The organism is Archangium sp. (assembly GCF_057119385.1).
This window is the reverse complement of the sequence record NZ_DBNGVP010000005.1, coordinates 1-54,624: the sequence shown is the minus strand read 5'-3', so window position 1 is coordinate 54,624 and position 54,624 is coordinate 1. Positions and strand designations below refer to the sequence as shown.

Sequence of the window (54,624 nt, the reverse complement as noted above, 5' to 3'; positions counted from 1 at the left end):
CGCAAGACTCGCTTCCGGCTGGCGGCCTCCTTTGCCGGGCGGGGTTTGAACCCGCAGGGTCCCTTCGTGAAGTTTCCGCTCCTACATCGCTTCCTCCTCACCCAGGCTTCGCCTGGCGCACTCCAACTGTTGGACAGGTTCGTGAAGAACGCGCCCAGGAGGCGCACAACTCCGCTCCAGCGCCCCCCTCTCAGTCGCGCATCTTCCGGTAACAGCTCCGGCACAGCGGCTTGTTCATGGTGGCCGGGAAGTCATCGCCACAACCATGACAGTAGCTGTCTTCGTAGTCCGCGTTCCCGTACTCGGCCCACTTCTGGTAGTGGTCCCAGCAGTATGGCTTCTCGGGGTCGAGTTCGATCTCCACGGCGCACCGGATGCAGAACCCCTGCACCACTGCGGGAGCGCGAGAACGCTCCGCCTGCCTGGCACTCCTGGGAGCGCGGGTGTCTCCGTCAGCCTTGATGCCAAAGCGCCTCTGGATGTCTTCGCGAGAGAGCAGGTGCGGCTCGATCTCCTTGCGAATGAACTCCCGCACCTCGGAGACATCCGCTGGCTCCTGAGACCAGAGCCCCACCTCGATGCTGGAGAGGAACGAGGAAGAGAGCAGGTTCAACGAGGAGATGATGACCTCGGACTCCGACCAGTACAGCTTCGCATGAAGCTTGGGGAGGAGGCGGATCTGAAGGCCCCGCTCCTTGAGCTCCTGGAGATACTCACTGAACGTCCGGGCAAAAGCCTGGAGATCGTCATCGAGCCGGAAGATCAGGGTGACGGAGACCTTGTTGCTCAGCGCCGCCCGGATGGCCTGTCCGATCCGGTCCTCCTTCCCCAGCGTGACGTAGGGGGAGACGAGAACCACGTGCTTGCGCGCGTTCTTGATGAGCGAGACGAGCTTGCTGATGGTCTCGTCGGTGTTCAGGAGGGTCAGGTTCATGGTGTCACTCGATGTTTTCGATGGAGGCCACGGACTGCCCAAGACCCTTCATTCGATCCACACGCCGGTGTCCTCGGCGTGCACCTTCTCGATGCGGATGCCCATCATCTCGTCCAGCAGCTCCTTGGCCAGCTCGCGCGACTCCCTCATCAGGTCCGAGCGCCCCTTGTCTCGCCCCTCGTTGTAGAGCCCGAGGATGATGCTGCCCGAGAGCACCACCGACTCGTACAGCTCCTGCTTGTCCCGGTCCGACATGCGCCGGTCCTTGAGCCCCATGCCGATGGCCGCGTTGATCTGCTCCAGCATGGACTGCTGCTGCACGCCCGTCAGCTCCTGGCCATTGCGGAGCGCGCAGAACGAGGACGTGAAGAGGAAGTTGAAGGCCCCCGCGAGGTTGTTCTTCAGCTGCGGTTGATCCTGTTGATCCAACGTCTGCTCATACCCCTTGTACAGCTGCAGCAGGGCGCCCTCGAGCCCCGCGCGCTCCTCCGGGCCGAGCGACTTCACGCTCTCGGCGAGCCGCTTGGGCAGGACGGGGTCGGTCACCTTGCGGAACGAGGACACCGCGAGCGGCAGCATCACCGCTCCCTCGGACGGAGGGTTCTTCAGACGCTCGGCACTGGCCTTCCACTGCTTCTGGAAGGAGGGTTTGAAGTTGCCGTGGATGAAGGTGTTGCTGTCGTAGTGCCTGTAGGGGCTGAGGGATGGTGCGCCCTCCGGCCTCGCGGCACCGAGCAGGAGGAGCCCCGCCACCATGACGGGAATCATCCTCAAGAAGCTATTCATCTCCCCCTCCACAAGAATGACGGGAACGTCGAGCCCACCGGATGCGCCTGCCTCTTCCCTCCGGCCCCTGCTCCCGGTCGGCCGCGGAGCATCATCGGAAAGGATGGGAGCGGGCAAGCAAGTCTGCTAGCAGCATCACCATGCGGCTCACCCTCCACCGTGGCGTCAGCCTCGCCGTCCTCGCCTCCGCTCGTACGGAGGCCGAGCACCACGAGGACCTGGGGTGCAGCATCCAGGGCCCCACCGCACGGCCCGTGCGGCACGCCCATGTCCCTCTCAAGCAACGCCTCGCCGAGCTGGGACCCGAGCGCTCGCTTCGGGAAGCGAAGGCGCTCGTGCGTTGGCTGGAGGAGACGCCCGGCTATGCCGCGCTCTGCGACGAGGGCCGGCGGCGCGGAGGCCGGCGCCCGCTGCGCCACGAGGTGCTCTTCCCCGACGCGACGCGGCACAAGCCCCGCATCCTCCACCTGCGCCAGGAGGAGCAGGGGCTCGACTTCCCCGTGAAGGCCCGCGAGTGGCCCGCCCTCGCCGAGCTCTTCGCCTCGCTCGCGCGCGGTGCCACCCGCGCCGAGCTGCGCACCCTCTCGGCCGTGCCCGCCGTGGGCGAGCTGCTCGCGGACATGTCCAGCGCGGGCTGGCTCGTGCGCCACGACGGCCCCATGGACGTGCCCGCGCCCGGCGCCCTCTTCGTGGGCCACAACACCGTGCTGGTATCGAGCGCCCAGGCGCGCGTCCTGGTGGACCCGTACTTCCGCCCCGCGAGCCGGCTCGACCGGCCGGACTATCCGCCCATGCAGCCGAGGGACCTCGGGCAGGTGGACGCCGTCGTCATCACCCACTCGCACGGAGATCACTTCCACCTGGGCTCGCTGCTGCAGCTGCCGCGCGACACACGCATCTTCGTCCCCGCGGTGGAGCGCGAGAGCCTCTTCTCCACCGACTGCGTGCTGCGGCTGCAACAGCTCGGCTACACCCGCGTCGAGGCGCTGCGCTGGGGCGAAGAGCGGCTCGTGGGCGACATCACCGTGCGCGCCCTGCCCTTCCACGGCGAGCAGCCCACCGACGGCGAGGGCCTCTACCCGGAGCTCTTCAACGAGGGAAACACCTGGCTGGTGCGTGCGCCGGGCTTCTCCGCCGCCTTCTTCGCCGATGCCGGGCACGACGTGCGCGGAGACATGCGCACCGTCTGCCGCGCCCTGCGGAAGGAAGCGCCCGTGGACGTGCTCTTCTGCGGCGTGCGCGGCTTCCGGCTCGAGCCCCTCTTCTTCGGCTACACCACGCTGGACGCCTATCTCGTGGACGTGCCCGTGGAGGCGCTCGGGAAGCCACAGCAGCTCATGGCCGGGCCGGAGGAGGCGCTGCACTATGGCGAGCTGCTCGGCGCGCGCTACGTGGTGCCCTGCGCGGACGGAGGCGCGCCCTGGTACTGGCGCGAGGGCATGGGGCCGCGCTACCCGGGCTACCCGGGCGAGCCGGTGAGTGGCGCCAGCACGATGGACGAGAATCCCGACGCGGACCCGTACCCCGAGCGGTTGAAGCAGGTGCGCCGGCAGGTGGGGCACGGACCCCAGGCGCTGCTGATGCGCCCCGGCGAGGCGTTCGCATGGCAAAGCCGCAAGGCACCGGAGCTCGTCCGGTACCCCGGTTTCGAGTGGCCCTTCGGCGGCATGCCGGCGCGGCGCGGAGCGTGACGCGGCTCGCTCAGCTGCCGGGTGTCATCGGCTGCTGGGGCTCCAGGTCCTGCACGGGATTCTCCGGGAAGGACTGCAGCTTGAGCAGACCCGAGAGCACGTGCAGCTTCTCGTGGACGGACTCGTTGCTGAACTCGTGCAGGTCCATCAACGCCTGCGCGTAGTCCGTGAGTGCGTTCAACCACTCGCGCAGACTCTCCGGGCTCGTCGGTTTCGCGCGAGCGTCCTCGATGCGTGCGAAGGCTTCGTGCAGCCGGTCGGCCGCGTCGTCCAGGTGCTTGGGCAGTGCCATGGTCGTCTCCTCCGTCCCCTTCACCATGGGACTCCCCTGTCCCCGGGTGCCAGGGCCGCCACCCGTGCTGGAGGGCCCGGCGGACACGCCACGAGGCGCTCCCCTCCGGCGCCCCGTGGGAACCTGGCGGCCATCCACCCCCGCGCGCCGGGCCGATGGGCGGGCATCCGAGCTTGAAACCCCGGGAACGGCATGCAGCCGCGCCGGAGCGGACGAATCCTCCACCTTCGTGACGCGGCCCGTCATGGCCGCGACAAAAAGGACAAGGAGAGGGCCATGAAGGGACGCGAGCGCGTGTGCAAGAAGCACATCAAGCAGGCGGGCTGGAGCATCGCCAACGAGGGCCAGCGGGAGCAGGGCTACCACCTGGAGCTCCAGGGCCCTCGCGGCGAGCAGATGAAGGTGGATGCGCCGAGCAAGGCGCGCGCCTACCGCCACGCGGAGCGGCAGGTGAATGGCTCGGAGCCGGGGACGGCGCTCTGGGCGAGCCCGAGCTGACACCCCCTGCCTGGGGAGCGGCCGGGCGGGCAGGAGCCCCCGAGGGTCCTCCTGCCCCCGGAAATCCGCATCCCTAACCTACCTGCCAGGACACCGAGAGCGTGCCATGACCGTTCAACAGACCGACAATCCGACTGTGGGGCAGGACAGCAGCCAGGACTCCTCCAGGCCGTTGAGCAAGCCCAGCAAGGCGCCGCCCCCGATGCAGGCGGACCAGCGTCCTCCCATCGAGCGTGGCGCGCACCTGCTGGCGCTCAGCACGCTCAAGAACGCGGAGATTCCCTTCGTGGTCGCGGGCGCCTACGCGCTGCACCTCTACACGGGCATCTACCGCGACACCAAGGACCTGGACCTCTTCCTCAAGCGCGAGCACGTGGAGCGCGCCATGGAGGCCCTGGGCTCCATGGGCTTCCAGACGAAGATGCACGACCCCGTATGGATCGCGAAGGCCTACGCCAACGACGAGTACTTCGCCGATCTCATCTTCAGCTCGGGCAACGGCGTGGCCATCGTGGATGACCATTGGATCGACGAGGCCCACCCGGGCGTCATCCACGGGCTGCCCATCCTGGTGGCGCCGCCCGAGGACATCATCTGGTCCAAGGCCTTCGTGTGCGAGCGCGAGCGCTTCGACGGCACGGACATCAGCCACCTCATCCTCGCGCGCGGCAAGCAGATGGACTGGAAGCACCTGATGCGGCGGTTCGACCCGCATTGGGAGGTGCTCCTGGCCCATCTCACCTTCTACCGCTTCAGCTACCCGGGCCAGAGAGACCATGTGCCCCGCTGGGTCTGGGACGAGCTGCTCGAGCGGGCCCGCAACCAGCACAACGAGCCCGAGAAGAAGAAGCTCTGCCGGGGAATGTTGATCGCCAAGGGGCAGTACAACGTGGATGTCGAGCACTGGGGTTACGCCGACGCCCGCCTCGAGGAGGTCGCGACGTTCCGCGACTACGTCGAGCCCAAGAAGGGCTGAGGCACACGACGAGCCCCTTGCCTGGCAGGCCGTTCACCCCTAGCAAGGGGGCTCCTCGCTCCCCGGAAGCCGTGCCCCGATGTCCCTCTCCACGCTGTGCCTGCGCTGTGGCCTGTGCTGCGACGGCACCCTCTTCACCCATGTCCCGCTCCGGCGCACCGAGGCCGGCCCCCTCAAGGCCCTGGGGCTGCCCGTGAAGGAGCGCGAGGACGGCACGCCCCTCCTCCCGCAGCGCTGCGCCGCCCTGGACGGGAAGACGTGCACCGCCTACGCCCAGCGCCCCGAGGGCTGCCGCCGCTACCACTGCCACCTCTTCAGCGCGCTCTCCGAGGGCGAGGTGTCCCTCGAGGAGGCACTCGCGGTGGTGGATGGGGCACACGCCCTGCTCGCCGCCGCCGGTGGAGAGAAGGGCCCCGGGCTGGAGGACTACCTCGACAAGCACTTCCGCGGCCGGCACCGGCGCTACACCGCGCAGTAGCCCGCCGCCCCGGGCCCGCTCACCCCTTCGGGTTGGCCACCAGGTCGAAGTCCGGAATGTGCTCGCGCATGTACTCGCGCATCCGGTTGATGAGCGCCGCTTCGATCTGCCGGGCCCGCTCGCGGCTCACCCCGTACTTGTCGCCGATGTCCTGGAGCGTCAACGGCTCGTCGGCGATCAGCCGGTTCTCGAAGATGTAGCGCTCCTTGCCCTCGAGCGACTTCGCGAACTCCTGCATCTTCTCGCGGAACAGCGCCTTGAGCTGCTCGTTGCCCAGCCGCTCCTCCGCCCCCACCGACGAGGACGGCAGGAACCGGTCCATCCGCGTCGCCGACGAATCGTCTCCTCCCACCGGCGCGTCCAGCGACATCTCGTCGTGGCCCAGCCGCTGGTCCATCTCCACCACGTCCTGCTCGGTGACGTTGAGGCGCTCGGCCAGCATCTTCGGCGTCACATCGAAGCCCTGCGCCATCAACTTGTCCTGCTCCTGGCGCAGCTTGAAGAAGAGCTTCCGCTGGGCTTCCGTCGTCCCCAGCTTCACCATCTTCCAGTTGTCCATGATGTAACGCAGGATGTAGGCGCGTATCCACCATGCGGCGTAGGAGCTGAGCTTCACCCCGCGCTCGGGGTCGTACTTCTTCACCGCCTGCATCAGCCCGATGTTGCCCTCCTGCACCAGGTCCAGCAGGGACAGGGGGTTGCGGTGGTACTCGTGGGCCAGCTTCACCACCAGTCTCAGGTTGGACGCCACCAGGCGGTAGGCCGCCTGCACGTCCCCCGTGTCCCGGTAGCGCCTGGCCAGTGCCGTCTCCTCCTCGCGGGAGAGCAGGGGGTGGCGCAGCACCTCGTTCATGTAGGCCTGGAGGGGGTCGGTCCGGGCCAGCCCCGTCTCGCCCGCCTTCACCAGGGCCGCCCGGGGGGGGGCGGCGACCTCCTCCACCTCGGCCTCCACCTCCTCCAGCTCCTCGGGGGCGGGCTCCAGGGCGTCCGGTTCCGGCTCGGCGGATTCGGCCTCCACCGCCTCGGCCTCCTCGGGGGGCGGGGCAGCGGAGGGCTTCTTCGCCCGGCTCCGGGTCCCCGTTCCTCCCGTCTTCTTCCTCCCAATCGCCATGAGGGGTTCCTTAAGCAAAGTGAGCCGATTGTTGCCAGAGCCTAATGCAGGGGTTATGCCCCAAGCTTGATGAGCGACAACCAATCTCCGGAGCAGCCGGAAACCACTGCCGAAGCCCCGTCGCGCCCCGCCGAGTACGTCGCGGACGTCAGCTTCGATGACCTGAACCTGTCCGAGCCCCTCCGTCGCGGCATCACGGACCGTGGCTATACCAACCCCACCCCTGTCCAGGCCAAGGCCTTTGGCCCCGTCATGGCGGGCAGGGATCTCATCGTGCGCAGCAAGACCGGCACGGGCAAGACGGCCGCCTTCGGCCTCCCCCTGCTGGAGAAGATTTCCGCCGAGGACAAGCGGGTGCGCGCCCTCATCCTCTGCCCCACCCGCGAGCTGGCGCTCCAGGTGTCCGAGGAGCTGGCCGCCCTGGGCAAGCACAAGGGCGTCAAGGTGGCCGCCATCTACGGCGGTGCCTCCATGAAGCAGCAGGAGGACGCCCTCGAGGAGGGCACGCAGATCATCGTGGGCACGCCCGGCCGGGTGTTCGACCACATCAACCGCGGCAACCTCAAGCTCGAGGGCTGCAGCCACGCCGTCCTGGATGAAGCCGACGAGATGCTCAACCAGGGCTTCTACGAGGAAGTCACCCGCATCCTCGACCGCCTCCCGAAGGACCGCCAGGTGCTGCTCTTCAGCGCCACGGTGCCCACGGACATCCAGAACCTCATTGCCCGCTACACGACGAACGCGGAGACGCTGCTGCTCTCCGGCGACGTCTTCACCGTCGAGCACATCCACCACATCCGCTACGACGTGTCGGACGCGCTGCCCAAGCCGCGCAACCTCATCTACGTGCTGGAGGCGGAGGAGCCGCAGAACGCCATCATCTTCTGCAACACCCGCGACGACACGGCGCTGGTGACGGCGGTGCTCAACCGCAACGGCTTCGACGCGGACCTGCTCAACGGGGACCTGCCGCAGAAGGAGCGCGAGCGGGTGATGGGCAAGGTGAAGCGCGGGGAAGTGGCCTTCATGGTGGCCACGGACATCGCGGCGCGCGGCATCGACATCTCCGGCCTCGAGTACGTCATCAACTACTCGCTGCCCGAGGACCCCGCCGTGTACCTGCACCGGGTGGGCCGCACCGGCCGCATCGGCAACAAGGGCACCGCCATCAACCTCTTCTCCGGCCGCGAGCTGGCCACGTACACCACGCTGGAGAAGAAGTACGGCATCAAGTTCGAGAAGCGCGAGATGCCCGCCCCCGAGGAGGCCATGCGCCTGTGGGCCGAGCGCCACGTGCGCGAAATCCGCGAGGCCGCCTCCGACTCCATCTTCGAGGGCTTCCTGCCCCTGGCCGCGCAGCTCAAGGCGCGGCCGGACGCGGATGACCTGATGGCCTTCCTGCTGAAGTACTTCTTCAGCCACCTGCGCATGGAGAAGGCCCAGGCCGCCCAGCAGGGCGAGCGCCCCGAGCCGCAGGAGGCCAGGCACGAGGGCCGCCGCAAGGACCGCGAGCGCGACCGCGAGCGTCCCCGGGACCGCGAGCGGGATCGGGACAGGCCGCCGCGCCGCGAGGAGCGCCGGGAGTCCCGTGGGGAGCCGTCCGGCGAGTCGCGTGAGCGTGGCGAGCGCGGAGCGCGTGGCGACAGGCGCCGTGACCGTCCCGAGCGGGGCGAGCGCGGCCCCGCGTCCTTCGAGGCCGGCCCCGGCGAGGTGAAGCTGTGGGTGAACCTGGGCACCGAGGATGGCCTGGGGCCCGGCAGCATCGTCACCGCCCTGGAGGAGTCCGGCGCCCCCGCCAACAAGGTGGTGCGTGCGGACCTCAAGCCCGGCTTCTCCTACGTCTTCATCGCCGAGGAGGACCTGGCGGGCTTCGAGGCCCTCACCGGCAAGACGTACAAGGAGAAGACGCTCAAGGTGGAGAAGAGCCGGCCGCGCGGCGAGCGGGATCCGAACCGGCCGCCGCCCTCTCCGGACGCCGGCCCTGGCGAGGTGAAGCTGAAGTTCAACCTCGGCATGGACGATGGCCTGGACGAGGCGAAGTTCATCGCCGCCCTGGAGGCCGCTGGCGCTCCCGCGGGCAAGGTGAACAAGGCGGTGCTCCGCCCCGCGTACGGCTACGCCTACGTGCCCGAGTCCGAGTCCGGGGCCTTCGAGGCGCTCAACGGCAAGCAGCACGGCGAGAAGGCGCTGAAGGTGGACAAGCACCGGCCGCGTGGCATGCGCGAGCGTCCGCCGCGCCGTGAGCGCACCGAGCGTCCCGAGTCCACGCCCGAGGTGCCCGGCCAGGCGCGCCTGTGGGTGGGCCTGGGCCGCGACACGGCGCAGGACGAGGCCGCCGTCACCAGCACCCTGGAGTCCCTGGGCGCCCCGGCGGGCAAGGTGCAGCGCGTGGAGCTCAAGCCCACGTACTCGTACGTCTTCGTCGCCGACGAGGACGTGCCCGCCTTCGAGGCCCTCAACGGCAAGCAGCACGGCGAGAAGACGCTCAAGCTGGAGCGGGCCCGGCGCCGGTAACTCCCTCTCCCCTCGGGAGAGGGCGGGGGTGAGGGTATCCGCCCCCGTTCTCCAGCCCGTGGCACACGGTGTGGGCCACGGGTTCAACCCGGGGTCCGTGGCACCCTCACCCCGTCCCTCTCCCGGAGGGCGAGGGGAAATGGGCGCGGGCGAGGGGAAATGGGCGCGGGCGAGCGGAAATGGGCTCGAGTCGGCGCCTGGGTCTGGGGCATCCTTCGCGGACCCGCCCGAGGGCGATTAGACTCGCCCCGCCGTGTCCGACGACAGCGCCTCCCCTCCTCCCGACCATCAAGCCACCCTGCTGACCCTCGAGCGTCGGCCGGAGGCCGCTGCTTCCCCGGCACCGAAGTCCTCCCAGGAGCTCTTCGCCGGGCGCTACGTCCTCGAGGCGCTCGTGGGCCGCGGCGGCATGGGTCACGTCTACCGGGCGCGCGACGTGCTCGTCGGTGACGTGGTGGCCCTCAAGACGCTGGAGCTGGGCAAGGAGCCCGGCACGGACGCCCTCGAGCGCTTCCGCCGCGAGGTCCGCCTGGCCCGCCGCATCGCCCACCCCCATGTGGCGCGCATGCACGACCTCGGCGAGCACGCCGGGCAGAACTACCTCACCATGGAGTACGTGGAGGGCCAGGACCTGCGCTCGCTCATCGCGCGCGAGGGGCCACTGGCGCCCGTGCGGGCCGCGCGCATCGCCCTCGCGGTGTGCGAGGGCCTGGCCGCCGCCCACGCCGCCGGTGTGGTGCACCGCGACCTCAAGCCCGCCAATGTCCTCGTGGAGAAGGGCGGACGCGTCGTCCTCACCGACTTCGGCATCGCCCGGGCCCTCGTGGACGAGGCCGCCCGGAGCACCCAGGGCACCGCCGGGACTCCCATGTACATGGCGCCCGAGCAGCTCACCGGCGGCGAGATGGACGCCCGCGCCGACCTCTACGCCGTGGGGCTCATGCTCTACGAGATGCTCACCGCGGCCCCGCCCTTCTCCGGGGACTCGCCCATGGCCGTGGCCTTCGCCCGCCTGCGCCAGCCCCCGCCGGACCCGCGCGCCAAGACGGCCGTGCCGGACGCCCTCGCCGAGCGCGTGCTGCACTGCCTCGCCCGCGACCCCGAGGAGCGCCCCGCCAGTGCCCTCCAGCTCGCACAGTCGTTGCGCGCATGGCTGGAGGAGCTCGGCGAGCAGCCGCCCACGCTCTCGGTGGCCCCCACGCTGGCCCCGCTTCCAGTACCACCCCGGGAAGACCCCACCGTCGTGCGCTCCCTCTCCGGGACGCTCACGGCCACCGGTGAGCTGGGCCTGGCCATCCTCCCCTTCCGCTTCCAGGGCGCCCAGGAGCTGGAACACCTCGGCGAGGGACTCACCGACGCGCTCATCGACGTGCTGTCACGCACCCGGGGCGTCCGCGTGTCCGGCAGCGGTGCCACCGCGCGCTTCCGCAATGAGCGCGAGCCCCGCACCGTGGGCCGCGAGCTGGGCGTGGGCTTCCTCGTCGACGGCACGGTGCAGTCCTCGGGTCCCACGGCCCGCGTCTCCATCCGCCTCGTGGAGACGGCCCACGGCACCCAGCTGTGGAGCGGCCGCTTCGAGGACGCCTCCCCGGACGCCTTCGAGCTGCAGGACCGGTTGAGCCCGCGCATCGCCGAGGCGCTGCGCCTCGAGCTGCGGCTCGCCATGCACCGGGACGCCCTGCCGCCGGAGGCGCTCGCCCTCTACCAGCAGTCCTTCCGCCAGGGCTACACGCCCAGCTACGCCCCGGACGTCACGCTCGGCTGGCTGGAGCAGTGCATCGAGCTCGCGCCGGACTTCCACCCCGCGCTGGCGCTCCATGCCATCTTCTCCCTGAGGGCCTGGTACGTGGGCGGCTCGAGTCCCCAGCACAACTGGGAGGCCCTGGCCCGCGCCAGCGTCGCGCGCCTGGAGCAGCGCTCGCCGCAGTCCGCCGAGGCGCACCTGACCCGGGCCATGATGGCCTCACAGGACGGAGACTGGCGCAAGGCCGTGCTCGCCGCGCGGGCCTCGCTGGAGGCCGCCCCCACCTTCCCCCTGGCGCTGCAATTCCTCGGCAGCCTCCAGTGCGAGGCCGGCCGCGCCGACGAGGGGCTCGTCCACCTGCGGCGCGCCTATGAGCTCGACACGCGGTTGGGCTTCAGCCTGTTCGAGTTCGCCCGCTGCAATGCGCTCCGCGGAAACATGGAGGACTACCGCCTGGCCAGCGAGCGGCTCGCCACGTTCGGCACCTACCGCGTTCCCTGGCTGATGCTCCGCCTGCGCGTCTGCGCCTGGACGGGAGACCTGGAGGGCGTCCGGCAGCTCCGGCGCGCGCTGGAGGACGAGTCGCTCGGTCCCTCGAAGTTCGGGGTCCGCTACGCCGCCGCCGTGCTCGGAGAGGTGGACTCCCTCGCCTCACTCGCCCCCCTGGATGAGTTCCTCGCCAGGTCCCCGAGCCCCCGGTTCGCCTCGTTCCAGCGCCAGCTCGCCACCGAGCAGCTCTGCCTCACCGGCCACCCGGAGAAGGCCCTGGAGTACTTCCTGCGCGCGGCCGAGACGGCCCTCATCGACCTGGAGTGGATCGACCGCTGCCCGGCGCTCGCCCCCCTGCGTGCCCTGCCGGGCTTCGCCGAGGGCCGCCGGCTCGTGCGCGCCCGCGTGGAAGCCATCTGGAACGGGTGAGTGAAAAATAATCGAAAATCCCGTGTCGATCTCCGCGGTCCTCGTTCGACGTCAGGGTAAGAGCCCGGGAGAAACCCCGGCAGCCACCCACGAAGGAGAGACGGCGATGAAGGTCATGGTTCTGGTCAAGGCCACGAAGGACAGCGAAGCGGGCGTCATGCCGAGCACGGAGATGCTGACCGCCATGGGGAAGTACAACGAGGAGCTGGTGAAGGCCGGCATCATGCTCGCGGGCGAGGGGCTCCATCCCAGCTCGAAGGGCGCGCGCGTCCGGTTCTCCGGCACCAGGCGGACGGTGATCGACGGGCCCTTCACCGAGACCAAGGAGTTGGTCGCCGGCTTCTGGATGTGGCAGGTGAAGTCGATGGAAGAGGCGATCGAGTGGGTCAAGCGCTGCCCCAATCCCATGCTCACGGACAGCGAGATCGAGATCCGCCGGGTGTTCGAGGCGGACGACTTCGGTCCCGAGCTCACACCCGAGCTCCGGGAGGCCGAGGAGCGCCTGGCCGCGGAGCTGGCCGCGAAGGCCGCGAAGGCGTAGCCGGGCTCCTTCCCGCTCTTGCACGGGCGGCCGAAGCTGTTCTGATCGGCCGCCATGACGGCCACCGAGACGCAACGCGCCATCCACGCGGTCTGGAGAATCGAGTCGGCCCGGCTCATCGCGGGACTCACGCGGTTCGTGCGGGACGTCGGGCTGGCCGAGGAGCTCGCGCAGGACGCGCTCGTGGCCGCGCTCGAGCAGTGGCCCACGTCGGGTGTGCCGGACAAGCCGGGCGCCTGGCTCATGGCCACCGCGAAGCGCCGGGCGATCGACCAGTTCCGCCGGAACAAGCTGCTCGAGCGCAAGCACGAGGAGCTCGGCCACGAGCTGGAGACCGAGCGGACACCGGACCTCGAGACGGCGATCGACAATGACGTGGGCGATGATCTCCTGCGCCTGATGCTCATCGCGTGTCATCCGGTGATCTCGACCGAGGCGCGCGTGGCGCTCACGTTGCGCCTGCTCGGAGGCCTGACCACCGAGGAGATCGCCCGGGCCTTCCTGGTCCCGGAGCCGACGGTGGCCCAGCGCATCGTGCGGGCCAAGCGGACCCTCTCCGAGGCGCGCGTCCCCTTCGAGGTGCCACGCGGAGACGAGCTCACCGCGCGGCTGTCATCGGTGCTGGAGGTCCTCTACCTCATCTTCAACGAGGGCTACTCGGCGACGGCCGGGGACGACTGGGTCCGGCCCGCGCTCTGCGAGGACGCGCTTCGTCTGGGCCGCATCCTGGCCGGGCTCGTTCCCGAGGAGCCGGAGGTCCACGGATTGGTCGCACTGATGGAGCTCCAGGCCTCGCGGCTGAGGGCGCGGGTGGGGCCCTCGGGAGAGCCCGTCCTGTTGATGGAGCAGAACCGCTCGCGGTGGGATCGCATCCTCATCCACCGCGGTCTCGCGGCGCTGGAGCGGGCCGAGAAGCTCGGGGACGAACGAGGCCCCTACGTGTTGCAGGCCGCGATCGCCGCCTGTCACGCGCGCGCCCTCACGCCGCAACAGACGGACTGGGCGAGAATCGCGGCGCTCTACGCGGAGCTCGCCGAGCTCACGTCCTCGCCCGTGGTGGAGCTGAATCGCGCGGTCGCCGTGTCGATGGCGTCCGGGCCCGCGGCGGGGCTCGAGATCGTGGATGCGCTGAGCTCGGAGCGTGCGCTCGAGGGCTACCACCTCCTGCCGAGCGTGCGCGGGGACCTGCTCGCCAAGCTCGGACGGCTCGACGAGGCCCGTGCGGAGTTCGAGCGCGCGGCGTCGCTCACGCGCAACGCACGCGAGCGCCAGTTGCTGCTCGAGCGCGCGGCGGCGTGCAGGACCCCCCACTAGGACGACGCATTCCCCGGCTTCGCCCGGCGCGCCCGGTGGTAGTGCGCGACACACAGCTCCTTGGCCAGCACCGGCTTGCCACAGTCCGGCTCCTTGCAGCGCGGCGTCTCCTCGGCGGGTCGCCCTTCAGGCGCCCGCACGGCGAACATCGCCTCGGCCACGGCCAGCAGCCGGTCCACCTCCGTGCGCGTCAGCTCGTGCGCCCGGGCGAACTCCACCAACCGGTGCGCCCCCGCCGCCTCGTCCTCCTCCACCCGGAAGAGCTCCGCCAGGGGGACGCCCAGCGCCCCGGCCACCTGCACCAGCGTCTCGTAGCTGGGGCTGCGCTCGCCCCGCTCCAGCAGGGAAGCGAAGCTCACCGAGATGCCGCTGCGCTCGGCGAACTCCTCCTGGGTCAGGCCCCGCCGCTCGCGCAGGCCGCGAATCCGCCGCGCGAGCCCCTGCAGGTGCCCGCTCGCATCCTGGGCTGGCGGGGAACTGGAGCGCATCGCCAACCCATGCTAGCGCACCCCATCTGTTAAGGTCTCGCGCCGTCGTCGGTCCTCCCCACGGGAGCCGACCCAGGAGAGCACTCCGGACATGCACGCCCTCGAAGGGATTCACTACTACTTCCGCAAGGCCGCGCGCATCATGGACGTGGGCGAGCGCATCGAGACGCTGCTCGCCACCCCCCTGCGCGAGGTCAAGGTCCAGGTCTCCATCGAGCTGGACAACGGAGAAATCCGAACCTTCATCGGCTACCGCACCCAGCACGACAACAGCCGCGGCCCCATGAAGGGCGGCCTGCGCTACCACCCCACCATCACCCAGGACGAGTGCGTGGCGCTCGCCTCTCTGATGACGTGGAAGACGGCGGTGGTGAACCTGCCCTACGGCGGCGCCAAGGGCGGCATCGCGGTGGACCCCACCCAGCTCTCCATGAAGGAGATGGAGCGGCTCACCCGCAAGTACGTGGACCAGATTCAAGACGTCATCGGTCCCACCCGCGACATCGCCGCCCCCGACGTCAACACCAACCCCCAGGTGATGGCGTGGATCATGGACCAGTACTCGCGCTACCACGGGCACTCGCCGGCCATCGTCACCGGCAAGCCCGCCGAGCTCTACGGCACCAAGGGGCGTGACTCGGCCACCGGGCGCGGCCTGCTCTACATCACCCGCGAAATCCTCCGCGACGCGGGCATGCCCATGAAGGGCACGCGCTTCGCCATCCAGGGCTTCGGCAACGTGGGCAGCCACACCGCGCAACTGCTGTGGCAGGACGGGGGCGTGGTGGTGGCCGTGTCGGACGTGTACGGCGGCGTCTACAACCCGCAGGGCCTGGACATCCCCGGCCTCTTCGAGCACGTGAAGCGCACCGGCACCGTCACCGGCTTCGGCGGCGGCCAGGCCTGCGCCAGCGGCGACGTGCTCGTCTCCGACTGCGACGTGCTCATCCCCGCCGCGCTCGGCCATGCGCTCCACCGCAACAACGCCAACGCGGTGCGCGCGCGGCTCGTCATCGAGGGCGCCAACGGCCCCACGGACCCCGAGGCGGACGAGATTCTCGACAAGCGCGGCGTGCTGGTGGTGCCGGACATCCTCGCCAACGCGGGCGGTGTGACGGTCAGCTACTACGAGTGGGTGCAGAACCTGCAGCACCTCTCGTGGGAGGAGGACCGGGTGAACGCCGAGCTCGAGCGGACGATGAAGGAGGCGTACGACCGGGTGGCGCAGCTGGCGCGCTCGCGCAAGGTGTCGTTGCGCACCGCGGCATTCATCCTGGCCATCGGCCGCGTGGGCAAGGCCACGGTGCTGCGCGGCATCTGACAGGGCGGCCGGGCAACCGGTGGCCCGAGGCGCCCTCCCCTTTCGTCCCGGCGGCGCATCGGTTATCAGCGCGTCACACGCCCATGGTCACGCTCCAGCAAATCGAAGACGCCCAGCAGCGCATCGGTGAAGCCGTCTACCGCTCGCCCTGCCCCCGGTCGGAGCAGTTCAAGGAGCTCACGGACTGCGCGACGCTGAACTGCAAGATGGAGAATCTGCAGCGCACCGGCGCCTTCAAGGAGCGGGGAGCGCTCAACAAGCTGCTCACGCTGTCGCCGGACGAGCGGGCCCGCGGTGTCATCGCCGCCTCGGCGGGCAATCACGCGCAGGGGCTCGCCTACCACGCGGGCCGGCAGGGCGTGAACACCACCATCGTCATGCCCGAGCGCACCCCGCTCATCAAGGTGACGCGCACGCGCGCGTACGGCGCCAGGGTGGTGCTGCACGGGGCCAACTTCGACGAGGCCTACGCCGAGGCCCTGCGCATCCAGGACAAGGAGAACCGCGTCTTCGTCCACCCCTTCAATGATCCGCTCATCATCGCGGGGCAGGGCACCATCGGCCTGGAGCTGCTCGAGCAGTGCCCGTACATGGACATGGTGGTGGTGCCCATCGGCGGCGGCGGGCTCATCTCCGGCGTGGCGTGCGCGCTCAAGGAGACCAACCCGCGCATCAAGGTGATTGGCGTGCAGGCCTCGGCCATCGCGAGCATGAAGGTCTCGATGGACGCGGGGAAGGTGGTGGAGCTGCCGGCGGGGACCACCATCGCGGACGGCATCTCGGTGAAGCGCCCGGGCGACTACACCTTCGAGATGATCCGCCGCTACGTGGACGACATCGTCACGGTGGACGAGGAGGAGATCGCCAACGCCATCCTCCTGCTGCTGGAGCGGGAGAAGTCGGTGGTGGAGGGCGCGGGCGCGGTGGGCCTGGCGGCGCTCATCAACGGGAAGATTCCCTCGGCGCGCGGGCGCAAGGTGGTGATGCTGCTGTCCGGCGGCAACATCGACGTCAACCTCGTCAGCCGCATCATCGAGCGCGGCCTGGTGAAGGACGGGCGGCTGGTGCGGCTGGTGGTGCGCATGCCGGACCGGCCGGGGATGCTCGCGCGGCTCACGGCGGAGATCGCCCAGGCGGGCGCCAACGTGGTGGAGATCTACCACAACCGCGCCTTCTCGAAGGCGGGCCTGGGCGAGGTGGCCGTGGAGGTGACGCTGGAGACGCGCGGCCGCGGCCACATCGAGGAGCTGATGGGCGGCCTGGGACAGAAGGGCTGGCAGGTCTCGGAAGAGACCTGATTTCATTCCGGGGCACGGGCTCGGCGATACTGCGGGGCCATGCGCGCCCTGCTCCTCCTCGCCCTGCTGTCCTCCAATCCGCCCACGCCCGCGCAGGCCCAGAAGCTCGCGGCCCAGCGTTCCTGGGAGGACCTCTACCTCGCCTGGTCCTCCGTGGACCCCAAGGGCTACTCCCCGCCCGATCGCCGCACCATCGCCGCCTCGCTCCTCAAGGGCTGCGAGGCCCTCGCCACCTCCGATGCCGTGATGGCGTACTCGCTCGGCGAGCGCGCCGTCCTCTACGACGAGACGGCCCCGGGCCTGCGCTGCCTCGCCCGCACCTCGCTCGCCACCGACCAGCGCGGCACCGCCGAGGACGCCCTGCGCCGCGGCCTCGAGCACTTCCCCAAGGACGGCTACTTCGGCCTGGAGCTGGGCAAGCTCCTGCTCGAGGACAAGGATCCCCAGGGCGCCGCCGCGGCGCTCGGCAAGGTGCCGCCGCGCTCGCCCGAGGCCGCCAGGGCCCGCGCGCTCCTGCAGAAGGCCCGCAGCGCCTCCAGCGAGGAGAGCGCCGCCCTGGCCCAGGCCCGCGCCATCGAGCGGCGCTTCACCGGCGAGACCGACGACACGAAGGGCTCCGTCCAACCCGCCTCCGGCTCCACCTCCACCGGCCTGTCCTATGAGTCCGGCGTGGCCTCGGACGGGATGCGAACCCGCTCCAACAGCCGCTTCGTCGTGAAGTACTTCAACAACGCACGCGACTTCGGCCAGCGCGCCGAGTACGAGGGCCGCATCGTCGCCGCGCTCGACGAGGCCCACTTCCACACCCGCGACGTGCTGGGCGAGACGCGCGAGGCGCCCGTGGACGTCATCCTCTACACCCGCGAGGAGTTCCGCACCCACCAGGGCGCGGCCCTGGCGCGCATGGCGGCCGGGCTGTACTCGGACGGCGCCATCCGCATCAACGACGCCGCCGAGCTCACCCAGCAGACCAAGGCCACGCTCGTCCACGAGTACGTGCATGCCGTGGTGGATGACCTGGTGCGCGCCGCCGAGGGCGGACAGCGCGTCCCCATCTGGCTCAACGAGGGCCTTGCCGAGTACGTGGAATGGCGCTACCTGGGCAGCGACAAGCCGCCCCACGCGCTGGCCACCCGCATGCGCGGCGCCGCCCAGACGGGGCAGCTCCCGCGTCTCTCGGACATGGCGGGCGGGGCCCTCATCCAGCAGCGCGACCCGGCCCTGGCCTATGGGACGTCGGCCGTGGCCGTCCGTGAGCTGCTGAACGAGGGAGGGCCCGCCCGGCTGCTCGAGCTCATCCGCGAGGTGGGCCAGGGCGCTCCCTTCGAGGAGGCCCTCCGGCAGCGCTACGGCCGCGGCGTCGCGGAGCTGGAGGCGTCCGTCCAGGCCACTCTCTCGCGGAGGTAGCGAGCGGGCGGATTCCGTGTTCGCGAAGTTTACCCCTCCCCTCGAGTCCCCTACACTCGCCCACGGAAATTTCTTGATATGGCGCTGCGGCAGGAGTCCCGGCCCCGGGTCCGCAGCGAGGTGACGATGTCCGACACGCGCGCGGCGATGAGGGAGTTTCGCTTCCTGGACGAGAAGCGGACGCGGGGGAATCTTTCCCCCTCGGAGGAGGCTCGTTTGAACGAGCTGCGAGGGCACCTGGGCGACCCGGGCCTGCTCGCGCAGGAGCAGTCCGTCCAGGACCCCGCGCAGCAGCCCCAGGGCTACTACGGCGCCGATGGCCAGTGGTACGCCTACCCCGCCGGTTACGACCCCAATCAGGGCTACGACCCGAACCAGGGCTACGCGGGCTACGACCCCAACCAGGGCTACGCGCAGCAGCCCCAGGGCTACTACGGCGAGGACGGCCAGTGGTACGCCTACCCCGCCGGCTACGACCCCAATCAGGGTTACGACCCCAACCAGGGCTACGCGGGCTACGACCCCAACCAGGGCTACGCGCAGCAGCCCCAGGGCTACTACGGCGCCGATGGCCAGTGGTACGCCTACCCCGCCGGCTACGACCCCAACCAGGGTTACGATCCCAACCAGGGCTACGCGGGCCAGTCCGCCCAGGGTTACGACCCCAACCAGGGCTACGCCGGCTACGACCCGAACCAGGGTTACGACCCGAACCAGGGCTACGCCGCCCCGCACGCCGAGACCTCCGCGGCCGAGGAGCCCCAGGCCTACGCGGCCGATGCCGCCCCGCAGCAGGAGCCCGCCCACGCCTCTCCGGTGCCCGGTTACGTGCCGCAGCAGCCGCATCCGATGCCGGATCCGGTCAAGCTCAGCCTCGAGACCGAGAACCTCGAGGTCCCCGCGCTGAACGAGCCCGCGCCCTGGGAGGAGCCCACGCCGGAGCCTGCCGACGCGTCCGGGTCGTCGGTCGAAGACGATCCGATGCGGTTCGACGAGCCGGAGCCCGCCTCCGAGGACGTCTTCGAGGTGACGGACACCGACGTCTCGCCCGTCAGCGAGGCCATCCCCGTCCCCGAGAACGTTCCCGAGTCGGTCGCCATCCCCGTCCCCGAGAACGTTCCCGAGTCGGTCGACATGAGCGACTGGAACGACGTCACCGCGCCCTCGGCGGCCTCGCTCGCGTCGCGGCAGTTGGAGCACGACATCACGGCCTCGCCGGAGAGCTCGGGTCCCATCGAGCTGGGCGAGGACGACTTCTCCTCGCTCAACTCCGACCTGCAGACGCCTCCCGCCGCCTCGGCGCCGCCCGTGGCCGAGGAGCCGCCGCAGACGCCCTTCCGCACCATCGAGATCCAGCACTCCGACATCGAGCTGATCGATGGCGAGGGCGAGGCGCCGCTCGCCGCCGAGCCGGTGCTCGCCGAGGAGCCCTCGCCGCCTGTCTCCGAGGAGTGGGCCTCCGCGCCGCTCGCGGTGGACGCGGAGCCGGGCACCGCGCAGCAGTCCGAGGACGCGTCCGAAGACCCGATGGAGATCACCGCGTCGTACGCGATCCCCGTGTACTCGGAGACCTCGCCCGACGCGGAGCCCGTCCCCACCCTGGACGCGAACGACGTGCAATCCGAGCCCGCCTCGGCGAACGGCACGCCCACGTTCGACGTCTCGGAGCTCGAGGCCTCGCCGGAGCAGGACGCGGCCTCCGCGGCCGAGACGCCGTGGGAGACCTCCGCCGAGGAGCCCGCGGCCGATGCGGGCTCGGAGCCGCCCACGTTCGACATGGCGGAGGTCGGTGCCGAGATGGAGCCCGCGCCGGAGCCCGCGTACGGCGCGCACGTGACGACGTTGGATCTGAACCCGGTGCAGGTGGCGCCCGACCTCCAGGCGGACACCGTCGAGGTCGCCGATTCGTTCGAGCCCGAGGCCACGCGGCCGTCGGACTGGGGCGTGCAGACGGATACGCTCGAGGCGACGCCCGCGGACGAGCAGACGTACGACACGGGCAACCCGGGCGATGCCGTCCCGCTGGCCAGCGCCTCGGACTTCCTGGGGCACTCGGAGCAGCCGGGAGCGGCGGTGTCGGACGAGCCCGTGCCGCTCGAGACGACGGAGACGAGCTGGAGCGGGAACGAGGCTGGAAGCACCGGCGAGGGCATGCAGCTGGAGAGCGCCGCGGAGTACATGAGCACTCCGGAGTTCGCGACGGCCAGCGCCACGTGGGGCCACCAGCCGGAGACGCCCGCCGAGCCCGAGAGCACCTCGGCGTACGGCGCGCCCCTGAGCGCGGACGACGGCCAGCCGGCCCCCGAGGCGCAGGCGGAGTGGACGACGTCCGCCGACGGACAGGCCGCCATCGAGGTGCAGGGCGAGTGGATGACCTCCGAGCCCGCCGCTGCCACCGAGGCTCAGCCCGAGTGGGCCACGCCCGCCGAGGAGCAGCCGGTGATGGAGGCCCAGGCCGAGTGGGCCACGCCCGCCGAGGAGCAGCCCGCCGCCGAGGCTCAGCCCGAGTGGGCCACGCCCGCTGAGGAGCAGCCCGTCATGGAGGCTCAGCCCGAGTGGGCTACGCCTGCCGAAGAGCAGCCCGCCGCCGAGGCTCAGCCTGAGTGGGCCACGCCCGCTGAGGAGCAGCTCGCCGCCGAGCAGCAGCCCGTCATGGAGGCCCAGCCCGAGTGGGCCACTCCTGCCGAGGAGCAGCCGGTGATGGAGGCCCAGGCCGAGTGGGCCACTCCTGCCGAGGAGCAGCCCGCTGCCGAGCAGCAGCCGGTGATGGAGGCTCAGCCCGAGTGGGCCACGCCAGCTGAAGAGCAGCCGGTCATGGAGGCCCAGCCCGAGTGGGCCACGCCTACTGAAGAGCAGCCGGTCATGGAGGCCCAGCCCGAGTGGGCCACTCCCGCTGAAGAGCAGCCCGTCATGGAGGCCCAGCCCGAGTGGGCCACTCCCGCTGAAGAGCAGCCTGTCATGGAGGCCCAGCCCGAGTGGGCCACGCCCGCTGAAGAGCAGCCCGTCATGGAGGCCCAGGCCGAGTGGGCCACGCCCGCTGAAGAGCAGCCTGTCATGGAGGCGCAGCCCGAGTGGGCCACGCCCGCTGAAGAGCAGCCCGTCATGGAGGCCCAGGCCGAGTGGACCGCTCCCGCCGAGCAGCAGCCGTGGATGGCCACCGCCGAGCCGACGGAGAACGCCGAGCCGCAGGCCGAGTGGGCAACGGGTGGCACCACGCAGGACTGGAACGCCTCCGCGGACGGGCAGACCGGGTGGAACGCGCCCGCCGAGGAGGTCCAGCCCGAGTGGGTGACGACGGAGTCCTCCGAGGCTCCGGCCGCTGCATCCGAGTGGAGCGCCCCGGCGGCGGAGCAGCCCGTGATGGAGGCGGCGCCCGAGGAGCAGGCAACGGCCTGGTCCAGCGCTCCCGCCGAGACGTCCTGGGGCGAGCCCGCTCCGGAGGCGTCGAGCTGGGAGGCGCAGCAGGCCGGTGGCACGCAGACCGACTGGAACACGCCCACCTCCGAGAGCCAGGGCGAATGGGGAGCCTCGGCCCACGATGCCGAGCCCCAGAGCTCCGGCCGTGACGCATCCCTGTTCGGCACGAGCAGCACCTGGTCCTCCGAGGAGCCGGAGCCCGAGGCGCAGCCCCACTGGTCCGCCCAGGAGCAGGCGCCCGCGTGGGGTCAGAGCGACGCCCTCGCCACTCCCGCCGAGGAGCTGGCCAGCGCCCAGCCTCCCGCCTTCGATCGGCCCACGACCGAGAACGACATCCCCATCATGGAGGCCGAGCCCGAGCCCGAGCTCCCCGTCATGGAGGCCGAACCCGAGCCGACGGAGATCGATCTCACGGAGGACAGCGTGGAGCCGCCCGCCGTGGCGGCACCGGTCATCGCTCCGCCTCCGCCGCCGGCTCCCGTGGCCGCCGCCCCGGTGGCCCGGAGCGCACCGCTGCCCGTACGGCCTCCGGCGCCTCAGGTGGCATCGCGAGTCGCCGCCCCTCCCCCGCCGCCTCCCGCCCCCGTGGCGGCCCCGAGGGCTCCCGCGGCCGTGTCCGCCGCGCCGGTGGCGCAGGTGATCGTGCCCGGTGCGCCGCCGCCCCGCCCGACGCTCAACACGCTCCCGGCCGTGCAGTCCGCCTCCTCGGCCAGCGCCGTCATGGCCCCCGTCAACGCCTTCATCGAGGGCGAGCACCGGGTCATCATCCACACGGTGGAGGGCCAGGTGAAGCGCGGCGCCATCCGGGACGTGGACCTGCTCGACGAGGTCATCCCGCTCGAGCAGCAGACCGGCTTCGCGCCCGAGCGCATCCCGGTCACCCGCGTGAAGGCCATCTTCTTCATGCTCGCCACGGGCAGCCGTCCGCCGCAGACCGAGGGCCAGCAGAAGGTCCGCGTCACCTTCACCGACGGGCGCCAGGTGGCCGGCTTCTCCAACGACTACAAGAATCCGGGCCAGGGCTTCTTCGTCATTCCCGCGGACATGCGCACCAACACCTCGCGCATCTTCATCTACCGCGCGAGCGTGCAGGCCGTCGCCGAGGGCTGAGCCCCGCCCCACCGCCAGTGGCCGGACGCGCCGGCGGTTCCCGCAAATGAAAGAGGGGCCTCGTCTCCGAGGCCCCTCCGGGCTCACGCCCTGCCCTGCTTCAGGCCGGCTACTTCTTGGCCGGAGCAGCGGCCGGCTTGGCCGCCGGAGCCGCCGGAGCCGCCGGAGCCGCCGCGGGGGCCTGCTTCTTGTTCAGCTCCAGGTCCAGCGTGATGGAGACATCCTCGCCCACCGCCACGCCGCCGGTGTCCAGCACCTTGTTCCAGCCCAGGCCGAAGTCCTTGCGGTTGATCTTCGTGGTGGCCACGCCGCCGCGCTTGGTGTTGCCCCAGGGATCCTTCGCCTCCGTGGTGAAGCCCTCCACGTCCAGCACCACCGGCTTGGTCACGCCGTGCATGGTGAGGTCGCCGGACACCTTGAGGTTGTCCCCGGCCTTCTCCACCTTCGTCGACTTGAAGGTGATGGTGGGGTACTTCGCGGTGTCGAAGAAGTCCGGGCTCTTCAGGTGCTCGTCGCGCTTGGGCTCGTTGGTGTTGATGGTGGTGGCGTCGATGACCGCCTGCACGGTGGACTTGGTGATGTCCTTCTCGTCGATGTTGGCCGTGCCAGTCACCTTGGCGAAGGCGCCGCGCACGTTGGACACCATCATGTGCTTCACGGAGAAGTTCGCGGCCGAGTGGGCCGAGTCGATCTCATACTCGGCGGCGAAGGCCAGCGACGGGGCGGCGAGCACGAGGGCGGCAACGGCGGGCTTGAAGGACAGCTTCATGGTGTTTCTCTCCAGTGGAACTGCGTACAACGGGTTTCAAACGCGAGGGCGGACGCTACCCCGGTGAAATCTCGGGCCGCGAGTTTCTGGCGGACCCCAGCGGAGCAGCACCTCTCGTGGGAACCATCTAGCAACCCCCGGGCCAGGAAACCCGACCTTTCAACCCCTCGAAATTCCTGGACTGTCCCACTTTGGCTCGCGCGGGGGCTCTCAAAACGATAGAGAGCCCCATCATCCTGAGAGGGAGGAGCCGATGGCGCCGAGGCTGGAGCTGAACCTGAACGAGCTGCTGACGTTCGATGCGAACGGAGGGCTCATCCACTTCGCGGGCCAGCGGGTGCTGCTGTTGGACCCGGTGGCGTTGGGGCTGCTGCGCAAGGAGCTGATCGGCACGGTGGGGATGATGGCGGCGAGGGGAATCCTCACGCGGCTGGGCTTCGCGCACGGGTGGCGGACGGCGGAGACGATGAAGAACGCCTTCCCGTGGGAGGACGAGTCGCAGTGGCGCCGCGCGGGAGGGCGGCTGCACACGCTGCAGGGGCAGGTGGTGCTGGAGCCGGTGGAGCACCGCGCGGAGGACGGCCCGGAGCCCTTCGCGGAGGCGCTGTGGCACCACTCGTACGAGGCGGAGCAGCACCTGCTGCACCTGGGCAAGGCGGAGGAGCCGGTGTGCTGGGCGCTGACGGGCTTCGCCAGCGGGTACATGAGCTACTGCAACGGCAAGCCGGTGTACTGCATCGAGACGCGCTGCGTGGGCAAGGGGGACCCGGTCTGCCAGATCATGGGCAAGCCGGAGGAGGAGTGGAGCCCCGAGTGCAAGGAGGCGCTGCGCTTCTACGAGACGCAGTGCATGGAGGGGGCGCTGGCGCAGGTGACGGAGGCGCTGAAGCAGGCCGAGCGAAAGCTGAGGGCGAAGCGGCAGACGCTGGCGCGGGTGTCGGGCGTGCCGGAGGACCCCGCGGGCATGGTGGCGCGCACCGAGGCGATGAAGCAGGTGCTGAGCCTGGCGCGGCGGGCGGCGAAGGTGGACTCGACGGTGCTGATTACCGGTGAGAGTGGCGTGGGCAAGGAGCGGGTGGCGCGGCTCATCCACGAGGAGTCGGGGCGGGCGCACAAGGCCTTCGTGGCGGTGAACTGCGCGGCGGTGACGGAGAGCCTGCTGGAGAGCGAGCTGTTCGGCCACGCGCGAGGGGCCTTCACGGGGGCCACGCACGACAGGCCGGGGCTCTTCGAGGCGGCGCACGGGGGCACGCTCTTCCTGGACGAGGTGGGCGAGGTGCCCGCGTCGATGCAGGCCAAGCTGTTGCGCGCGCTGCAGGAGAAGGAGGTGCGGCGCGTGGGAGAGAACCAGAGCCGCAAGGTGGACGTGCGGGTGGTGGCGGCGACCAACCGCAACCTGGCGGCGGAGGTGGTGACGGGGCGCTTCCGGCAGGACCTCTACTACCGCCTGCGAGTGATTGAATTGAAGGTGCCGTCGCTGAGGGATCGGAGGGACGACATCCTGCCGCTGGCGCGCATGCTGTTGGCGGAGGCGACGGAGCGGTTGGGGCGGAGGGTGTCGGGGCTGTCACCGGAGGCGGCGGACCAGCTGTTGCGGTACGGGTGGCCGGGCAACGTGCGCGAGCTGGGCAACGCCATCGAGCGGGCGGTGGCGCTGAGCGAGGGCAACCGGGTGGAGCGGGACGATCTGCCGGAGGAGGTGCGCGCGGCGCCGCCGAGCCTGGTGCCGGGGGAGTCGCCGCGGACGCTGGAGGCGATGGAGCGCGAGTACATCCTCGCGGTGCTGGCGCGCAACGGAGGGAACCGGGCGCGCACGGCGGAGCAGCTCGACATCGGGGTGGCGACGCTCTACCGCAAGCTCAAGCAGTACGGAGAGCCCGAAGTCCCCAACTGAGCACGGCCCTCACCACCGAGCACCCTGGCCCCATCCGAGCCCACCACCCCTCTCCCCCTGGGAGAGGGACGGGGTGAGGGTATAGGACTCCCGGGTTCCTCCCCGTGAGCCCCACCCGGAGCTAATTCAAATACCGGTCATCCGGGCGCTCCTCGGAGATGACGCGCAGGTGGCGCGAGCGCCCACGGAGCTGCCGCTGCAGCCGCCAGTGCTGGAGGCGGAGCATGAGGGTGCGAGGGCTCCCGCCGCGCACGGCGATGAAGGTGATGCCGAGCGCGAAGATCTCCGGGACCTGGCTGATCCAGCTGCCGGCGAGCGAGTTGAGCAGGACGAAGAAGGCGCCGATGCCGGCGAAGACGTTGCCGGTGATGGGGATGCCCCAGAAGTTCGTCTGCCCGCGGCCGATGGACAGGCCGTAGGCCACCCAGGCGATGGTGCCCATCACCCAACCCCCGGGGTACGGCATGGCGCGCAGCTGCGGGAAGAACAGGGACAGGAGGACGGTGAGGAAGCCCGCGAGCACCGTGCCGCCCAGCACCACCCACAGCAGGCGCTTGGAGCCCCAGCTCATCTCCAGGCCGCCGCCGATGGAGTAGAGGGCGAAGGCGCCGAAGATGATGCCCAGGGGGCTGAGCTCGACGAAGCCGTAGGTGAAGGGCTGCCAGAGCATCAGCCCGGGGAAGACGGCCCCCGGGGTGAGCACCAGCAGCGCGCCCACGGAGCGGACCGCCAGGGACAACACCGAGCCCACCACCAGCCCGATCGCCAGCCTGGCCGCCGTGGATTCCACGCTGGGGAAGCCGACCCCCCCGCCTCCGCCGCCAAAGCTCCGCATCGGTCGCATCCAACCCTCCTGACTCGGGACACCCGAGAGTCGTCCAAAGGTGGTGGAACACCGCCCGCTTCGCAACCGTTTCCGTCCACTTCCGGGCGTGCCAAAAGCGAAGGGCGCCCATCCCCGCTTCAGGGGAGAGCGCCCAGGGGCCATGTCGTCACCGGCAGGACGTCCCGCTCAGGACTTGTGGCGGTAGAACAGGGTGATGGTCAGGCAGTGGAACTCCTTGTCGGAGGACTGCGTGACGATCTTGTCCACCACTTCCAGGTTGGAGTTCTCCTTGAGCCACTTGGTGATGTTCTCACCCATGTTCTCGCGATCGCGCGCGAGCGTCGTGGAGAACACCTTGACACCCGTGAAGTTGATGACGGCCATTCCCGACCCTCGTGTAACCGAAGAGATTCCGCACGTTTACCGCGAGTCTTGACGCCCATCAAGGAAACGGCCCGAAATTCCGGCCTTTTTCCCGCCCGGCACACGACACTCCTACCCGCCAGGAGGGGAAGGCGACCCGGGACGTAGGGCGCCTCCCCGGGTCCACCTCACCGGGAGGCCGCGGCGCGGCGAGCCTGGCAGGTGAGCTCGTCCTTGCACGAGGGCCCGATGCCGTCCGGGTGGGCCCCCAACGGCGTCTTGTCGCTCTCCTCCACGCCACACACCACACACTTGCGCTTGCGGTTGCGGCGCTCGGCGCGCCGCTGCTCGGCGATCGCCTTGGCCCGCTCGCGGGCCGCCTTCGCATCCAGCTCGTTGCTCATCGTCATGGGTTCCGTTGGATTCGTCTGGGTAATCAGAGGGCCCTGTTCAGAGAGCTTCAATGAGCAGGGCGATGCCCTGACCGCCGCCGATGCAGGCCGAGCCGATGCCGTAGCGGGCGCCCCGGCGCTTGAGCTCGTAGGCGAGCGTCATGGTGATGCGCGCGCCCGAGGCCCCCAGCGGGTGGCCCACGGCGATGGCGCCGCCATTCACGTTCGTCTGCTCGCGCGGCAGGCCCAGCTCCTTCTCCACCGCGAGGTACTGCGGGGCGAAGGCCTCGTTCACCTCGAAGAGGTCCACGTCCGTCAGCTTGCACTGGGCGCGCTCGAGCAGCCGGCGGATGGCCGGCGCCGGCCCAATCCCCATCACCTTCGGGTCGCACCCGGAGATGCCCCAGTTCACCAGCCGGGCCAGGGGCTCGAGGCCGTGCTTCTCCACGTAGCTCCGGGTGGCCATCACCATGGAGCCCGCGCCATCGCTGATGCCGCTGGCCGCGCCCGCGTGCACCACGCCGTCCTTCTTGAAGACCTTGGGCAGCTTCTTCAGGCCCTCCACCGTGGTGTCCGGCCGGTTGTGCTCGTCCCGGGCGAACTGCGTCTCGCCCTTCTTGCTCTTGAGCGTGACGGGGCAGATCTCCTGCGCCAGACGGCCCGACTCCTGGGCGGCGGCGAAGCGCTTCTGCGTGAGCACCGCGTACTCGTCCACCGCGTCCTGGGAGAGCTGGTAGTCCACCGCGAGCTGCTCGGCCGTCATCGCCATGGGCTGCCCGGTGTAGCTGTCCGTGAGCGACGTCCACAGCATGTCCTCCATGCCGCCCTTGCCCAGCGGAAGGCCCCAGCGGGCGCCGCGGATGACGTGGGGGGCCTGGCTCATGGACTCGGTGCCGCCGGCCAGCACGCAGTCGGCCTGCTCGGTGAGCATCATCTCCGCGGCCGTGACGAAGGCCTGGAAGCCCGAGCCACACAGCCGGTTGACGCCCAGCGCCGGCACCGGCACCGGCACCCCGGTGCGCAGGCCCACGTGCCGGGGCAGGTAGATGGCGTCCGCGCTCGTCTGCACCACGTTGCCGTAGATGACGTGCTGGATGGACTCGGGAGAGACCTTCGCCTGCTCGAGCGCGGCCCGGGCCGACTCCACGGCCAGGTCGGTGGCGCTCAGCTCCTTCAGCGAGCCGCCGTACGTACCGAAGGCCGTACGCTTACCGGACAGGAAGTAGATTTCTTCGCTCTTGGACACGCTCTTCATCGCGGGACGGCTCCAGACGGGCTGAAAAGATTCGTTCTTCCTACTCCCCAAACGGGTGCCGTGCACGCTCCAGGTGCATCAGACCGGGCGTCCGCCTCCCAGGAAGAGAGCGGCGACGATGGCAAGGGCCACGACCGTCCACAACAACCCCTGGAGGTTCTGTCGACGAATCTCCCTTTGTCCGAGCCCCCGGTACCATGCCTGCCCCGACCGCAACCGCTCTTCCCAGGTGAAATCTTCCGACGCCGGGAGCCCCTGCAACCGCACGCGGTGGGCCTGGAGCAGCCGCTCGGGAGGGACCTCCGGGAAGCCCCCTGAGCGATAACGGCCGGGGAGCTCGAAACCCGGCCGCGCGTAACCGGCGGTGAGCACGAACCCCTCCGGAGCGAGCGGGGTGAGGAGATAGAGGCGGGGCTCGCCCCGGGGTGAGAAATGAAGGGTGGCGAAGGTGTGCTGCCCCGGGTGCGCGAAATCGTAGGAGGCGGTGCCCTTCTGGAAGCGGGGCTTCTCCACGTGGCTGCCGAGCGGGACGAAGCCCAGGGCCTGGAGCTGGCCAGCCAGCGTGGCGAGCTCGGGCGGTAACTGCATCCGGTCCGCGGGGGCCACCGGCAGGACGCGGACGCCGCCGGGGGACACGAAGAGAACGGCCCGCCAGAAGTTGAGGAGCAGCAACTTCACGGCCATTCCCAACACGACGAGCACGAGCAGCAGCTCGGCGAGAGGGCTCATGACGGGACTCCCGGGGACATGAGGCGCGCACCCTAGTCCATCCGCTCCAGAAGGCCCGGCGGTCTTCAGTGGTAGACGTCTACCACTGAGGTAGGACATAAAACCACATGACTGGTAGACGTCTACCAGTCCGCACGCCCGCTGAGCGGGCCTGCGGGAATAGCCACTGTCCAGGCGTGCACATCGTCTCCGGCAGCGGGGCAACGGCTGCGCCGCGGGAGGACGGTGATGCGAGCGAGGAGACTCTCGAGGCTGGCCGGAGCATTGGCGGTGGTGGCGCTGGCGGGGTGCGGTGCGTCGAAGAAGCCGGAGGACGGCACGAGCCAGGCCTTCACCACGCTGAAGGACGCCACGGTGACGCTCTTTCCCGGGCACTGCGCGGGCGTGGTCGTCGAGGACGGGCGCCATGCCCTCACCGCCGCGCACTGCATCGACGTGGCCCCGGGCGAGCGCCAGCCGGTGGTGCTGCGCAGCGGGCGGATGCTCAGCGGCGTGGTGAAGGTGGTGGACTCCGTCCGGGACGTCGCCGTCATCCGCTTCGACGAGGCGTCCCCGGTGCGCCCGCTCCACGTGGCCACCGCCATGCCCATTCCCGGGGAAGGGCTCCTCTTCTTCGGCCGCACCGACCGGCCCAACGAGCCGCAGGAGGTGGAGTTGAAGCGGCTCGGACGCTGCCCCTCGCTGCCGGGCGTGCCCCAGGCGCTCTTCACCAGCCTGACGGGAGAGAAGGGAGACTCCGGCGCGCCGGTGGTGGACCACCAGCTCCAGGTGGTGGGCCTGGTGCATGGAGGCGCGGCGTGCAGCATCGCGACGCCCACGGCCGACATGACGCCCGTGTTGAACACGCTCGTCGCGGAGCTGGCCCGGCCCGGTGCCGGGCAGGGCGTCGGCGGCAGCGGCGGCGCGGGCCAGTAGTCCCCTCTCCATCGACGCGGCGGCGGCGCGGGTGGCCCAGGACATCAACGCGCGCGCCCGGGCGGCGGACAACCCCGGCCCCTCGCAGGACACGTCCTGGGAGGCCCGCGTCGAGCGCGGCGAGGAGTGGGAGGAGCAGGACGACAAGGCCTCGGACCCGCGCGACGAGAAGACGGCGAGCCCCGTGGACCGCGACCGGAAGCGCTGACCCGCCTCGCGCGGGGGGAGCGGGCCCCTCGAGGAGCCCGTTCACACCCCATGCAGACCCACGCGGACCCGCGCCTGGCTCACCCGGTATTCCGCCAGCCTCCGCCGCACCTCGGCCATGTCCAGGGCGCGCGCCTGCCGGATGACGTCCTCCACCATCGGCTCCGGTAGCACGCCCACGTGGTGGAGCAGCAGGAAGCCGTCGCGGAACACCATCAGCGTGGGCAGCACCTGCACCCCCATCACCTCCACCAGCTCCGGCTGCCCGTTCACCTCCACCCGGGCGAAGGTCACATCCGGGTAACGCTCGGCCATCCCCTCGAAAACAGGGCCGAAGACGAGGCAGGGCGAGCACCACTTGGCCCACCAATCAATGAGCAGGATGCCGGGCCTCCCCAACGTCGGTCCGAAGCTCTTGCTGTCCAGGGACACCACCGGCATGGGACTCCTCCAACCCAAGCGGGCCGTACCTCACCCGACCTGAAGGTAGGAGCCAGGAACCCCAGCGGAAGATTCACCTCGCGGACTGAGGAAAAGACGACCCGTGCCCCTTCCTAATCCCCGCGAAGCGAGCGAAACTGAACAGGTTCGCGCTCGTGAGTGTGGGCCCGTGAGGACCCCCGGTGAAACCGGAGCGCGCCAGCAGGCCCGTCGTCCTGGAGAGCCCCGTGAAGCCCAGAGTCCTGATCGTGGATGACTCGTGGTCCATGCGCCAGACGCTGCGGCTGTTGCTGGCGCCGGACTTCGACTGCGCGCTCGCCGAGAATGGCATGTCCGCGCTGGAGCAGGTGCGCCAGAGCCCGCCGGACCTCATCGTGTCGGACGTGAACATGGACGGCATGGACGGCTACGCGCTGTGCCGCCAGGTGCGCGCCGAGCCCGCGCTCCAGGCCGTGCCCTTCCTCTTCATCAGCGGCCACCCGCCCCGCCCGGGCATTCCCGAGGCCGGTGACGCCTACCTCATCAAGCCCGTCCAGCCCGCCGTCCTCATCGCGCGGCTGCACGAGCTGCTCCAGCCGCGCCCGCTCGCCGCCGTGGCCCAGAGCTGAGCGGGCCTCAATTCCACAGGAAGCTGTCCGCGCCCCGGTGGGACACCGCCAGCCGCGCGAGGTACTCGCGCTCCTCCCGCACCATCCGCCGGAAGGACTCGAGCAGCAGCGCCACCGAGACGAAGGCCACCGGCATCCAGAGGGCCCAGGCGCCCACCTGCAGCAGGATGCCCACGTAGATGGGATTCTCCAGACGGCGGTAGAGCCCCGTCGTCTGTGGCTGGGCCGGCAGGTTGGCCGCCACCGAGTACGACCGGGCGCGCATCAACTGAATCTCCCCCGCGAGCTCCATCCCCAACCCCAGGGCCTGCACGAAGACCACCCGCCAGCCCCACCCGCCCGGCAGCTCGAAGGCGAAGAAGAACGGGGCGAGCAGCAGCAGGGCCGGCAGCGGCATCGCCCGCGGCATGATGATGCGCTGGCGCTCCTCCGGCGGCGTGCGCCCCATGACGACGGCTTCGTTGATCAACAGGCACACGAAGAGGATGCGGCTGACGGTGAAGGCACTCATGTCGTGGGATTCCACCACACGGCGCCCTTGCCCTCGATGGCCCGTGCCGCGCGCTGGCGCACGTCCGCCATCTGCGCGGAGGTGAAGGGCTGGAAGGCCGCGGCGGCGTGGAGCGCGGCGTCCTGCTCGTTGGGGAAGCTCATCCCCATCAGCGCCACATCTGGATCCAACGTGAGCGTGTAGCGCACGCACTCCTCCACCCCGAGGTGGGGCAGCGAGGGCGCCCCCGTCTCGGCCCCACCCGAGCTCACCTTGCCGCGCGGACGGGCCTGGAGCGGCCGCCCGTAGCCCTCGGTGTCCCCGAGCAGCTTGCCCGCCCCGAAGGTCTTGAAGGTCACCGTGCCCACGCCCCTGGCCTTCGCCAGGGGGAGGATCTCCTGCACGTAGCGCGGGTGGACGTAGGGCCCCACGGGGAACATCACCACGTCACAGCGGCCGGACTCGAGCGCGGCGCGCAGCACGTCCGGGTGGTGGCTGGAGATGCCCCGGAAGCGCGCCTTGCCCTGGCGCACGCACCGCTCCAGCTCCTCCATCCCCCCACCGGGCGCGGCCAGCTGCTCCCACGTCTCCAGCTTGGAGAGGTTGTGGAAGACGAAGAGGTCCACCGCCTCCAGCTGGAGCCGGCGCAGGCTCTCCTCCACCTGCGGGGTCACCGGCTGCTCCAGGAAGTCCACCTTGTCGATGACGAACATGCCCTCGCGCCGGCCGCGCAGGGCCTCGCCGACGATCTGCTCGCTGTAGCCGTCCTCGTAGCCGGGGGCGGTGTCCACGACGTTGAGCCCGGCATCCATGGCGCGGTGCAGCGTGGCCACGCACCGCGGCAGGGGAACGGAGCGGTCGGCCAGGTCCCCGATGCCCACCGCCGTGGCCCGGAAACCGGTGCGCCCGAGCTGCCGTCGAGCCTGGAAGCGGGGAAGCGGTCGTTCATCTGCCATGGGAGCCTCAGTCCGGGTGATGGATGTGATGTTCGAAGGTACGGGTTCTACATACCCCGAGGATTCAACCCCTGGGACGACGGGCTATGCTCCGCCGCCCTTTCCCCGATTTCTCCCCCCGAGGAGCTCCGCGTGATCAACGCCAACGTCCGCGTCCCAACGCCGCAGAACGAGCCCGTGCTCTCCCACGCGCCCGGTAGCCCCGAGCGCGCCCAGCTGCAGGCCACGCTCGCGCGCATGGCCTCCGAGCAGATCGAGATTCCGATCGTCATCGGTGGCAAGCGCATCAAGTCCAGCAAGACGGACACGGTGCGGATGCCGCACAAGCACTCGCACGTGCTGGCCACGCTGCACGAGGCGGACGCCAGCCACGTGGAGCAGGCCATCCAGAGCGCGCTGTCGGTGAAGGACGAGTGGGCGCGGATGCCCTTCGTGGATCGCGCGGCCATCTTCCTGCGGGCCGCGGAGCTGCTGGCCACGAAGTACCGCCCCATCCTCAACGCGGCCACCATGCTGGGCCAGTCCAAGACGGCGCACCAGGCGGAGATCGACGCGACGTGCGAGGCGGTGGACTTCCTGCGCTACAACGTCTTCTTCGCGCAGCAGCTGCTGAGCGATCAGCCGGTGAGCCCGGCGCAGACGTGGAACATGATGGACTACCGTCCGCTGGACGGGTTCGTGTTCGCGGTGGCGCCGTTCAACTTCACGTCCATCGCGCTCAACCTGTGCGTGGCGCCGGCCATCATGGGCAACGTGGTGCTGTTCAAGCCCTCGAACACGGCGGCCTACAGCAACTGGTACAACATGGAGCTGCTGCGCGAGGCGGGCCTGCCCGACGGCGTCATCAACATGCTGCCGGGAGACGGCCCCACGGTGGGCAACCCCGTCCTGTCCAGCCCGCACCTGGGCGGCATCCACTTCACCGGCTCCACGCCCACCTTCCAGGGCATGTGGCGCACGGTGGGCGAGAACATCGGCCGCTACAAGCAGTACCCGCGGCTGGTGGGCGAGACGGGCGGCAAGGACTTCATCTTCGTGCACAACTCGGCCGCGGATGACCTGGACGCGGTGGCCACGGCCATTGTCCGCGGCGGCTACGAGTACCAGGGCCAGAAGTGCTCGGCGGCCTCGCGCATCTACGTGCCGGAGTCCATGTGGCCCAAGCTCAAGACGCGGCTGCAGGAGATGATCGCCGAGCTGCGCATGGGCGACGTCACCGACTTCCGCAACTTCATGGGCGCGGTCATCGACGAGAAGTCCTTCAAGCGGACGTCCTCGTACATCGAGCTGGCGAAGAACAGCGGCTCGGAGGCGACCATCCTCGCGGGCGGCGAGGCGGACCGGAGCGAGGGCTGGTTCATCAAGCCCACGCTGGTGCAGCTGACCAACCCGCGTCACCGCATCATGCACGAGGAGATCTTCGCGCCGGTGGTGGGCCTGTACGTGTACCCGGACGCGAAGTTCGAGGAGACGCTGCGCGAGTGCGACTCGTGCGCGACCTACGCGCTGACGGGCGCGGTGTTCGCGAGGGATCGCAAGGCCATCGGCACGATGATGCGCGAGCTGCGGCACGCGGCGGGCAACTTCTACATCAACGACAAGCCGACGGGCGCCGTGGTGGGCCAGCAGCCCTTCGGTGGCTCGCGCGCCTCGGGCACCAACGACAAGGCGGGCTCCATGCTGAACCTGGTGCGCTGGACGTCGCCGCGCACCATCAAGGAGAACCTCGTCCCGCCTACCCGCGTCCCCTATCCGTACATGGGGCAGTAGGCGCGGCGGGACTCGCGCGGGGGAGGTGGACCGTGAACGTCGTCCCCTTCCCTCGCGCGGAGGGGCTATGCTGCCGCGCCATGCCTACTCCCCATATCTCCGCCGCGCCGGGAGACTTCGCCGACGTGGTGCTCATGCCCGGCGACCCGCTGCGCGCCCGCTACATCGCCCAGCGCTTCCTCCAGGACACGCGCGAGGTCACCTCGGTCCGCAACATGTACGGCTTCACCGGCACGAGCCGCGGCCGCAAGGTGTCCGTCATGGGCCATGGAATGGGAATCCCCTCCATCTCCATCTACGCCACCGAGCTCATCCGCGAGTACGGCGCCCGCGTCCTCATCCGCGTGGGCAGCTGCGGCGCCCTGCGCCAGGACGTGAAGCTGCGCGACGTCATCATCGCGCTCGCCGCCGGCACCGACTCCAACGTCAACCGCATGCGCCTCAAGGGCCAGGACTTCCCCGCCGTGGCCGACTTCGCCCTCGCCCGCCAGGCCGTCGAGGCCGCCGAGAAGCGCAAGCTCGCGGTGCGCACCGGCTCCGTCTTCAGCTCGGATCTCTTCTACGCCCCGGGCGGGGAGAACTACGAGGTCCACGAGCGCATGGGCATGCTCGCCGTGGAGATGGAGGTGGCCGGCCTCTACGGCGTGGCCGCCGAGTTCAACGCCCGCGCCCTGGCGCTGCTCACCGTGTCGGACCACCTGCGCACCGGCGAGAAGCTCAGCGCCGAGGCGCGCCAGAGCTCGTTCGACGAGATGATCGAACTGGCCCTGGACGTGGCCACCGCTCAGTAGGCGCCGGTGCGCCGCAGCACGGCCGGCAGCGTCCGCAGCAGGATTTCCAGGTCCAGCCAGAGCGACCAGCGGTGGATGTACTCGCAGTCGAGCCGGACCACGTCCTCGAAGTCGGTGATGGAGCTGCGGCCGCTGACCTGCCACAGGCCGGTGATGCCCGGCAGGGCGCCCAGCCGGCCGAAGTGGTGCTCGCGGTAGTTGACCAGGTCCGACTCGAAGAAGGGCCTGGGCCCCACCAGCGACATCTCCCCGCGCAGCACGTTGATGAGCTGGGGCAGCTCGTCCAGGCTCCACTTGCGCAGGAAGGCGCCCACGCGGGTGACGCGCGGGTCATTGGGAATCTTGAAGAGGCGCGCGTCACCGCTGGTGTTGAGGTGGGCCAGCTTGGCCTTCTCCGCGTCGGCGCCCACCCGCATGGTGCGGAACTTCATCATGCGGAAGATGCGGCCGCCCTGCCCCACCCGCTCCTGGGCGAAGAAGACGGGCCCGCGCGAGTCGAGCTTGATGGCGATGGCGATGAGCGACAGCAGCGGGGAGATGGCCAGCAGCCCCAGGCCCGCGCACACCAGGTCCACCCCGCGCTTGACCCACATCTGCTGCGCGCGCAGCGAGGGGACGGTGAGCTCCATGAAGGGCAGCGAGCGGTAGGAGATGGGCGAGGGGCGCACCCAGCCGAGCCGGTCATAGCGGGACACGGCCAGCAACCGGACGCCGGCGGACACCACGGCCTCCATGAGCAGCTTCATCTGCGCGTCGTCCACGAAGCCGCAGAGCACCACGGTGTCCACGGCGTTGTGCTGCAGCACGTTCCAGAGGTCATCCACGGAGCCGAGCACCTTGCCCTGGCCGTCGTCGCTGGGAAGCTCGGGCACGGAGGGGGAGACCCACCCCACCACCTCGAGGACGCCGAAGTGCGCCAGACGCTTGTGCACCCGCTGGCTGGCCGGGTCATCTGGAGAGCCCACCAACATCACCCGCTCGGCGGGGGAGTGGAAGGCGGGGATGCGGATGAGCCGGGCGACGAGCTGGTCGAGCAGGAAGCGGTTCAGCATGACGGCGGCGCCCAGGCCGCCCACCGCGGTGAAGTAGTGCACCACCACGGGGGCGATGCCGCGCAGCCACAGGTCTCGCCAGAGCACCAGGCCCACCGCGAGCAGCACGCCGCTGAAGACCCGCCGCAGCGAGCGCCAGTCATCTCCCGAGCGGTAGGCCCCGGCGATGAGCAGGCCCACCACGAGCGCGCCGCCCATCTGCCATCCCCCGGCGGAGCCGAGCGGGGGCACGGCCCAGCGGGTGGCCGCGTCGAGGGGCTCGAGCTTCTGGCTGGTCTGCACGACGTTCAACGCGGCGCGGACCATGAGGAAGGCCGCGATGTCGGCGAGGATCAACAGGAAGGTGCGCGAGGTGGCCCTCAGGGCGTGCATGAGCAGCGTGCGGGCGGCACGGCGCTGCAACACGACGCGAGGAGGAACCAGCCAGAGCGGCTTGGTGGGGACCGCGACCGCCAGGAATCGGCCCGACGCGGTGGTCGTCCCGGGGGGAGGGACAGGCGAGGCAGGGGGACTCACCCGCATATTTTGCCACTCGGCTCGCGGGCGAGTCCATGCTTGATCTGGAATAAAGACCCGACCTGCCGGGTTGGAGCGCCCTCGTGCTCGCTCGGCCGCTACATGCCAGACGGCATATTCCGATCATGCCGGGCACCGCGTGCCGGAGCCGTTGAACCCTTCACGCCTCCGCCATGACGGACATCCTGTCGAACGGATGTCTTGACAAGATAGCGGAGGGGGTTCATGTTGCCGGGCGTCATGAGCTTCGCGCCCTTCGCCTGCCGTCGAATGTGGATGCCGAGTGGTGGGCCTCTGCCCGCCGCCGGTTGACCGACGTTCGGCGACCCGAGGCGAAGCAGAGCGGAGCCCACCATCCCGCGAGGGTCGGTGGGCTCAGTCGTTTCATGGCCTCCGGTGCCCTCGTGGCTTTTCCAGCCCACCCGAGGAGCACCTCCATGAGCACGAATCCGTCGCAGTCCAAGCACTTCGAGACCCTGGCCCTGCACGCCGGCTACGAGCCCGATCCCACGACCGGCTCGCGCGCGGTGCCCATCTACCAGACGACGAGCTACCGCTTCCGCAACGCGCAGCACGCGGCGGACCTGTTCGCGCTCAAGGAGCCGGGCAACATCTACACGCGCATCATGAACCCCACGACGGACGTCTTCGAGAAGCGTATCGCGGCGCTCGAGGGCGGCGTGGGAGCGCTGGCGGTGGCGTCGGGACAGGCGGCGGAGACGCTCGCCCTCCTGAACATCCTCAAGGCGGGGGACGAGCTCGTCTCGGCGACGAGCCTGTATGGGGGCACGTACAACCTGTTCAAGGTGACGCTGCCGCGGCTGGGCATCCAGACGCGCTTCGTGGACGCGAACAAGCCGGCCGAGGTGAAGGCCGCCATCGGGCCGAAGACGAAGGCGCTCTACATCGAGGCGGTGGGCAACCCGCGGTTGGACATCCCGGACTTCGAGGCGCTGGGGGCCATTGCCCGCGAGGCGGGCATCCCGCTCATCGTGGACAACACGGCGCTGTCTCCGGCGTTGTTCAACCCGCTGAAGCACGGGGCGAACATCGTGGTGCACAGCGCGACGAAGTACATCGGAGGCCACGGGACGTCGATTGGCGGCGTCATCGTGGACGGAGGCACGTTCCCCTGGGACAACGGACGCTTCCCCGAGTTCACCGAGCCCAACCCGGGCTACCACGGGCTGAGGCTGACGGAGGCGCTCGGGGCGGCGGCGTACATCGGCAAGGCGCGGCTGGAGGGACTGAGGGACCTGGGTCCAGCGCTGAGCCCGTTCAACGCGCATGCGTTCATCCTGGGACTGGAGACGCTGAAGCTGCGGGTGGAGCGGCACTCGGAGAACGCGCTGGCGGTGGCGAAGTGGCTGCGGCGGCACCCGAAGGTGGAGTGGGTGCGCTACCCGGGGCTGGAGGAGGATCCATCCTTCGCGAACGCGAAGAAGTACCTGCGCAACGGAGCCGGCGGACTGGTGACGTTCGGGGTGCGAGGGGGCGTGGAGGCGGGACGCAAGCTCATCGATGGCGTGAAGCTGTGGAGCCTGCTGGCGAACATCGGTGACACGCGCTCGTTGATCATCCACCCGGCGAGCACGACGCACCAGCAGCTGACGCCCGAGGAGCGGTTGAGCACGGGAGTGACGGACGGACTGGTGCGTCTGTCGGTGGGACTGGAGCACCTGGACGATCTGCAGGCGGACCTGGAGCAGGCGCTCGCCGAGGCCTGAGGACTCGGGGTCAACACCCCGCCCCATCTCCCATTCTCATTCCCCTGCCCCAGTGCCCTACCCACGCCCCTCTCCCCTCGCCCTCCGGGAGAGGGACGGGGTGAGGGTGCCCGCATCCCAGGTTGGCACCGTGTCTGCCCCCTCTCCCTCTGGGAGAGGGCTGGGGTGAGGGTCTGCATCGCACGCCGTGAATCCCATCTCACGAGGAACCCGCCATGTCCCCGTCGCCCTGTGTGTTCGACCTCTCACTGCCCGACCTGCCGCTCGAAGCAGGGGCGCGGGTCATGTCCCACGTGGCGCGAGGCTGGTGGTGGGGCCCCGAGCAGGACCTGCCCTGGCTGCGCGCACGAGCGCACGTACTCCCGAAAGAAACGGTGCGGGAGAACGCGCTGCGAGTCGTGCGCCGCACGAAGGAGGAACTCCACCGGCTCACCACCGCTCCACGGAACCCGCCCCCAGTGAAACCGGACGCCACGGTGCCCACGGTGCTGCTGGTGCACGCACTCACGGGAGACATGCGAGCGGGAGGCGAAGGCGGATGGTGGGAACCTGTCATCGGGCCTGGGCGGGCGTTGGATCCGGAGCGGGTGCGGCTGCTGTGCTTCAACAACCTGGGCTCCTGTTACGGGAGCTCGGGGCCGGCGGACGAGGGCTTCCCGAGGCGCGTGGATGACCGCCGCTTCGGCCCACCCGAGCCACTGCCGAAGGGAGACCTGCGGCAGAACGAGCACCAGCTGCCGGCCACGGTGACGCCGTGGGACCAGGCGCGCGCCATCCTGCAGGCGCTGGACACGCTGGGCCTTGAGCGTGTCTCCCTGGGGGTAGGAGGCTCGCTGGGAGGGATGATCGTCCTATGCCTGTCGGTGCTGGCGCCGGAGCGCTTCGAGCGCATCTGTCCCATCGCGGCGGCGGAGGAATCGAGCCCGTGGGTGGTGGGCTGGAACCACGTGGCGAGACAGGCGCTGCTGCTGGACCCGCAGTTCCCCGAGGCCCCCGCGCGAGGCCTGGAGCTGGCGAGGCAGCTCGCGATGCTCACCTACCGGGCGGAGCCGGGCCTGCAATCGCGTCATGGGAGGAACCCGCCACGTCCGTGGTCCTCGCGGGCGCTCCATCCCATCCAGAGCTACCTGGAGTACCAGGGCGCGAAGCTGCGAGCGCGCTTCGACGCGCGGACGTACCTGGCGCTGCTGGGAGCGATGGACCACCACGACCTCGCGCGCCCTCCCGAGGGGGACACGGACGGACCGTGGGGCGTGGCCCGCATCCGCGCGAGCGCCCTGTGCGTGGGAATCGACAACGACCAGCTCTTCTACCCCGAGCACATGGAGCGGCTGACGGAGCGCCTGCGGGCGCACGGACGCCACGCGGAGTACGCCGAGCTCTCCAGCGCCCACGGACACGACGGCTTCCTCATCGAGTGGGAGCCCCTCGACGGGCTGCTGCGGCGTGCGCTCGCCCTGCCCCACGCTTCGGGCGCGGGGTCCACGGGCACGTCCACGGGAGAGGACTCCCCCTCCACGCCAGGAACGGTGGAGGAGGTGTGCCCGGCCGCGCTGCACTCGGCGGCGTATGCAGTGTCCACTCGGCCCGCTCCTTGCTGAGAAGTAGCGCGGGGGCAGTTGACCGGAGAGGTCACCCGTCGCAGGCTTGAAGGCATGGGACGGCACACACGAGAGCGTGAGGACGCCTTCCCCCGGGCGCCCACACAAGAGGAGTGGGAGGCGATGGGGACGGAGGAGCGGGAGCGGGTGGTGGCGTCACTGCCCGGTGAGGTGACGTGGGACGAGATGGCGATGCCGGAGGGCGACAAGCACCTCCGGGCCAAGGTGCGCACGCTGGATCTCCTCGAGGGCTACTTCAGCCACCAGCGGCGCAAGGTGTACATCGGCGCGGAGCTGCCCATCTACTACCCGGGCGAGCGGCGCTTCGCCCCGGACCTGCTGGTGGTGCTGGATGTGGAGGCGCACGAGCGGGAGAAGTGGGTGGTGAGCCACGAGGGCAAGGGGCTGGACTGGGTGCTGGAGGTCCACGTGGGGGGCGACCGGAAGAAGGACGCCGAGTACAACGTGGAGCGCTACGCGCGGTTGGGGATTGCCGAATACTTCATCTACGACCGGGCCCGGGAGCGGCTGGAGGGGTACCGGCTACAGGAGTCCGGGGTGAAGCGGTACGAGCGGATGGAGACGAAGCAGGGCCGCTACACCTCGGAAGTGCTGGGGCTGGAGCTGGAGGTGGTGAACGCGCGATTGCAGATATGGGCGGGCAACGCGCTGCTGCTGGAGTCGGGGGAGCTGGTGGAGCGGATGCGGGAGAAGCTGGAGGAGGTGCAGCGGCGGGTGGACGAGGAAGCGCGGCTGCGCGAGCAGGAAGCCCGGCTGCGCGAGCAGGAGGCACGGCTGCGCGAGGAGGCGGAGCGCCGCATCGCGGAGCTGACGGCCGAGTTGGAGCGGCTGCAGCACCGCGAGGAGTGAGGGCCGGGCTCAGCTATCGCCGTGATGGGAGTAGACGGGGGCGTCCGGCTCCAGCGTGAAGGCGCGCAGCTGCTTGTAGTCCTTGTACTCGGCCTGGAGCGTCACCATGTCCCCCGCCTCGATGCGCGTGTCACCGGAGGGGTGCAACCACTCGTCGCCCTTGCCTCCCCGGCGCATGGACAACGCCAGCCCTCCGAAGCGGTCCCGCACCTCGGAGATGGTCAACCCCGGCAGCCCCGCGCGCGCCTCGAAGACGGACACCACCATCAGGTGCGTGCCGATGCGGAACGAGTGGACGATGCGTGGATCCAACGCCGCCAGGGCCATGGCGGGAGCCGCCAGCGACGAGCTGCTCAGCGCCTCGGCCTTGAAGGTGTCGCGCACCTTGGCCACCAGGTCGTCGTCGAAGAGGCGGATGACCACGCGGATGTCCGGATTCATCCGCCGCGCGTCCAGCGCGATGTTCAGGTTGGCCAGGTCATCGTCCGTGGCGCAGACGATGGCCGCCGCCTTCCTCACGTTGGTGCGCGGCAGGCACTGGGGGCTGCGGATGTCGTCGATGAGCAGCGGCACCTGCTCGTCGCGCAGCACCGCCACGAAGGCCGCCTCCTCGCGCTTCTCCACCACCACCACGTCCTTGCCCAGCGAGCGCAGCTGCACCACCACGCGGTACCCCACGCGCCCCGCGCCGCACACCACCACGTGCCCCTTGAACGTCTCGGCGATCACCTCGAACCACTCCTTGTCCTGCCGGTGCCTGGCGAAGAAGAGATAGGCGAAGCGCACCACCCCGTCGACGAGCACCGCGATGCCCACCGGCGGGATGAGCATGTCGAGGAACATCAACAGGCTGTCATCCACGTCCAGCGAGGGCTGCCCGTAGAGCAGGAAGTAGACGTGGCGCAGCGCCTTGCCCAGGCTCACCCCGTGCCCGTCCGCCCCGACGTGGCGCCAGCGGTACAGCAACGGCATGCAGCCGAAGAGCAACACCGCCATGAGCACCGTGGTGCGGAAACGGCGCAGCAGCGCGAACAGGTAGCGCAGATTCATCGCCAGGCGGAGGCGGGGAGTCACCATCGGCTGCCTGCGTACCACGGCCGTGGCACCTCGACCACCCACCGGACGCGTGACACGATGTCAGACATGAGCATCCTGGTGGGAGCCTTCGCGGTGCTGGTGGGCCTGAGCTGTGCGTACTGGCTCCTGGGAATCTGGGGCTTCGTGCGGTTGGAGCGAGGGCTGCCACGCCTGGGAGCACCCGGCGTTCCCGAGCCGGCCCGGTGTCCCCGGGTGTCGCTCGTCATCCCCGCGTGCAACGAGGTGGACACGCTGGAGGCCGCCGTGGCCTCGCGCCTCGCCCAGGACTACCCGGACCTGGAGCTGGTGCTCGTCGATGACCGCTCCAACGACGGGACGAGCGCCCTGGTGGACCGGCTCGCCGCCGCGGACACCCGGGTGAAGGCCCTCCACATCACCCACCTGCCCGAGGGCTGGCTCGGCAAGCTGCACGCGCTCCACCGGGGCGCCGAGGCCGCCACCGGCGAGTGGCTGCTCTTCACGGACGCGGACGTGCACTTCGCTCCGGACACCGTGCGCCGCGCCATGGCCCTGTGCGAGGCCCGCTCCTGGGACTTCCTCACCGTGCTCTTCCTCCTGCGGCCCACGTCCTTCCTCCTGGACGCCGCCGTCTCCACGACCATGCGGATGATTGGCACCGCCGCACGGCTCCACCGCGTGGCGGACCCCGATTCCTCCGCCTCGATGGGGGCCGGGGTCTTCAACCTCGTGCACCGCGACATGTTCGCGCGCACCCGCGGCTTCGAGTGGCTCAAGCTGGAGATCGCCGATGACGCCGCCCTCGGGCAGATGGTCAAGCGCGCCGGGGGCCGCTGTGGGGTGGCCCACGCGCTCGGCCACGTGAGCGTGGAGCTCTACCCCACCCTGGGCGCCATGGCCCGGGGTTGCGAGAAGGCGGGCTTCGGCGTGATGGGGCAGCTCAGCAACACGCGGCTCGTGCTCTCGTGCCTCACCTACCTGCTCATCGAGACCGCGCCCCTGCTCGCGCTGGCACCCGGGTGGCCCGCGTGGCTGCGCGTGATGGGTCTGGTGGGCACGGGGACGGCGCTCGCCACGTGCGCCCTGGCCAGCCGCGTGCTGCGGCGGCCCCTGGGGCCCACGCTCGTGTTCCCGGTGGGCACGCTGCTCTTCGTGGTCTTCCTGCTGCGCTCGGGGTGGCTCGGGTGGCGCCGCGGCGGCATCGTGTGGCGCGGCACCCTGTACCCCACGCAACTGCTGCGCAAGGGAATCCGCTTCGAATCGCCGCTCTGAACCGTCCCCTACTTGTCCCGGGCGAGGACGCCGCAGGCCACCCGTCCCCCCGAGTTGCCCGTGGGATCCGTCACCTGGTCGTCCGCCTGGGCGTGGATGACGAGCGCGGTGCCATCCGCGTCGAAGATGGAGAGCTGTCCCTCGCCGAGCGTCACCCGGTTCGTCGTGGCCTTGTAGGAGGCCTTGCCGCTCGCGTCCGCCTCCAGGTTGGGCAGGTCCCCGGCATGCGCGCCCGTGGGGGAATCCAGCCCATGCTGCTTGTCCAACGGGTTGAAGTGGCTCCCCGCACTGGTGAAGCCCGGCGCCTCGCACAGGCCCACCTGGTGGAAGTGGATTCCGTGAAGGCCCGGCTCCAGTCCCGTGGCCTCCACCTGGAGATCCACCGCGTCGCCCCGCTCCACCAGCGTCGCCGTGCCGATCTTCTCGCCGCTCGCGTTCATCAGATCCGCCGTCGCGCGCTCCCCACCACAGCCCGCCAGCGCCAATCCTCCTGCCAACCACAGCAGCTTCCGCATGACTGTTCCTCCCCGTGTAACCGTCCGCACCGGCAGCATGAGACACCGGCCTCGGCGAGGGACTGGAATCGTGGCGGCTCTGTCCGCCGCCCGACGCGGACCCCGTTCTATGCTCCCCGCATGACACGAAACCTGTTGGCCGTACTCACCACGCTGATGGTGGTGGGCTCCGGATGTGACAAGGAGCCCATGGGGCAACCTGGAGAGCAGCCCGGGGAAACGCCCATCTCCACCCCGCAGAACACGTGGAGCTGGGTCGACTTCTCCAACTCCACCTGCGACGAGGGCACGCCCACGGGCATCGGCGCCAACCTCACCGACAGCAAGAACCTCCTCATCTTCTTCAATGGTGGTGGAGCCTGCTGGGACGCCGTCACCTGCCTGCAGCTCAACACCTCCGCGCACGGGCCCTTCACCCGGACCCAGTTCGACGCGTTGTTCTCGCGAATCAGCTCCGGCTCCGTCTTCGACCGGCAGCTCGCCAACAACCCGTACAAGGACTGGAACTACTTCTTCGTCCCGTACTGCACAGGCGACCTGCACATCGGCAACGCGGACGCCGTCTACACCAGCGGCTCCACCTCCAGGACGATCCGCCACAAGGGCCGCGCCAACACCGAGGCCTTCCTCGCCCGCATCGCCGCCACCTTCCCCAACCCCGAGCAGGTCCTCGTCACCGGCTCGAGCGCCGGAGGCTTCGGCGCCGCCCTCAACTACGACCTCATCCGCTCCACCTTCCCCAACGCGAAGGTGTTCCTCCTCGATGACTCCGGGCCGCTCTTCAAGAGCAATGCCATGTCCGCCAACCTCCGTGCCGCCTGGGCCAAGGCCTGGAACTACGACGCCGTCATGGATGCCCTCGACCCCGCCGTGAAGGCGGATTACGCGGAGCTCTACCCCGCGCTCGCCCTGAAGTACCCCAACGACCGGATGGCCCTGCTGTCCTCGGCGCAGGATCAGACGATCCGCACCTACCTGCAGCTCTCCGCCTCCGCCTTCGAGACCGCGCTGCTCGACCTCGACAGCACGGTGCTCTCGCCGCTGCCCAATACCCGCTCCTTCATCACCGCCGGACAGGGCCACACCATGCTGCTCAACCCCGGCTCGCAGAGCTCACAGGGCGTGGTCCTGCTGGATTGGCTCAATCAGATGCAGAGTGGGAGTGATGAGCAGTGGAGGTCCGTGCGGCCGTAACGCACGGCTCACAGTCCCTTATCAACCCAGGAGCCTCGATACCCTCACCCCGTCCCTCTCCCGAGGGGAGAGGGGATGTTGGGGGCGAAGGGGCTCTCGGGTGATGTGCGCGCTGAAGTGGTTCAGGCTCCCGTCGTCGGGGTGATGCTCGTCTCGGCTTCCTGCTTCGCCCGCCTGCGCTCGATGAGCCACACCGCCAGCACGCCCATCTCGTAGCAGAGCAGCATCGGGCCGGCCATCAACGACAGGTTCACCACGTCTCCCGTCGGCGTGAGGATCGCCGCCGCGATGAGGCACACCACGAACGCGTGCCGCTGGTACTTCATCAGGAAGCCCGCCCTCACGATGCCCACCAGGCCCAGCAGCGCCATCACCAGCGGCAGCTCGAAGATGATGCCGAACGACAACAACAGCAGCAGCACCAGCGACAGCTGCTCGTTCATCGTCAGCATCGGCTTCGTCCACGCCGCCGCCACGTGCCGCGCCTTGCCCAGCGCCAGCTCCTTCTCCAGCCGCCACAGCCCCGCCAGCTCCTCGGCCCGCGTGGGCGCCACCCCGGCCAGCAGGCTCGCCGCCTCGTCCATGGCCTTCGCCGACGCCCCGTAGTCCTCCTTCGCGTACGCCTCCACGGCCTCGGCCCGCTTCTCCACCGTCTGCCGCAGCACGCTGCGCGCCGGCACCCCGAAGCCGTCCGCCGCCGCGTCCAGCAGCCGCCCCAGCCCGTCCAGCCGCGCCTCCAGCTCCACGCTCTCCGAGGGCGGTCGCGTCGCCTCCGGCATCTGCCCCACCCCGTCCGCCTTCAGCGCCTTGCTCGCCTCCCCCGCCAGCTGGCCCGCCCGCTCCGCGTCACCAATCCGCAGGAAGCGCAGCGCGTCGTCCGCCCGCAGCCGCCCCACGTCCAGCCGCTGCGAGATGGCCAGCCCCTCCTCGTCGTTGAGGAGGAACTTGAACATCGACGGCAGCACCGCGAAGTAGCAGAACAGCGCTCCGGCCAGGAACGCCGACGAGCCCAGGAACACGAACGGGCCCGCGTACCGGCGCTCCTCCGGGTACAGCCCCGGCGCCACGAAGCCCCAGATCTGCATCAGGATGACGGGCGTCGTCAGGAAGATGCCGCAGTAGACGCCCACCTTCATGAGGACGTTCAGCTCCTCGATGCCGGAGGTGTAGACGAGCGCACGGCCCTCGGCCGGCAGCGCGTCCAGCACCGGCTTCATCAGGACGCCGAAGATGGGCTTGGCGAACACCAGGGCCGCGGCGCCCAGCACCAACACCGCGAGGGTGCACTTGAGCAGGCGGGAGCGGAGCTCCGTCAGGTGCTCCGCCAGACTCATCCGAAGGTCGTTGTCCACGGGCGCGAATCTCGAGGGCTAGCCGCCCTTGGGGGCGTTGCGCGCCACCGTGCCGGGGATGGGCTCCAGACGCGGAAGGGCGTCCGGCTCCGCCGTCCCGGCAGCGGATGGCTCGGCGGTGGGGGAAGAGGTGCCGGCGGCCTGGGCCACGGCCCCGGCGCTCTCCGGAGCGGTGGCGGCGGCCTGGGCCTCCGGAGCGCCAGCGGCGGCCGGCGGCACGGGAGCGGGCACCGGCGAGGGCAGCACCGCCGGGGTGGGCGGGTGCACCGGAGGCCGGGGCTCGTCCAGCATCTCCTGGTCCATCTTGTAGAACTCGCGCTCCACCACCGTGCGGACCTCATCGGTCTGCCGGCGGAACTCGCGCACGAACTTGCCGATGGTGCGCGCGAACTCGGGCAGCTTCTGCGGCCCGAGCACGAGCAGCGCCACCACCACGATGAGGATGAGCTCGCCTGCGCCGACGTTGAACATGAGCGGATGGCTCCAGGGGGAACCGCCGGGAGGTTATCGCGCCCCGGGCGGCGGGGTGCAACCCGATTGGACCGTGCCCCGATCGCCTGCCTCCCCGTCCCACGGCCCCTGGGGGCGGGCACGGGGCAAATCGCCCCTCAGGGCCGGGGAGCTCCGCCCCCGGGGCTCACGGGCACGGGCACTGCGGCGAGCGGGGTGGCGGCCACCTGGTCGCGCGCCAGCACACGGCGCTCCACCAGGAAGAACATGACGGGCGCCAGGAGCGTGAGGGCCATGGACACGAACACCACCCGCTGCATGCCCCCGAGCTGCCCGCCGGGCAGGTCCGTCAGCAGCTTCGAGGACAGGGAGGCCCCGGCCGCGGCGCCCAGGTGCTGCACGGCGGACTGGAAGGACATGAAGCGCGCGCGGATGGACTGCTCCGGCACGCGCGAGGTGAGCGTGCTGTAGGCCACGTTGCGCACCCCGTTGGACAGGAAGAAGCACGCGAAGATGGCCACCAGGGGCACGCCGGCCGGCAGGTGGATGAAGGACATGTAGAGCGTGCCGATGAACAGCAACGAGCCCACCGTGCCCACCCGGAAGGAGCCCAACAGGTCCACCGCCTTGCCCGCCAACCGCAGCGTCACGAAGCTCACCAGGCCGCCGACGAAGTAGATGAACTCGATCTCCTCGCGCGGATAGCCGAGGTTGCGCTGCACGTAGCCGGAGATGTTGGGGATGATGATGAAGCCGGCCAGGTTGAGCAGCGCCGTCATCCCGTAGGACAGGAGCACGTCCGAGCGGGTGAACAACTCCCTCACGCTCACCGTGGGGCCCTTCTGGCGCTCCAGGTGTCCACGCATCGGCGGCAGGTAGAAGATGGCCCCGGCCACCAGGAGCAGGCCCAGGCCCGCCACCGCGAAGAAGGGCATGCGCCAGCCCGCCCAGCCCGACACCTTCAGCGCCAGGGGAATGCCCAGCACGGAGGCCACCGAGAAGGCCCCCATCACCGCCCCCATGGCCCGCCCGCGCCGCTCCACCGGGATGAGGTCCGCGATGATGGACATGGACAGCGACGTGGCCGGGCCGCCGAACAGGCCCGCCATCGCCCGCGCCACCAGCAGCGACGTGAGCCCCGTGGCGAAGCCTCCCGCCGCCGTGGCCACCACCAACCCCAGCATGGCCACCGCCAGCGCCTTGCGCCGGTCGAAGCGGTCCAGGAAGTAGCTGCCCGCCACCCCCGCCACGCACCCGGCCGCCGTGTACGCCGCGCCGATGTTGCCAATCTGGCTGGTGGGAATGCCCAGCCCCGCCGCGAAGTCCGGCCCCAGCGGCATCACCATCACGAAGTCCAGGATGTTGACGAACTGGACCGCGCCAATCAGGAAGACGACCGCACGCTCTGAAACGGCTCGGGGCGAAGACATGGGGCCCCTCCTAATGGAGTGCCAGAGCGGGTGCACGCGATTCCTCGCGCGCCCCCATTCTCACACCTTGAAGCGCCGGATCTCGGCGCGGAGCACCTCGGACTGACGCTGGAGGCTCTCGATGGCCTCCTCCAGCCCCTTCACCGAGCGCGTCTGGTGCTCGGACACACCCTTGATGGCCTCCACCGCCTTGAGCACCTGCTCGCTGCCCTTGGTCTGCTCCTTCTGGGCGCGGTTGAGGTGGGTGACCATCTCGTTGATGTTCTCGATGGAGCGGGTGATCTGCTTGCTGCCGTGCGCCTGCTCCTGGCTGCTGCGCTGCACGTGCGCCGTAATCGCCTTCATCCGCTCGGCGCTGTTCATGATCTGCTCGCCGCCCTTGGCCTGCTCGTTGGAGGCCTTGGAGATCATCTGCACCGTCTCGGAGATGCGGTGGATGGCCTGCGTCACCTGCTTGCTGCCGCGCGCCTGCTCCACCGTGGCCCGGGCAATGGCCTTCACCATCTGCGTGGACTTCTGCGCGCTGTCGTTGATTTTGCGCAGGGTGCCCTCGGCCTCGCGGCCCAGCTGCACGCCCTCCTCCACGTTGCGCACGCCCTGGTTCATCACCTGCACCGCGTTGCGGCTCTCCTCCTGCACGCGGCTGATGAGGTCGGCGATCTCCTTGGTGGACGCGCCCGTGCGCTCGGCCAGGTCCTTGATTTCATCCGCCACCACGGCGAAGCCCTTGCCGTGCTCGCCGGACTGCGCGGCGATGATGGCGGCGTTGAGCGCCAGCAGGTTGGTCTGCTCGGCCACGTCGTCGATGACGTTGAGGATGTTGCCGATTTCGGAGATGCGCCGGCCCAGGCTGTCGATGACGCCCGAGGCGCCGAGGCTGGACTCCTTGATGCGGTCCATGCCCTGCATCGTCTTGCGCAGGGCGTCCACGCCCGTCTTGGCGTCCTCGGACACCTGCTCGGACAGGCGCGCCGTCTCGTTGGCGTTGGCCTCCACCTGGCCGATGGAGCTGTCCATCTGGCTGATGCTGGAGGACGTCTCCTGGGTGGAGTCGCGCAGCTCGTCGATGTTCTTGGCGACCTCCTTGATGGAGAACGTCATCTCCTCGATGGCGCTGGTGGTCTCCTCCACGCTGGCGGCCATGGCCTGGACGTTCTCGGCCACCTCGTCGTTGGTGGCGGCCATCTCCATGATGGAGGAGCTGCTCTCCTCGGCGCTCTGGTAGAGCACCTCCACGTTCTCCGCGATGCCGCGCAGGGACGCGAGCATCTGCTCCATGGACGAGGACGTCTCCTCCACGCGGCCCTGGATGGTGGAGGCGCCCGAGGACACGGTGGTGCCGGCGCGCGAGAGCTGCTCGATGACGCCGGAGACCACCTCGGACACGCCGCGCACCTGGCCGAGCGTCTTGCGCAGCGACTGGCCGATGCCATCGAGCGCCTCGGCCAGCTGGCCCAGCTCGCCACCGCCGCCGGTGGCCTCCACCGAGACGCGGCTGGTGAGGTCTCCCTCGGCCATCCGGCGCGCCACCGCCATCATGCGATCCAGGGGCCGGAGGATGAGCTTGTGGGTGACGATGTAGATGAGGCCCACCACCACGGCCAGGCCGATGACGAAGGCCGCCGCCAGCAGCAGGGTGAGCTCACTGAGGATGTCGCGCAGGGGCGCGAAGTCCACCGCCACGATGATCCGGCACCCGCCAGCGCCACACCTGGGGCCCTGCGCGGACTCGGACAGGAGCCTGTCCCCGTTGGGCAGCGTGAGGGACGAGGGAGACTCCGGCCGGAAGAGCTGGCCGATCAGGTCGTTGAGCCGCTCGGGCCGGACGCCCCCCTCCAGGAGGATGCTCCGGTCGCTGGAGACGATGGCGGCGTAGGTGAAGTCCTTGTCCACGTCGGACACGCCCACGATGGCCTGCATGGCCAGGGTGTCGGCCTGCACGTCCAGGGAGTCCGCGCCCGGCCGGATGAGGACGCTGGCGAGCTCCCGGGCCTTGGCGTGGCCATGCTCCACGAGCCTGGACTCGAGGTAGTTGGAGACCAGCCAGGAGATGGAGAAGTGGAGGGCCCCGAGGATGAAGACAAGGGCCAGGGTGAAGGTCGCGAAGAGGACGACCCGGAGACCGGGTTTTGGCAGGCGTCGGAGCAAGGCCTCGGGACTGTAGGAAGGTTGACCCTCGAAGGGCAAGAAACCGGCGGTGCGCCCCCCGGAGAGAGAGGGAGCAGGCGCGAGGAGCCCATCCGCTCCATACTGGACGGGTGGGAGCCCGCTCCATGACCCAGACGCTGCTGCTGACCGACCCCCTCTTCCTTCGTCATGACCCGGGCCCGGAGCACCCCGAGTGTCCGGAGCGCCTGTCGCGCATCCTGGAGCTGCTCAACATGGAGCCCATCCAGGGAACCGAGCGCAGGGCCCCCCGCCCGGCCACCGAGGAGGAGCTGGCGGCGGTGCACACGCAGCGGCTGCGCGACTCGCTGAGGGCGATGCGCGGCCGGCACGAGGTGATCGACCCGGACACGCTGACGTCCCCGGACTCGTATGACGCGGCGGTGCTGGCGGCGGGGGCATCGGTGCAGGCGGTGGAGGAGGTGCTGGCGGGGCGGGCGCGCAACGCCTTCGCGCTGGTGCGGCCCCCGGGACACCACGCCGAGCCGGACCGGGCCATGGGCTTCTGCCTGTTCAACAACGTGGCCATCGCCGCGGAGGCCGCGCGCCGCCAGGGGGCCGAGCGGGTGCTCATCTTCGACTGGGACGTGCACCACGGCAACGGCACGCAGGCGGCCTTCTGGACGCGGCGCGACGTGCTCTACATGTCGGTGCACCAGTACCCCTACTACCCGGACTCGGGCGCGCCCTTCGAGGTGGGTGAGGGCCCGGGGGCCGGCTACACGCTCAACTGTGGAATGCGGGGGGGCGCGACGGACGCGGACTACGGGGCGCTCTTCCAGGACCTCTTCCTGCCGGTGGCGCAGGCGTACAAGCCGGACCTGGTGCTGGTGTCCGCGGGCTTCGACGCGCACCACGATGACCCGCTGGCGGACATGCGGCTCACCGAGCGCGGCTTCGCGGCCATGTGCACGGCGCTCCGGGAGGTGGCGGAGAGCGCATGCCAGGGACGGCTGGTGCTGATGCTGGAGGGCGGTTATTCGCTGGAGGGGCTCTCGCAGTCGGTGCACGCTTGCGTGGAGGTGATGGCGGGAGAGACGAAGGACAGCTTCCCGAAGGGGGTCTCGAGGGAAGCGGCGGCGGCGCTCCAGCGCAGCCGTGAGGCGCTCAAGCCCTACTGGTCCGTGCTGGGCCGGTGAGGCGCGCCGGAGTGGAGACCCGGATGACGTTCACAGGTGCCGGGGTGAGACGTGGATCGTGAAGCCGTGGAGAAGTTGCAGCGCGCGGGCCTGAAGGTGGAGCAGCCGGAGTTGCTGCGCGTGCCCATCCAGCGCGACGAGAACAAGCGGGTGGTGACGGTGCGCAACGAGGTGCCGGTGATGGGCAACGAGGGCCTGGTGCTCGTGGCGCTCAAGCCCATCTCGCAGCTGTGGACGGGCTCGGCGGTGCCGCCGGACCTGTCGCGGACACCGCCGCCGCAATACCAGCCCTTCCTCCTGCTGCTGGAGTCGACGGCCGCCAACTACTGCGCGGCCCAGGGCCGGCCCGAGACGGATGACGAGTTCGAGCGGCTCTTCCGCCAGCTGCGCCGCAGGCCGGACGGGACGGACGCGCACCCGCTCTTCTCGTACCTGCAGGGCGCGGCGCGGCTGTACATGTCGCTGCGCGACGTGAGCCAGGCCGAGTTCGAGGCGGTGGTGAACCGGCTGAGCCAGTCGGCGAAGTGGCATTCCACGCACACGGGCAGCACCAACTACCACCGCGAGGTGCTGCACGGGGTGTTCGGCGCATGATCGACCTGTACACGTGGGCGACACCGAATGGGCACAAGGTGTCCGTGACGCTGGAGGAGCTGGGGCTGCCGTACACGGTGCACCCGGTGAACATCGGCAAGGGCGAGCAGAAGCAACCGGGGTTCCTGAAGCTCAACCCCAACGGACGCATTCCGGCCATCGTGGACCGCGAGGAGGGAGACTTCGCGGTGTTCGAGTCGGGCGCCATCATGCTCTACTTGGCGGAGAAGACGGGGAAGCTGCTGCCGGCGGACCGCCAGGGGCGCTCGCGGGTGACGCAGTGGCTGATGTTCCAGATGGCGGGCGTGGGCCCCATGCAGGGACAGGCCAACGTCTTCTTCCGGTACTTCCCGGAGAAGCTTCCCGCGGCCATCGAGCGCTACCAGAACGAGACGCGGCGGCTGTACACGGTGCTGGACACGCGGCTGGGCGAGAGCGAGTACCTGGCGGGCGAGTACAGCATCGCGGACATCGCCAACTGGGCGTGGGTGCGCGTGCATGACTGGGCGGGCGTGTCCATCGACGGGCTGCCGAACCTGCGGCGCTGGCTGGCGGCCATCGAGCAGCGGCCCGCGTCGCAGAAGGGACTGGCGGTGCCGCACGTGGTGAAGCTCGACACGTCCGCCGCGCAGGACCAGGCCATCAAGTCGGCGCAGAGCATCGTGCAGAGATAGGAACACGGAGATGGAGCGGGCCGGCCTCGCGCGAATACGCTGGGCCGCATGCGACTCCTGCTCCCACTCCTCGTGCTGCTGACGGCTTGCGCGACCTCAACACCCACCGTGCCGCAGGACGAGGGACCCGAGACCGTGTCCTCCTCCTGGGAGGAGGCTCGCGCGGACCCGACCTGCGTGGTGCCGCTGTGTGACGGGGAGCGCTGCGCCATCTGGCGTTGCCAGGATGTGGTGGATGTGGAGGAAGAGAAGGCCCCTCCCATCCTCCTGGCGAGGGGAACCCTCCCAGTGGCCCGCCCGCCCATGGTGTTCCGGCCAGTGCCGGGGGGACTTCTACCCCCAGCGAACTCCAATATCACGACGGAGTTGCGCTCTCCGCTCGCGGACACGCCCGAGCGCTGGTGGGGGCACCCCGTGGCGGCGCCCACCTCCGCGGATCCCGTCTTCGAAATCCCCTGGCACAACTGGAAGACGCGCGACCGGTTCGTGCCCAAGGAGCTGCGCCACTGGATGTGCAGCATCCCGCCACGGGAGCCCTACGAGAAGCACCACATTTTTCCTCAACAGAAGCTCCTGGCCGATTGGGTCAACCGCCGGGGCATCGACATCCACGCCTTCACCGTCCGCCTGCCCAGGAGCTTCCACCAGTGGCTGCACAGTGGAGGGCCCGAGGGCGGCCAATGGAATGAGGCCTGGCGGCAGTTCAGGAAGCAAAACCTCTACACGGCCAAGGCCGAGGACATCTGGCGGTTCGCGGGCGAGCTCATGCTGCGATTTGGCGTAAATGGCCCGCTCGTTCCCTTCTATTGCGACTGACCAGGGAACCAAGAGCAAGCACATGGACTATTTCATCATTCAGGAAGACAGGTCCGCGGGTTACACGGGCTCTGTTGATGCCTCGCACAAATGGGGCCTGCCGGGCGTCCACTGCCCCTCATGTCAGGACGCATGGAGCGGCGGCGCCAACGCATACCCTTCGGTTGATTTGACGCCGGTAGCCGCTCTGGCCGATTTCGAGCCCCCCCGGGCCGAATCCCTTGAGGAGTACGAACGGCTATGCGCGCTGATACGTCCCCTGCTGCCGCCAGGTGCGCAATTGGAGCCAGGAGCGGGATTCGGACCGCTCGAGGGCAAGGCCCAGGGCAGTTTCGGGCAATTGTTCATGTACTTCGACGAGGTGCTGTTGATTCAGCGCGAGGCCCTGAACAAGCTCCAGGCAGAGGGACTCCAGGGCATCAAGGGCTGCCCTACTGCTCTCCGCTTCCGCCAGCGCAACTCGCCCGAGCTGCTCGAGTTGGAGCTCCTCCCCGTGGGCCGAGTGCATCCCAAGTGCCTTCCCCCCAACCCTCAGCCCCCCTGTCCCCGCTGTGGCCGCCTGATGCACCCCCTCCCGGATGTCCTGATACTGGACGCCTCCACCCTTCCCGCGCACCTCGACTTGTTCCGGCTGGGGGACTACTGCAACGTCACAATCTGCACCGGGCGCTTCGTGGAGGCATGCCAGCGTCTGGGATTGGATGGCCTTGTCTTCCAACCCGTGGAAGTGGCAGCGACACAGCCATGACGCTCGCCGCGCTGCTCATCCTCGTTCCCATCCGCACTGCTCGTGGCGACTGCCGCGACTCCCCCGCCAACCATCAGCCCATCCGCGCCCGAGACATGCATCGAGTCCTACGTCACCCGTGCTCCAGGACTCAGGAAGGCGCCCGGAGTAGCCTTCGCCGAGATGGAGCGGGCCGGCCTCGCGCGACTACGCCAGGCCGCATGCGACT

49 protein-coding genes are annotated in these 54,624 nt (G+C 69.9%); 28 read left to right on the top strand and 21 right to left on the bottom strand.

Translation table 11 applies throughout. The features are described from left to right. Positions 1 to 190: 190 nt before the first annotated feature. A complete protein-coding gene (locus tag AC16DP_RS02520; RefSeq protein WP_329731117.1) occupies positions 191 to 934 on the bottom strand; it encodes a phospholipase D-like domain-containing protein in 744 nt (247 codons plus the stop codon). A 48-nt stretch (positions 935 to 982) separates the two neighbouring features. Then, positions 983 to 1,720 (bottom strand): DUF6683 family protein, encoded by a 738-nt coding sequence (locus AC16DP_RS02515; protein WP_329731118.1) that lies wholly within the window; start codon positions 1,718 to 1,720, stop codon positions 983 to 985. A gap of 140 nt (positions 1,721 to 1,860) precedes the next feature. Here AC16DP_RS02515 and AC16DP_RS02510 point away from each other — a divergent pair, with 140 nt between their 5' ends. Next, a complete protein-coding gene (locus tag AC16DP_RS02510) occupies positions 1,861 to 3,411 on the top strand; it encodes an MBL fold metallo-hydrolase (RefSeq protein ID WP_329731119.1) in 1,551 nt (516 codons plus the stop codon). A gap of 10 nt (positions 3,412 to 3,421) precedes the next feature. Here the strand turns inward: AC16DP_RS02510 and AC16DP_RS02505 are convergent, their stop codons facing one another. After that, the gene (locus tag AC16DP_RS02505; RefSeq protein WP_329731120.1) at positions 3,422 to 3,703 is read right to left on the bottom strand and encodes a hypothetical protein; all 282 of its coding nucleotides are present in this window, start codon (positions 3,701 to 3,703) and stop codon (positions 3,422 to 3,424) included. A 276-nt stretch (positions 3,704 to 3,979) separates the two neighbouring features. Between AC16DP_RS02505 and AC16DP_RS02500 the strand changes: the two genes are divergently transcribed. The 3 genes from AC16DP_RS02500 to AC16DP_RS02490 all read left to right on the top strand — a co-directional run bounded on the left by AC16DP_RS02500 (position 3,980) and on the right by AC16DP_RS02490 (position 5,655). Then, on the top strand, positions 3,980 to 4,201 hold the full coding sequence (locus AC16DP_RS02500; RefSeq protein ID WP_329731121.1) for a hypothetical protein: 222 nt from the start codon (positions 3,980 to 3,982) through the stop codon (positions 4,199 to 4,201). Between the two features lie 106 nt (positions 4,202 to 4,307). Next, a complete protein-coding gene (locus tag AC16DP_RS02495; RefSeq protein ID WP_329731122.1) occupies positions 4,308 to 5,177 on the top strand; it encodes a nucleotidyltransferase in 870 nt (289 codons plus the stop codon). Between the two features lie 79 nt (positions 5,178 to 5,256). Continuing rightward, on the top strand, positions 5,257 to 5,655 hold the full coding sequence (locus tag AC16DP_RS02490) for a YkgJ family cysteine cluster protein (RefSeq protein ID WP_329731123.1): 399 nt from the start codon (positions 5,257 to 5,259) through the stop codon (positions 5,653 to 5,655). Positions 5,656 to 5,674: 19 nt separating this feature from the next. Here the strand turns inward: AC16DP_RS02490 and AC16DP_RS02485 are convergent, their stop codons facing one another. Next, positions 5,675 to 6,766, bottom strand: coding sequence for a sigma-70 family RNA polymerase sigma factor (locus AC16DP_RS02485; protein WP_329731124.1), 1,092 nt, complete (start codon positions 6,764 to 6,766; stop codon positions 5,675 to 5,677). 69 nt (positions 6,767 to 6,835) lie between these two features. Here AC16DP_RS02485 and AC16DP_RS02480 point away from each other — a divergent pair, with 69 nt between their 5' ends. The 4 genes from AC16DP_RS02480 to AC16DP_RS02465 all read left to right on the top strand — a co-directional run bounded on the left by AC16DP_RS02480 (position 6,836) and on the right by AC16DP_RS02465 (position 13,797). Then, positions 6,836 to 9,280: a DEAD/DEAH box helicase gene (locus tag AC16DP_RS02480; protein ID WP_329731125.1), complete on the top strand. Its 2,445-nt coding sequence runs from the start codon at positions 6,836 to 6,838 to the stop codon at positions 9,278 to 9,280. A gap of 253 nt (positions 9,281 to 9,533) precedes the next feature. Continuing rightward, complete coding sequence (locus AC16DP_RS02475) at positions 9,534 to 11,942, top strand: protein kinase domain-containing protein (RefSeq protein ID WP_329731126.1); 2,409 nt, start codon at positions 9,534 to 9,536, stop codon at positions 11,940 to 11,942. A 106-nt stretch (positions 11,943 to 12,048) separates the two neighbouring features. Then, the gene (locus tag AC16DP_RS02470; RefSeq protein ID WP_329731127.1) at positions 12,049 to 12,483 is read left to right on the top strand and encodes a YciI family protein; all 435 of its coding nucleotides are present in this window, start codon (positions 12,049 to 12,051) and stop codon (positions 12,481 to 12,483) included. A 54-nt stretch (positions 12,484 to 12,537) separates the two neighbouring features. Then, complete coding sequence (locus AC16DP_RS02465) at positions 12,538 to 13,797, top strand: RNA polymerase sigma factor (RefSeq protein ID WP_329731128.1); 1,260 nt, start codon at positions 12,538 to 12,540, stop codon at positions 13,795 to 13,797. Here the strand turns inward: AC16DP_RS02465 and AC16DP_RS02460 are convergent. Then, positions 13,794 to 14,285, bottom strand: a complete 492-nt coding sequence (locus AC16DP_RS02460; RefSeq protein ID WP_329731129.1) for a helix-turn-helix domain-containing protein — start codon at positions 14,283 to 14,285, stop codon at positions 13,794 to 13,796. The genes AC16DP_RS02465 and AC16DP_RS02460 overlap by 4 nt on opposite strands. A 91-nt stretch (positions 14,286 to 14,376) precedes the next feature. Here AC16DP_RS02460 and AC16DP_RS02455 point away from each other — a divergent pair, with 91 nt between their 5' ends. From AC16DP_RS02455 to AC16DP_RS02440, 4 genes are all read left to right on the top strand, one after another. Then, positions 14,377 to 15,606, top strand: coding sequence for a Glu/Leu/Phe/Val family dehydrogenase (locus tag AC16DP_RS02455; RefSeq protein WP_329731130.1), 1,230 nt, complete (start codon positions 14,377 to 14,379; stop codon positions 15,604 to 15,606). A gap of 83 nt (positions 15,607 to 15,689) precedes the next feature. Further along, positions 15,690 to 16,904, top strand: coding sequence for a threonine ammonia-lyase (ilvA, locus tag AC16DP_RS02450; protein WP_329731131.1), 1,215 nt, complete (start codon positions 15,690 to 15,692; stop codon positions 16,902 to 16,904). A 39-nt stretch (positions 16,905 to 16,943) separates the two neighbouring features. After that, a complete protein-coding gene (locus AC16DP_RS02445; RefSeq protein WP_329731132.1) occupies positions 16,944 to 18,311 on the top strand; it encodes a peptidase MA family metallohydrolase in 1,368 nt (455 codons plus the stop codon). A gap of 78 nt (positions 18,312 to 18,389) precedes the next feature. Beyond that, positions 18,390 to 22,838 carry a DUF6982 domain-containing protein gene (locus AC16DP_RS02440; RefSeq protein ID WP_483956607.1) on the top strand — a complete coding sequence of 1,483 codons (4,449 nt, stop codon included), beginning with the start codon at positions 18,390 to 18,392 and terminating at the stop codon, positions 22,836 to 22,838. A gap of 109 nt (positions 22,839 to 22,947) precedes the next feature. On the opposite strand, the gene AC16DP_RS02435 is transcribed toward AC16DP_RS02440, so the two are convergent. Then, positions 22,948 to 23,607 carry a YceI family protein gene (locus AC16DP_RS02435; protein WP_329731134.1) on the bottom strand — a complete coding sequence of 220 codons (660 nt, stop codon included), beginning with the start codon at positions 23,605 to 23,607 and terminating at the stop codon, positions 22,948 to 22,950. A gap of 253 nt (positions 23,608 to 23,860) precedes the next feature. On the opposite strand from AC16DP_RS02435, the gene AC16DP_RS02430 reads away from it, so the two are divergent. Continuing rightward, positions 23,861 to 25,501 (top strand): sigma-54-dependent Fis family transcriptional regulator, encoded by a 1,641-nt coding sequence (locus AC16DP_RS02430; RefSeq protein WP_329731135.1) that lies wholly within the window; start codon positions 23,861 to 23,863, stop codon positions 25,499 to 25,501. Between the two features lie 121 nt (positions 25,502 to 25,622). Here the strand turns inward: AC16DP_RS02430 and AC16DP_RS02425 are convergent, their stop codons facing one another. The 5 genes from AC16DP_RS02425 to AC16DP_RS02405 all read right to left on the bottom strand — a co-directional run bounded on the left by AC16DP_RS02425 (position 25,623) and on the right by AC16DP_RS02405 (position 29,066). After that, entirely contained in the window at positions 25,623 to 26,345 is a 723-nt protein-coding gene (locus tag AC16DP_RS02425; protein WP_329731136.1) for a DUF1751 domain-containing protein, read from the bottom strand. Between the two features lie 168 nt (positions 26,346 to 26,513). After that, the gene (locus tag AC16DP_RS02420; protein WP_329731137.1) at positions 26,514 to 26,711 is read right to left on the bottom strand and encodes a hypothetical protein; all 198 of its coding nucleotides are present in this window, start codon (positions 26,709 to 26,711) and stop codon (positions 26,514 to 26,516) included. A 167-nt stretch (positions 26,712 to 26,878) separates the two neighbouring features. Further along, entirely contained in the window at positions 26,879 to 27,094 is a 216-nt protein-coding gene (locus AC16DP_RS02415) for a hypothetical protein (RefSeq protein WP_047862989.1), read from the bottom strand. Positions 27,095 to 27,140: 46 nt separating this feature from the next. Further along, on the bottom strand, positions 27,141 to 28,337 hold the full coding sequence (locus AC16DP_RS02410; RefSeq protein ID WP_329731138.1) for an acetyl-CoA C-acetyltransferase: 1,197 nt from the start codon (positions 28,335 to 28,337) through the stop codon (positions 27,141 to 27,143). 78 nt (positions 28,338 to 28,415) lie between these two features. Beyond that, a complete protein-coding gene (locus AC16DP_RS02405) occupies positions 28,416 to 29,066 on the bottom strand; it encodes a hypothetical protein (RefSeq protein ID WP_329731139.1) in 651 nt (216 codons plus the stop codon). Positions 29,067 to 29,294: 228 nt separating this feature from the next. On the opposite strand from AC16DP_RS02405, the gene AC16DP_RS02400 reads away from it, so the two are divergent. Together AC16DP_RS02400 and AC16DP_RS02395 are read left to right on the top strand one after the other, a co-directional pair. Further along, positions 29,295 to 29,981: a S1 family peptidase gene (locus tag AC16DP_RS02400; RefSeq protein ID WP_329731140.1), complete on the top strand. Its 687-nt coding sequence runs from the start codon at positions 29,295 to 29,297 to the stop codon at positions 29,979 to 29,981. After that, positions 29,938 to 30,189 (top strand): hypothetical protein, encoded by a 252-nt coding sequence (locus tag AC16DP_RS02395; RefSeq protein WP_329731141.1) that lies wholly within the window; start codon positions 29,938 to 29,940, stop codon positions 30,187 to 30,189. Before AC16DP_RS02400 ends, AC16DP_RS02395 begins: the two co-directional genes overlap by 44 nt. A 41-nt stretch (positions 30,190 to 30,230) precedes the next feature. On the opposite strand, the gene AC16DP_RS02390 is transcribed toward AC16DP_RS02395, so the two are convergent. Next, a complete protein-coding gene (locus AC16DP_RS02390; protein ID WP_329731142.1) occupies positions 30,231 to 30,629 on the bottom strand; it encodes a thioredoxin family protein in 399 nt (132 codons plus the stop codon). A gap of 227 nt (positions 30,630 to 30,856) precedes the next feature. Between AC16DP_RS02390 and AC16DP_RS02385 the strand changes: the two genes are divergently transcribed. Beyond that, the gene (locus AC16DP_RS02385) at positions 30,857 to 31,237 is read left to right on the top strand and encodes a response regulator (RefSeq protein ID WP_329731143.1); all 381 of its coding nucleotides are present in this window, start codon (positions 30,857 to 30,859) and stop codon (positions 31,235 to 31,237) included. Positions 31,238 to 31,244: 7 nt separating this feature from the next. Here the strand turns inward: AC16DP_RS02385 and AC16DP_RS02380 are convergent, their stop codons facing one another. Both AC16DP_RS02380 and AC16DP_RS02375 read right to left on the bottom strand, forming a co-directional pair. Beyond that, complete coding sequence (locus tag AC16DP_RS02380) at positions 31,245 to 31,748, bottom strand: methyltransferase (protein ID WP_329731144.1); 504 nt, start codon at positions 31,746 to 31,748, stop codon at positions 31,245 to 31,247. Then, a complete protein-coding gene (locus tag AC16DP_RS02375; RefSeq protein WP_329731145.1) occupies positions 31,745 to 32,683 on the bottom strand; it encodes an aldo/keto reductase in 939 nt (312 codons plus the stop codon). Before AC16DP_RS02375 ends, AC16DP_RS02380 begins: the two co-directional genes overlap by 4 nt. Before the next feature lie 132 nt (positions 32,684 to 32,815). Between AC16DP_RS02375 and pruA the strand changes: the two genes are divergently transcribed. Together pruA and deoD are read left to right on the top strand one after the other, a co-directional pair. Then, complete coding sequence (pruA, locus tag AC16DP_RS02370) at positions 32,816 to 34,453, top strand: L-glutamate gamma-semialdehyde dehydrogenase (protein ID WP_329731146.1); 1,638 nt, start codon at positions 32,816 to 32,818, stop codon at positions 34,451 to 34,453. An 80-nt stretch (positions 34,454 to 34,533) separates the two neighbouring features. Continuing rightward, positions 34,534 to 35,244, top strand: a complete 711-nt coding sequence (gene deoD, locus AC16DP_RS02365; RefSeq protein WP_329731147.1) for a purine-nucleoside phosphorylase — start codon at positions 34,534 to 34,536, stop codon at positions 35,242 to 35,244. Here deoD and AC16DP_RS02360 read toward each other — a convergent pair. After that, positions 35,238 to 36,701, bottom strand: coding sequence for a sugar transferase (locus AC16DP_RS02360; protein ID WP_329731148.1), 1,464 nt, complete (start codon positions 36,699 to 36,701; stop codon positions 35,238 to 35,240). The two genes, deoD and AC16DP_RS02360, sit on opposite strands and share 7 nt — an antisense overlap. A gap of 548 nt (positions 36,702 to 37,249) precedes the next feature. On the opposite strand from AC16DP_RS02360, the gene AC16DP_RS02355 reads away from it, so the two are divergent. From AC16DP_RS02355 to AC16DP_RS02345, 3 genes are all read left to right on the top strand, one after another. Continuing rightward, positions 37,250 to 38,539, top strand: coding sequence for an O-acetylhomoserine aminocarboxypropyltransferase/cysteine synthase family protein (locus AC16DP_RS02355; RefSeq protein WP_329731149.1), 1,290 nt, complete (start codon positions 37,250 to 37,252; stop codon positions 38,537 to 38,539). A 215-nt stretch (positions 38,540 to 38,754) separates the two neighbouring features. Continuing rightward, positions 38,755 to 40,140, top strand: a complete 1,386-nt coding sequence (locus AC16DP_RS02350; protein WP_329731150.1) for an alpha/beta fold hydrolase — start codon at positions 38,755 to 38,757, stop codon at positions 40,138 to 40,140. Between the two features lie 54 nt (positions 40,141 to 40,194). Further along, the gene (locus tag AC16DP_RS02345; RefSeq protein WP_329731151.1) at positions 40,195 to 41,010 is read left to right on the top strand and encodes a Uma2 family endonuclease; all 816 of its coding nucleotides are present in this window, start codon (positions 40,195 to 40,197) and stop codon (positions 41,008 to 41,010) included. A 9-nt stretch (positions 41,011 to 41,019) separates the two neighbouring features. On the opposite strand, the gene AC16DP_RS02340 is transcribed toward AC16DP_RS02345, so the two are convergent. Then, complete coding sequence (locus tag AC16DP_RS02340; protein WP_329731152.1) at positions 41,020 to 42,087, bottom strand: potassium channel family protein; 1,068 nt, start codon at positions 42,085 to 42,087, stop codon at positions 41,020 to 41,022. 66 nt (positions 42,088 to 42,153) lie between these two features. On the opposite strand from AC16DP_RS02340, the gene AC16DP_RS02335 reads away from it, so the two are divergent. Then, a complete protein-coding gene (locus AC16DP_RS02335) occupies positions 42,154 to 43,338 on the top strand; it encodes a glycosyltransferase family 2 protein (protein WP_329731153.1) in 1,185 nt (394 codons plus the stop codon). Positions 43,339 to 43,346: 8 nt separating this feature from the next. On the opposite strand, the gene AC16DP_RS02330 is transcribed toward AC16DP_RS02335, so the two are convergent. Beyond that, positions 43,347 to 43,853 (bottom strand): superoxide dismutase family protein, encoded by a 507-nt coding sequence (locus AC16DP_RS02330; protein ID WP_329731154.1) that lies wholly within the window; start codon positions 43,851 to 43,853, stop codon positions 43,347 to 43,349. A gap of 135 nt (positions 43,854 to 43,988) precedes the next feature. On the opposite strand from AC16DP_RS02330, the gene AC16DP_RS02325 reads away from it, so the two are divergent. Beyond that, positions 43,989 to 45,047, top strand: coding sequence for a pectin acetylesterase-family hydrolase (locus tag AC16DP_RS02325; RefSeq protein WP_329731155.1), 1,059 nt, complete (start codon positions 43,989 to 43,991; stop codon positions 45,045 to 45,047). Between the two features lie 122 nt (positions 45,048 to 45,169). On the opposite strand, the gene tatC is transcribed toward AC16DP_RS02325, so the two are convergent. From tatC to AC16DP_RS02305, 4 genes are all read right to left on the bottom strand, one after another. Next, complete coding sequence (gene tatC, locus AC16DP_RS02320; protein WP_329731164.1) at positions 45,170 to 46,381, bottom strand: twin-arginine translocase subunit TatC; 1,212 nt, start codon at positions 46,379 to 46,381, stop codon at positions 45,170 to 45,172. A 36-nt stretch (positions 46,382 to 46,417) separates the two neighbouring features. Continuing rightward, entirely contained in the window at positions 46,418 to 46,870 is a 453-nt protein-coding gene (tatB, locus tag AC16DP_RS02315; protein ID WP_329731156.1) for a Sec-independent protein translocase protein TatB, read from the bottom strand. Between the two features lie 137 nt (positions 46,871 to 47,007). Beyond that, complete coding sequence (locus AC16DP_RS02310; protein WP_329731157.1) at positions 47,008 to 48,279, bottom strand: MFS transporter; 1,272 nt, start codon at positions 48,277 to 48,279, stop codon at positions 47,008 to 47,010. 60 nt (positions 48,280 to 48,339) lie between these two features. Beyond that, positions 48,340 to 50,292, bottom strand: coding sequence for a methyl-accepting chemotaxis protein (locus AC16DP_RS02305; RefSeq protein WP_414640762.1), 1,953 nt, complete (start codon positions 50,290 to 50,292; stop codon positions 48,340 to 48,342). A gap of 260 nt (positions 50,293 to 50,552) precedes the next feature. Here AC16DP_RS02305 and AC16DP_RS02300 point away from each other — a divergent pair, with 260 nt between their 5' ends. The 5 genes from AC16DP_RS02300 to sitI6 are packed head-to-tail and all read left to right on the top strand — an operon-like array spanning position 50,553 to position 54,416. Next, positions 50,553 to 51,584, top strand: a complete 1,032-nt coding sequence (locus AC16DP_RS02300; protein ID WP_329731159.1) for a histone deacetylase family protein — start codon at positions 50,553 to 50,555, stop codon at positions 51,582 to 51,584. Between the two features lie 51 nt (positions 51,585 to 51,635). Then, positions 51,636 to 52,178, top strand: coding sequence for a hypothetical protein (locus AC16DP_RS02295; protein WP_329731160.1), 543 nt, complete (start codon positions 51,636 to 51,638; stop codon positions 52,176 to 52,178). Further along, positions 52,175 to 52,852 (top strand): glutathione S-transferase family protein, encoded by a 678-nt coding sequence (locus AC16DP_RS02290; protein ID WP_329731161.1) that lies wholly within the window; start codon positions 52,175 to 52,177, stop codon positions 52,850 to 52,852. Before AC16DP_RS02295 ends, AC16DP_RS02290 begins: the two co-directional genes overlap by 4 nt. 48 nt (positions 52,853 to 52,900) lie before the next feature. Continuing rightward, entirely contained in the window at positions 52,901 to 53,668 is a 768-nt protein-coding gene (sitA6, locus tag AC16DP_RS02285; RefSeq protein ID WP_329731162.1) for a SitA6 family polymorphic toxin lipoprotein, read from the top strand. Then, the gene (sitI6, locus tag AC16DP_RS02280; RefSeq protein WP_329731163.1) at positions 53,637 to 54,416 is read left to right on the top strand and encodes a SitI6 family double-CXXCG motif immunity protein; all 780 of its coding nucleotides are present in this window, start codon (positions 53,637 to 53,639) and stop codon (positions 54,414 to 54,416) included. Before sitA6 ends, sitI6 begins: the two co-directional genes overlap by 32 nt. Positions 54,417 to 54,624 lie beyond the last annotated feature (208 nt).

Bases quoted from the DNA above. Each gene is read 5' to 3' on its own strand.
- AC16DP_RS02290 (WP_329731161.1), top strand. From the start codon at position 52,175: ATGATCGACCTGTACACGTGGGCGACACCGAATGGGCACAAGGTGTCC.
- AC16DP_RS02330 (WP_329731154.1), bottom strand. From the start codon at position 43,853: ATGCGGAAGCTGCTGTGGTTGGCAGGAGGATTGGCGCTGGCGGGCTGT.
- AC16DP_RS02455 (WP_329731130.1), top strand. From the start codon at position 14,377: ATGCACGCCCTCGAAGGGATTCACTACTACTTCCGCAAGGCCGCGCGC.
- tatB (WP_329731156.1), bottom strand. From the start codon at position 46,870: ATGTTCAACGTCGGCGCAGGCGAGCTCATCCTCATCGTGGTGGTGGCG.
- AC16DP_RS02355 (WP_329731149.1), top strand. From the start codon at position 37,250: ATGAGCACGAATCCGTCGCAGTCCAAGCACTTCGAGACCCTGGCCCTG.
- AC16DP_RS02495 (WP_329731122.1), top strand. From the start codon at position 4,308: ATGACCGTTCAACAGACCGACAATCCGACTGTGGGGCAGGACAGCAGC.
- AC16DP_RS02335 (WP_329731153.1), top strand. From the start codon at position 42,154: ATGAGCATCCTGGTGGGAGCCTTCGCGGTGCTGGTGGGCCTGAGCTGT.
- AC16DP_RS02400 (WP_329731140.1), top strand. From the start codon at position 29,295: ATGCGAGCGAGGAGACTCTCGAGGCTGGCCGGAGCATTGGCGGTGGTG.
- AC16DP_RS02510 (WP_329731119.1), top strand. From the start codon at position 1,861: ATGCGGCTCACCCTCCACCGTGGCGTCAGCCTCGCCGTCCTCGCCTCC.
- AC16DP_RS02310 (WP_329731157.1), bottom strand. From the start codon at position 48,279: ATGTCTTCGCCCCGAGCCGTTTCAGAGCGTGCGGTCGTCTTCCTGATT.
- AC16DP_RS02375 (WP_329731145.1), bottom strand. From the start codon at position 32,683: ATGGCAGATGAACGACCGCTTCCCCGCTTCCAGGCTCGACGGCAGCTC.
- AC16DP_RS02420 (WP_329731137.1), bottom strand. From the start codon at position 26,711: ATGGCCGTCATCAACTTCACGGGTGTCAAGGTGTTCTCCACGACGCTC.
- AC16DP_RS02465 (WP_329731128.1), top strand. From the start codon at position 12,538: ATGACGGCCACCGAGACGCAACGCGCCATCCACGCGGTCTGGAGAATC.
- AC16DP_RS02390 (WP_329731142.1), bottom strand. From the start codon at position 30,629: ATGCCGGTGGTGTCCCTGGACAGCAAGAGCTTCGGACCGACGTTGGGG.
- AC16DP_RS02485 (WP_329731124.1), bottom strand. From the start codon at position 6,766: ATGGCGATTGGGAGGAAGAAGACGGGAGGAACGGGGACCCGGAGCCGG.
- AC16DP_RS02430 (WP_329731135.1), top strand. From the start codon at position 23,861: ATGGCGCCGAGGCTGGAGCTGAACCTGAACGAGCTGCTGACGTTCGAT.
- ilvA (WP_329731131.1), top strand. From the start codon at position 15,690: ATGGTCACGCTCCAGCAAATCGAAGACGCCCAGCAGCGCATCGGTGAA.
- AC16DP_RS02410 (WP_329731138.1), bottom strand. From the start codon at position 28,337: ATGAAGAGCGTGTCCAAGAGCGAAGAAATCTACTTCCTGTCCGGTAAG.
- AC16DP_RS02440 (WP_483956607.1), top strand. From the start codon at position 18,390: ATGGCGCTGCGGCAGGAGTCCCGGCCCCGGGTCCGCAGCGAGGTGACG.
- AC16DP_RS02425 (WP_329731136.1), bottom strand. From the start codon at position 26,345: ATGCGACCGATGCGGAGCTTTGGCGGCGGAGGCGGGGGGGTCGGCTTC.
- AC16DP_RS02515 (WP_329731118.1), bottom strand. From the start codon at position 1,720: ATGAATAGCTTCTTGAGGATGATTCCCGTCATGGTGGCGGGGCTCCTC.
- sitI6 (WP_329731163.1), top strand. From the start codon at position 53,637: ATGGCCCGCTCGTTCCCTTCTATTGCGACTGACCAGGGAACCAAGAGC.
- AC16DP_RS02405 (WP_329731139.1), bottom strand. From the start codon at position 29,066: ATGAGCCCTCTCGCCGAGCTGCTGCTCGTGCTCGTCGTGTTGGGAATG.
- tatC (WP_329731164.1), bottom strand. From the start codon at position 46,381: ATGAGTCTGGCGGAGCACCTGACGGAGCTCCGCTCCCGCCTGCTCAAG.
- AC16DP_RS02520 (WP_329731117.1), bottom strand. From the start codon at position 934: ATGAACCTGACCCTCCTGAACACCGACGAGACCATCAGCAAGCTCGTC.
- AC16DP_RS02500 (WP_329731121.1), top strand. From the start codon at position 3,980: ATGAAGGGACGCGAGCGCGTGTGCAAGAAGCACATCAAGCAGGCGGGC.
- AC16DP_RS02505 (WP_329731120.1), bottom strand. From the start codon at position 3,703: ATGGCACTGCCCAAGCACCTGGACGACGCGGCCGACCGGCTGCACGAA.
- AC16DP_RS02470 (WP_329731127.1), top strand. From the start codon at position 12,049: ATGAAGGTCATGGTTCTGGTCAAGGCCACGAAGGACAGCGAAGCGGGC.
- AC16DP_RS02345 (WP_329731151.1), top strand. From the start codon at position 40,195: ATGGGACGGCACACACGAGAGCGTGAGGACGCCTTCCCCCGGGCGCCC.
- AC16DP_RS02490 (WP_329731123.1), top strand. From the start codon at position 5,257: ATGTCCCTCTCCACGCTGTGCCTGCGCTGTGGCCTGTGCTGCGACGGC.
- AC16DP_RS02415 (WP_047862989.1), bottom strand. From the start codon at position 27,094: ATGAGCAACGAGCTGGATGCGAAGGCGGCCCGCGAGCGGGCCAAGGCG.
- AC16DP_RS02460 (WP_329731129.1), bottom strand. From the start codon at position 14,285: ATGCGCTCCAGTTCCCCGCCAGCCCAGGATGCGAGCGGGCACCTGCAG.
- deoD (WP_329731147.1), top strand. From the start codon at position 34,534: ATGCCTACTCCCCATATCTCCGCCGCGCCGGGAGACTTCGCCGACGTG.
- sitA6 (WP_329731162.1), top strand. From the start codon at position 52,901: ATGCGACTCCTGCTCCCACTCCTCGTGCTGCTGACGGCTTGCGCGACC.
- AC16DP_RS02380 (WP_329731144.1), bottom strand. From the start codon at position 31,748: ATGAGTGCCTTCACCGTCAGCCGCATCCTCTTCGTGTGCCTGTTGATC.
- AC16DP_RS02300 (WP_329731159.1), top strand. From the start codon at position 50,553: ATGACCCAGACGCTGCTGCTGACCGACCCCCTCTTCCTTCGTCATGAC.
- AC16DP_RS02350 (WP_329731150.1), top strand. From the start codon at position 38,755: ATGTCCCCGTCGCCCTGTGTGTTCGACCTCTCACTGCCCGACCTGCCG.
- AC16DP_RS02480 (WP_329731125.1), top strand. From the start codon at position 6,836: ATGAGCGACAACCAATCTCCGGAGCAGCCGGAAACCACTGCCGAAGCC.
- AC16DP_RS02340 (WP_329731152.1), bottom strand. From the start codon at position 42,087: ATGGTGACTCCCCGCCTCCGCCTGGCGATGAATCTGCGCTACCTGTTC.
- AC16DP_RS02435 (WP_329731134.1), bottom strand. From the start codon at position 23,607: ATGAAGCTGTCCTTCAAGCCCGCCGTTGCCGCCCTCGTGCTCGCCGCC.
- AC16DP_RS02445 (WP_329731132.1), top strand. From the start codon at position 16,944: ATGCGCGCCCTGCTCCTCCTCGCCCTGCTGTCCTCCAATCCGCCCACG.